The sequence below is a fragment of the Streptomyces sp. SYSU D01066-1 genome (assembly GCF_054956795.1).
In genome coordinates this window covers 145,381-201,296 of record NZ_JBUDHV010000003.1, presented here as the reverse complement: position 1 = coordinate 201,296, position 55,916 = coordinate 145,381, and the positions used below count along the sequence as shown (strand labels likewise).

At 73.5% G+C, this 55,916-nt stretch carries 52 protein-coding genes (2 of these 52 only partly in view); 14 read left to right on the top strand and 38 right to left on the bottom strand.

What is annotated here, in order from left to right; genetic code table 11:
- Nucleotides 1-2,368 carry the 5' portion of an alpha-L-arabinofuranosidase C-terminal domain-containing protein gene (locus ACY1JF_RS04610; protein ID WP_462703657.1) on the bottom strand. The gene continues 116 nt to the left of window position 1, outside the view, so the window shows 2,368 of its 2,484 coding nt (coding positions 1-2,368); the start codon lies at nt 2,366-2,368; its stop codon lies off the left edge, out of view.
- A gap of 144 nt (nt 2,369-2,512) precedes the next feature.
- On the opposite strand from ACY1JF_RS04610, the gene ACY1JF_RS04605 reads away from it, so the two are divergent.
- Entirely contained in the window at nt 2,513-2,986 is a 474-nt protein-coding gene (locus tag ACY1JF_RS04605; protein ID WP_462703656.1) for a DUF6314 family protein, read from the top strand.
- On the opposite strand, the gene ACY1JF_RS04600 is transcribed toward ACY1JF_RS04605, so the two are convergent.
- The 3 genes from ACY1JF_RS04600 to ACY1JF_RS04590 all read right to left on the bottom strand — a co-directional run bounded on the left by ACY1JF_RS04600 (nt 2,983) and on the right by ACY1JF_RS04590 (nt 5,559).
- Complete coding sequence (locus ACY1JF_RS04600) at nt 2,983-3,558, bottom strand: histidine phosphatase family protein (RefSeq protein ID WP_462703655.1); 576 nt, start codon at nt 3,556-3,558, stop codon at nt 2,983-2,985. The genes ACY1JF_RS04605 and ACY1JF_RS04600 overlap by 4 nt on opposite strands.
- A gap of 71 nt (nt 3,559-3,629) precedes the next feature.
- The gene (locus tag ACY1JF_RS04595) at nt 3,630-4,070 is read right to left on the bottom strand and encodes a GNAT family N-acetyltransferase (RefSeq protein WP_462703654.1); all 441 of its coding nucleotides are present in this window, start codon (nt 4,068-4,070) and stop codon (nt 3,630-3,632) included.
- Between the two features lie 40 nt (nt 4,071-4,110).
- Complete coding sequence (locus tag ACY1JF_RS04590; protein WP_462703653.1) at nt 4,111-5,559, bottom strand: aminotransferase-like domain-containing protein; 1,449 nt, start codon at nt 5,557-5,559, stop codon at nt 4,111-4,113.
- On the opposite strand from ACY1JF_RS04590, the gene ACY1JF_RS04585 reads away from it, so the two are divergent.
- Together ACY1JF_RS04585 and ACY1JF_RS04580 are read left to right on the top strand one after the other, a co-directional pair.
- Nucleotides 5,558-6,478, top strand: coding sequence for a DMT family transporter (locus tag ACY1JF_RS04585; protein WP_462703652.1), 921 nt, complete (start codon nt 5,558-5,560; stop codon nt 6,476-6,478). The two genes, ACY1JF_RS04590 and ACY1JF_RS04585, sit on opposite strands and share 2 nt — an antisense overlap.
- 79 nt (nt 6,479-6,557) lie before the next feature.
- On the top strand, nt 6,558-6,752 hold the full coding sequence (locus tag ACY1JF_RS04580) for a DUF1918 domain-containing protein (protein WP_462703651.1): 195 nt from the start codon (nt 6,558-6,560) through the stop codon (nt 6,750-6,752).
- A gap of 6 nt (nt 6,753-6,758) precedes the next feature.
- Here the strand turns inward: ACY1JF_RS04580 and ACY1JF_RS04575 are convergent, their stop codons facing one another.
- Nucleotides 6,759-8,024: a glycoside hydrolase family 10 protein gene (locus tag ACY1JF_RS04575; RefSeq protein WP_462703808.1), complete on the bottom strand. Its 1,266-nt coding sequence runs from the start codon at nt 8,022-8,024 to the stop codon at nt 6,759-6,761.
- A 182-nt stretch (nt 8,025-8,206) separates the two neighbouring features.
- Here ACY1JF_RS04575 and ACY1JF_RS04570 point away from each other — a divergent pair, with 182 nt between their 5' ends.
- Nucleotides 8,207-9,079 carry a 3-hydroxybutyryl-CoA dehydrogenase gene (locus tag ACY1JF_RS04570; RefSeq protein ID WP_462703650.1) on the top strand — a complete coding sequence of 291 codons (873 nt, stop codon included), beginning with the start codon at nt 8,207-8,209 and terminating at the stop codon, nt 9,077-9,079.
- A 192-nt stretch (nt 9,080-9,271) separates the two neighbouring features.
- Nucleotides 9,272-9,529 carry a hypothetical protein gene (locus tag ACY1JF_RS04565; RefSeq protein WP_462703649.1) on the top strand — a complete coding sequence of 86 codons (258 nt, stop codon included), beginning with the start codon at nt 9,272-9,274 and terminating at the stop codon, nt 9,527-9,529.
- Between the two features lie 25 nt (nt 9,530-9,554).
- Here ACY1JF_RS04565 and ACY1JF_RS04560 read toward each other — a convergent pair whose 3' ends face one another.
- The 10 genes from ACY1JF_RS04560 to infC all read right to left on the bottom strand — a co-directional run bounded on the left by ACY1JF_RS04560 (nt 9,555) and on the right by infC (nt 20,584).
- Nucleotides 9,555-10,100 carry an NUDIX hydrolase gene (locus tag ACY1JF_RS04560; protein WP_462703648.1) on the bottom strand — a complete coding sequence of 182 codons (546 nt, stop codon included), beginning with the start codon at nt 10,098-10,100 and terminating at the stop codon, nt 9,555-9,557.
- Nucleotides 10,101-10,232: 132 nt separating this feature from the next.
- Nucleotides 10,233-11,573 (bottom strand): transcriptional regulator, encoded by a 1,341-nt coding sequence (locus ACY1JF_RS04555; RefSeq protein ID WP_462703647.1) that lies wholly within the window; start codon nt 11,571-11,573, stop codon nt 10,233-10,235.
- 280 nt (nt 11,574-11,853) lie between these two features.
- Nucleotides 11,854-12,900, bottom strand: a complete 1,047-nt coding sequence (locus tag ACY1JF_RS04550; RefSeq protein ID WP_462703646.1) for a PP2C family protein-serine/threonine phosphatase — start codon at nt 12,898-12,900, stop codon at nt 11,854-11,856.
- 161 nt (nt 12,901-13,061) lie between these two features.
- A complete protein-coding gene (gene pheT, locus ACY1JF_RS04545; RefSeq protein ID WP_462703645.1) occupies nt 13,062-15,656 on the bottom strand; it encodes a phenylalanine--tRNA ligase subunit beta in 2,595 nt (864 codons plus the stop codon).
- Nucleotides 15,656-16,777 carry a phenylalanine--tRNA ligase subunit alpha gene (gene pheS, locus ACY1JF_RS04540; RefSeq protein ID WP_462703644.1) on the bottom strand — a complete coding sequence of 374 codons (1,122 nt, stop codon included), beginning with the start codon at nt 16,775-16,777 and terminating at the stop codon, nt 15,656-15,658. The genes pheT and pheS overlap by 1 nt, the downstream gene beginning before the upstream one ends.
- A gap of 164 nt (nt 16,778-16,941) precedes the next feature.
- Nucleotides 16,942-18,087 carry a sensor histidine kinase gene (locus ACY1JF_RS04535; RefSeq protein WP_462703643.1) on the bottom strand — a complete coding sequence of 382 codons (1,146 nt, stop codon included), beginning with the start codon at nt 18,085-18,087 and terminating at the stop codon, nt 16,942-16,944.
- Between the two features lie 50 nt (nt 18,088-18,137).
- Complete coding sequence (locus ACY1JF_RS04530) at nt 18,138-18,983, bottom strand: TrmH family RNA methyltransferase (RefSeq protein WP_462703642.1); 846 nt, start codon at nt 18,981-18,983, stop codon at nt 18,138-18,140.
- Nucleotides 18,984-19,143: 160 nt separating this feature from the next.
- Nucleotides 19,144-19,527, bottom strand: coding sequence for a 50S ribosomal protein L20 (gene rplT, locus ACY1JF_RS04525; RefSeq protein WP_004002577.1), 384 nt, complete (start codon nt 19,525-19,527; stop codon nt 19,144-19,146).
- Between the two features lie 98 nt (nt 19,528-19,625).
- Entirely contained in the window at nt 19,626-19,820 is a 195-nt protein-coding gene (gene rpmI / locus ACY1JF_RS04520) for a 50S ribosomal protein L35 (RefSeq protein ID WP_004933563.1), read from the bottom strand.
- Nucleotides 19,821-19,930: 110 nt separating this feature from the next.
- On the bottom strand, nt 19,931-20,584 hold the full coding sequence (gene infC, locus ACY1JF_RS04515; RefSeq protein ID WP_215169806.1) for a translation initiation factor IF-3: 654 nt from the start codon (nt 20,582-20,584) through the stop codon (nt 19,931-19,933).
- A gap of 384 nt (nt 20,585-20,968) precedes the next feature.
- Between infC and ACY1JF_RS04510 the strand changes: the two genes are divergently transcribed.
- Nucleotides 20,969-21,334, top strand: coding sequence for a DUF1844 domain-containing protein (locus tag ACY1JF_RS04510; protein WP_462703641.1), 366 nt, complete (start codon nt 20,969-20,971; stop codon nt 21,332-21,334).
- Here ACY1JF_RS04510 and ACY1JF_RS04505 read toward each other — a convergent pair.
- Nucleotides 21,325-22,116 (bottom strand): SseB family protein, encoded by a 792-nt coding sequence (locus ACY1JF_RS04505; RefSeq protein WP_462703640.1) that lies wholly within the window; start codon nt 22,114-22,116, stop codon nt 21,325-21,327. The genes ACY1JF_RS04510 and ACY1JF_RS04505 overlap by 10 nt on opposite strands.
- Nucleotides 22,117-22,244: 128 nt before the next feature.
- Here ACY1JF_RS04505 and ACY1JF_RS04500 point away from each other — a divergent pair, with 128 nt between their 5' ends.
- Nucleotides 22,245-23,210 carry a serine hydrolase gene (locus ACY1JF_RS04500; RefSeq protein WP_462703639.1) on the top strand — a complete coding sequence of 322 codons (966 nt, stop codon included), beginning with the start codon at nt 22,245-22,247 and terminating at the stop codon, nt 23,208-23,210.
- On the opposite strand, the gene mycP is transcribed toward ACY1JF_RS04500, so the two are convergent.
- Together mycP and ACY1JF_RS04490 are read right to left on the bottom strand one after the other, a co-directional pair.
- Entirely contained in the window at nt 23,195-24,382 is a 1,188-nt protein-coding gene (gene mycP / locus ACY1JF_RS04495) for a type VII secretion-associated serine protease mycosin (RefSeq protein ID WP_462703638.1), read from the bottom strand. The genes ACY1JF_RS04500 and mycP overlap by 16 nt on opposite strands.
- A complete protein-coding gene (locus tag ACY1JF_RS04490) occupies nt 24,379-25,521 on the bottom strand; it encodes a hypothetical protein (protein ID WP_462703637.1) in 1,143 nt (380 codons plus the stop codon). Before ACY1JF_RS04490 ends, mycP begins: the two co-directional genes overlap by 4 nt.
- Nucleotides 25,522-26,326: 805 nt before the next feature.
- Between ACY1JF_RS04490 and ACY1JF_RS04485 the strand changes: the two genes are divergently transcribed.
- The gene (locus tag ACY1JF_RS04485; RefSeq protein ID WP_462703636.1) at nt 26,327-27,529 is read left to right on the top strand and encodes an amino acid deaminase/aldolase; all 1,203 of its coding nucleotides are present in this window, start codon (nt 26,327-26,329) and stop codon (nt 27,527-27,529) included.
- Between the two features lie 4 nt (nt 27,530-27,533).
- Here the strand turns inward: ACY1JF_RS04485 and ACY1JF_RS04480 are convergent, their stop codons facing one another.
- Genes ACY1JF_RS04480 through ACY1JF_RS04470 form a run of 3 tightly spaced genes read right to left on the bottom strand, consistent with a single transcriptional unit; the run spans nt 27,534 to nt 31,065 of the window.
- Nucleotides 27,534-28,316, bottom strand: a complete 783-nt coding sequence (locus tag ACY1JF_RS04480) for a 3-oxoacyl-ACP reductase (protein ID WP_462703635.1) — start codon at nt 28,314-28,316, stop codon at nt 27,534-27,536.
- Nucleotides 28,313-29,686 (bottom strand): aldehyde dehydrogenase family protein, encoded by a 1,374-nt coding sequence (locus ACY1JF_RS04475; RefSeq protein WP_462703807.1) that lies wholly within the window; start codon nt 29,684-29,686, stop codon nt 28,313-28,315. Before ACY1JF_RS04475 ends, ACY1JF_RS04480 begins: the two co-directional genes overlap by 4 nt.
- A 17-nt stretch (nt 29,687-29,703) precedes the next feature.
- Complete coding sequence (locus ACY1JF_RS04470; RefSeq protein ID WP_462703634.1) at nt 29,704-31,065, bottom strand: glutamine synthetase family protein; 1,362 nt, start codon at nt 31,063-31,065, stop codon at nt 29,704-29,706.
- A gap of 83 nt (nt 31,066-31,148) precedes the next feature.
- Between ACY1JF_RS04470 and ACY1JF_RS04465 the strand changes: the two genes are divergently transcribed.
- Both ACY1JF_RS04465 and ACY1JF_RS04460 read left to right on the top strand, forming a co-directional pair.
- On the top strand, nt 31,149-31,895 hold the full coding sequence (locus ACY1JF_RS04465) for a FadR/GntR family transcriptional regulator (RefSeq protein WP_462703633.1): 747 nt from the start codon (nt 31,149-31,151) through the stop codon (nt 31,893-31,895).
- Nucleotides 31,896-31,939: 44 nt separating this feature from the next.
- Nucleotides 31,940-32,653: a gamma-glutamyl-gamma-aminobutyrate hydrolase family protein gene (locus ACY1JF_RS04460; protein WP_462703632.1), complete on the top strand. Its 714-nt coding sequence runs from the start codon at nt 31,940-31,942 to the stop codon at nt 32,651-32,653.
- 486 nt (nt 32,654-33,139) lie between these two features.
- Here ACY1JF_RS04460 and ACY1JF_RS04455 read toward each other — a convergent pair whose 3' ends face one another.
- Nucleotides 33,140-34,084 (bottom strand): LysR family transcriptional regulator, encoded by a 945-nt coding sequence (locus tag ACY1JF_RS04455; RefSeq protein WP_462703631.1) that lies wholly within the window; start codon nt 34,082-34,084, stop codon nt 33,140-33,142.
- A 220-nt stretch (nt 34,085-34,304) separates the two neighbouring features.
- On the opposite strand from ACY1JF_RS04455, the gene ACY1JF_RS04450 reads away from it, so the two are divergent.
- Nucleotides 34,305-35,324, top strand: a complete 1,020-nt coding sequence (locus ACY1JF_RS04450) for a TDT family transporter (protein ID WP_462703630.1) — start codon at nt 34,305-34,307, stop codon at nt 35,322-35,324.
- A 118-nt stretch (nt 35,325-35,442) separates the two neighbouring features.
- On the opposite strand, the gene ACY1JF_RS04445 is transcribed toward ACY1JF_RS04450, so the two are convergent.
- The 3 genes from ACY1JF_RS04445 to ACY1JF_RS04435 form a co-directional block, all read right to left on the bottom strand.
- Nucleotides 35,443-36,012, bottom strand: coding sequence for a helix-turn-helix domain-containing protein (locus tag ACY1JF_RS04445; RefSeq protein ID WP_462703629.1), 570 nt, complete (start codon nt 36,010-36,012; stop codon nt 35,443-35,445).
- Nucleotides 36,013-36,417: 405 nt separating this feature from the next.
- Entirely contained in the window at nt 36,418-39,033 is a 2,616-nt protein-coding gene (locus ACY1JF_RS04440; RefSeq protein WP_462703628.1) for an ABC transporter permease/substrate binding protein, read from the bottom strand.
- Nucleotides 39,026-40,114, bottom strand: a complete 1,089-nt coding sequence (locus ACY1JF_RS04435) for a quaternary amine ABC transporter ATP-binding protein (RefSeq protein ID WP_462703627.1) — start codon at nt 40,112-40,114, stop codon at nt 39,026-39,028. Before ACY1JF_RS04435 ends, ACY1JF_RS04440 begins: the two co-directional genes overlap by 8 nt.
- A gap of 243 nt (nt 40,115-40,357) precedes the next feature.
- Between ACY1JF_RS04435 and ACY1JF_RS04430 the strand changes: the two genes are divergently transcribed.
- Nucleotides 40,358-41,263: a 5'-3' exonuclease gene (locus ACY1JF_RS04430; protein WP_462703806.1), complete on the top strand. Its 906-nt coding sequence runs from the start codon at nt 40,358-40,360 to the stop codon at nt 41,261-41,263.
- A 124-nt stretch (nt 41,264-41,387) separates the two neighbouring features.
- Nucleotides 41,388-42,239 (top strand): siderophore-interacting protein, encoded by an 852-nt coding sequence (locus ACY1JF_RS04425; protein ID WP_462703626.1) that lies wholly within the window; start codon nt 41,388-41,390, stop codon nt 42,237-42,239.
- 637 nt (nt 42,240-42,876) lie between these two features.
- Here ACY1JF_RS04425 and ACY1JF_RS04420 read toward each other — a convergent pair.
- On the bottom strand, nt 42,877-43,458 hold the full coding sequence (locus tag ACY1JF_RS04420; protein WP_462703625.1) for a GNAT family N-acetyltransferase: 582 nt from the start codon (nt 43,456-43,458) through the stop codon (nt 42,877-42,879).
- 94 nt (nt 43,459-43,552) lie between these two features.
- Between ACY1JF_RS04420 and ACY1JF_RS04415 the strand changes: the two genes are divergently transcribed.
- A complete protein-coding gene (locus ACY1JF_RS04415; protein WP_462703624.1) occupies nt 43,553-44,605 on the top strand; it encodes an RluA family pseudouridine synthase in 1,053 nt (350 codons plus the stop codon).
- Here the strand turns inward: ACY1JF_RS04415 and ACY1JF_RS04410 are convergent.
- From ACY1JF_RS04410 to ACY1JF_RS04355, 12 genes are all read right to left on the bottom strand, one after another.
- Nucleotides 44,599-46,098 carry a cytochrome P450 gene (locus ACY1JF_RS04410; RefSeq protein WP_462703623.1) on the bottom strand — a complete coding sequence of 500 codons (1,500 nt, stop codon included), beginning with the start codon at nt 46,096-46,098 and terminating at the stop codon, nt 44,599-44,601. The two genes, ACY1JF_RS04415 and ACY1JF_RS04410, sit on opposite strands and share 7 nt — an antisense overlap.
- Nucleotides 46,099-46,156: 58 nt before the next feature.
- Nucleotides 46,157-46,777, bottom strand: coding sequence for a GTP-binding protein (locus tag ACY1JF_RS04405; RefSeq protein ID WP_462703622.1), 621 nt, complete (start codon nt 46,775-46,777; stop codon nt 46,157-46,159).
- On the bottom strand, nt 46,758-47,174 hold the full coding sequence (locus ACY1JF_RS04400) for a DUF742 domain-containing protein (protein ID WP_462703621.1): 417 nt from the start codon (nt 47,172-47,174) through the stop codon (nt 46,758-46,760). The genes ACY1JF_RS04405 and ACY1JF_RS04400 overlap by 20 nt, the downstream gene beginning before the upstream one ends.
- Nucleotides 47,171-47,548 (bottom strand): roadblock/LC7 domain-containing protein, encoded by a 378-nt coding sequence (locus ACY1JF_RS04395; RefSeq protein WP_462703805.1) that lies wholly within the window; start codon nt 47,546-47,548, stop codon nt 47,171-47,173. The genes ACY1JF_RS04400 and ACY1JF_RS04395 overlap by 4 nt, the downstream gene beginning before the upstream one ends.
- Nucleotides 47,549-47,574: 26 nt before the next feature.
- A complete protein-coding gene (locus ACY1JF_RS04390) occupies nt 47,575-49,185 on the bottom strand; it encodes a sensor histidine kinase (RefSeq protein WP_462703620.1) in 1,611 nt (536 codons plus the stop codon).
- 364 nt (nt 49,186-49,549) lie between these two features.
- Nucleotides 49,550-52,402: a DEAD/DEAH box helicase gene (locus tag ACY1JF_RS04385; RefSeq protein WP_462703619.1), complete on the bottom strand. Its 2,853-nt coding sequence runs from the start codon at nt 52,400-52,402 to the stop codon at nt 49,550-49,552.
- Nucleotides 52,403-52,499: 97 nt separating this feature from the next.
- Nucleotides 52,500-53,447: a twin-arginine translocase subunit TatC gene (tatC, locus tag ACY1JF_RS04380; protein WP_462703618.1), complete on the bottom strand. Its 948-nt coding sequence runs from the start codon at nt 53,445-53,447 to the stop codon at nt 52,500-52,502.
- A 48-nt stretch (nt 53,448-53,495) separates the two neighbouring features.
- Entirely contained in the window at nt 53,496-53,780 is a 285-nt protein-coding gene (gene tatA / locus ACY1JF_RS04375) for a Sec-independent protein translocase subunit TatA (RefSeq protein WP_403541029.1), read from the bottom strand.
- A gap of 291 nt (nt 53,781-54,071) precedes the next feature.
- Nucleotides 54,072-54,266 carry a hypothetical protein gene (locus tag ACY1JF_RS04370; protein ID WP_462703617.1) on the bottom strand — a complete coding sequence of 65 codons (195 nt, stop codon included), beginning with the start codon at nt 54,264-54,266 and terminating at the stop codon, nt 54,072-54,074.
- 53 nt (nt 54,267-54,319) lie between these two features.
- Nucleotides 54,320-54,613, bottom strand: a complete 294-nt coding sequence (locus ACY1JF_RS04365) for a hypothetical protein (RefSeq protein WP_462703616.1) — start codon at nt 54,611-54,613, stop codon at nt 54,320-54,322.
- A complete protein-coding gene (locus ACY1JF_RS04360; RefSeq protein ID WP_462703615.1) occupies nt 54,610-55,671 on the bottom strand; it encodes a helix-turn-helix transcriptional regulator in 1,062 nt (353 codons plus the stop codon). The genes ACY1JF_RS04365 and ACY1JF_RS04360 overlap by 4 nt, the downstream gene beginning before the upstream one ends.
- 18 nt (nt 55,672-55,689) lie before the next feature.
- Nucleotides 55,690-55,916: the end of a helix-turn-helix transcriptional regulator gene (locus ACY1JF_RS04355; protein WP_462703614.1), read on the bottom strand. 751 nt of this gene lie beyond the right edge of the window; 227 of the gene's 978 nt are visible here — the last part of the coding sequence; the start codon falls outside the window, past its right edge — the gene reads right to left on this strand; its stop codon occupies nt 55,690-55,692.

The following is a 55,916-nucleotide window of genomic DNA, read 5'->3' as shown; positions in this document are numbered from 1 at the left end:
TGTTCACCGCGTCCTGGCCGGCGGCCAGGGTGGTGACCCGGGCCCGGGAGGCGACCTTCGCGCCGCCGAGGTCGACCGCCGTGCGGGCCGCCGCGTCCTGGGCGTTGACGACCTTGACGATCAGGTCGCCGGTCCGCTCGTCCTCGGTGACGATCTGCCGGAACGGCTCGGCGGGCTTGTCGTCGGTGAAGGAGCCCCACTCCTGGCCGTCGAGGTGGAGGGTGACCTGGCGGCCCCGGACCTCGATGTCGATGTCGTAGGCGCGGCCCGTCTCGACCGACCCCGCCTTGGACAGCAGCGTGGACTTGCCGCCGTCGACGGCCTGCTCGACGGCGGACCGGGTGTTGTTCCAGCCGCCCAGGTTCCACCAGTAGTAGTTGCCGGTGTCCTTGACGCCGAAGGCGACGAGGAAGCCCTCCTTGCCGGACTTCTTGGTGGCCTTCACGTGCAGGTCGTAGTTCTGCCAGGCCGGGTCGCCCGCCGTGACCAGGGTGTTCTCGGCGGTCTCGTCGCTCTGCACGTACTGCCCGTCCTGGACGCTCCAGTTGCCGGCGCCGCCCTGGGTCCACCGCGACGCGTCACCCGAGAAGTCGTCGCTCAGCAGCTCCGTCCCGTCGGCCGACGTCACCCGCACGTCGTCGTAGGCGGCGCTGGTCGCCCACGTCGACAGGCCGACGGCGCCGGTGATCGGGCCGCTGACGTCCGGGGTCGTGGTGGCCGTCGAGGGGACGACCCGGTCGCCGGTGTTGTTCATGAACAGCTTCTGGACCTCGTAGTTCGCCGAGTTCCAGGAGGCCCGGTTGTTGAACCAGATCATGTCCGGGCTCCACTGCACGTAGTCCTCGTTGGCGAGCAGCGGGGCGTAGGAGGCGAGTTTCACGATGTCCGCGTTGCGCTCCAGGCCGGTCATGTAGGCCGCCTCGGCCAGGGCGTTCTTCCAGGCGTTGCCCTGGGAGGCGTACTCGCCGAGGAAGACGGCGGGGCCGTTCCTGTCGTAGCCGTCGTAGCGGTCGTTGTTCTGGAGGAACCAGCGCGGGCTGTTGTAGTAGTGCTCGTCGACCATGTCGACGCCGGCCTCGCGGTTGAGCTTCCAGGCAGTGTCGAAGGTGGTGCCGGAGTCGTCCGGACCGGAGTTGGAGATGACGGTGACGTCCGGGTACTCCGCCTCGACGGCGGCGCGGAACCGCTGGAAGTTGGCGAAGAACCGCTCGGGCAGGTTCTCCTCGTTGCCGACCGCGAGGTGGGTGAGGCCGAAGGGCCTGGGGTGGCCCATCTCGGCGCGCACCTTGCCCCATCGCGAGGTCGCCGGGCCGTTGGCGAACTCGATGAGGTCCAGGGTGTCCTGGACGTGCCGCCTCAGCAGCGCCTCGTCGTCGGTGGCCTGGTTCTGGCCGCAGCCGGTCACCAGCGCGGGGACGACGGGCAGCGGCATGGCGCCGATGTCCTCGGCGAAGCGGAAGTACTCGTAGTAGCCGAGGCCGTAACTCTGGTTGTAGCCCCAGAAGTTGGCGTTGGTGGCGCGCTCCTCGACCGGGCCGACGGTGTCCTTCCACTGGTAGGCGCGCTTGCGCTGGTAGCCGCTCGCCTCGCTGTAGTCCTCCATCGAGCCGGTGTTGACCAGGCAGCCGCCGGGGAAGCGCAGGAAGCCGGGGTGCAGGGCCTCGATCTTCTCGGCGAGGTCCTCGCGCAGGCCGTTGGGCTGGTGCCGGTAGGTGTCGCGGGGGAAGAGGGACACCATGTCGAGGGCGGCGGCGGAGGTGGTCGCGACGGTCAGCCGGCCCCGGTCGCTGGTGCGGGTGGCGGTGAAGGTGGCGGTGTACTTGCGCCAGCCGCCCTCCGCGGCGACCTGGCGGGCGCGGGCGAGGGTGCCCGCCGCGTCCTCGAGGCCGACGGTGAGGGTGGTGCCGGACTCGGCGCGGGCCCACACCGAGAAGTCGTACTTCTCGCCCCGCTCGACGCGGATGCCGGTGTTGTAACCGGCGTTGCTGACGGACGAACCGGCGCCCAGCCTCAGGTAGTTCCGGTTGCGCTCGTTGAGCCGCCCGGCGTCGTCCACGACCTCGGCGGTGCCGTCGGCCGTCCAGGAGGTGAGCGGGGTGTACGCGGTGTTGTCGGCGGTGGAGTACTCGAAGGACCGGTTCTGCACCAGTTCGGCGTAGAGGCCGCCGTCGGCCGCGCGGTTGATGTCCTCGAAGAAGACGCCGTACATCGTGGAGTCGATGGCCGCGCCCGCGGCGGCCGGGTCGACGGTGATGGCGTAGTCGGTGACCGCCTCGGCGTGCGCGGGGACGGGGATCAGGACGGTGGCGGTCAGGAGGGCCGTCGTGGTCAGACCGAGTCTGAGACGGCCGCGGTGCCTGCGTGACATGGATACTCCGCGGCTCCGACTGGACCGGGTCCAGTCTTTTTCGAAATATCGGACATTGGTCAGCACTTCGAACGGCAAGATAGGGAGGTGACCGGGCAGCGTCAATGGGCCGCGCAACGACGGGCGGGGTGGAGGAGGATTTCGGTGGACGAGTTCTGGCCGGTGCCCGATGTACTGGCCCATCTGGCCGGGAGCTGGCGGGTGGAGCGGTCGGTGCGGGATCTCGCGGGCGGCGAGGAGGGGCACTTCGAGGGCGTGACGGTGTTCCGCCCGCCGGCAGACGGCGCTGGCCTGCTGCACCTGGAGTCGGGGGCGTTCACCTGGCGGGGGGTGACCCGGCCGGCCGAGCGGACGCTGCGGTTCCTGCCGGGCTCCGCGCCCGGCACCGCAAACGTGCGCTTCGCCGACGGCCGCCCCTTCCACGACCTGGACCTGACCACGGGCCGGTACGTGGCCGACCACCCCTGCGCGGCCGACCTGTACCGCGGCGAGTTCACCGTCCAAGACCGGGACCGCTGGCGGACGGTGTGGCGGGTGGCCGGCCCGGCGAAGGACCTGCTGCTGACGACGGAGTACGTACGCGAAGCCCGCCAGGGTCCGTCCGACGGGGAACTCTAGGGACCGGCCCCGAACCGCACCACCCACCGCCCCGCGCCCCCGGTGAGCGTGGCCGTCGCCAGGGGGTGGACGGCGATGTTCCAGTACGTCGCGGGCGGTGCGCCCAGGGCGTACACCAGGGCGGCGCGGATCACGGAGGGCTCGGCCACGGCGACGACGCGGTCGCCGTCCCGGGCGGGCCGGGTGTCGAGCCAGCCGCCGACGCGGCCGATGAAGCCGAGCAGCGACTCCCCGCCGTGCGGGGTGGCCCGGGCGTCGCTGAGCCAGGCGTCCACCGCCTGCGGTTCCCGGGCCATCGCCTCGCCCGGGGTCAGCCCGCGCCAGCGACCCATGTCGCAGTCGCGCAGGGCGGGTTGGACGAGCGGGGTGTAGCCGAGCCCGTCGCCGGTGGCCCGGCTGCGGGGCGTCGGGGAGCAGTAGCGCAGGTCGGCCGCCGCGAGCGGCAGCAGACCGGGGGCGGCGCGCTGGACCTGCTCCCAGCCCTCCCGGTCCAGCGGCCGGTCGTCCTCGAACCGTTCCGCGCGCGGGGGTGAGCCGCGGGCGGCCGCGACGAACGTGACGCGAAGCGACATGCGCCGATCGTCGGCCCGCGCCGTACCCGGGTCAAGGGGTGTCACCCGGGGTCGACGAAGGTGACCGGGGCTCACTGACCGAAGGCGAGCAGCATCCACTCCTCGGGCTTGTCCAGCGGCGTGAAGCCGAGCCGCGCGTACACACCGTGCGCGTCCCGGGTGGCGAGGACGATCCGCCGCAGCCCGTACGGCCGCAGGTGCTCGCGCACGGCCGCCGCCATCGCGGTGCCGATCCCCTTGCCGCGCACCGACGGGTCGACGTACACGTCGCACAGGTACGCGAAGGTCGCCCGGTCGGTGACCACCCGGGCGTACGCCACCTGCTTCCCGGACATCGCGTCGTAGACACCGAAGTTGAGCGATCCGGCGATCGCCCGGTCGTGCTTGTCGCGGGGGCGTCCGGGCGCCCAGTACGAGTCGGTGGACAGCCAGTGGTGCACGCGGTCGGCGTCGAGGCGGGCGGGGTCGGTGGAGATCTCGTAGCCCTCGGGCAGGGGCGGGGTACTGGTCATGCCGGGAGGTTCGCAGGACGGGGCGCCGGACGTCGAGCGGTTATCCGCCGGGCACCTCGTCCAGGGCGGCCCGCAGCCGCCGCACCCCCTCGGTGATCTCCGCCGCGCCCGCCACCGCGGCGAAGCTCAGCCGCAGGTGGCCGGCGGGCGGTTCGGCGCTGAAGTAGGGGCGGCCGGGGGCGAGCGCGACGCCCGCGCGCAGGGCGGCGGCGGTCAGCGCGGCCTCCCCCGTGCCGTCGGGCAGCCGCAGCCAGAGGTGGTAGCCGCCGGACGGGACGTGCGGGAGGGCGAGTTCGGGCAGGCGCAGCCGCAGCGCGGCGGTCATCGTGTCCCGGCGGGTGCGCAACTGGGCCGAGACCGCCCGCAGATGGCGTGGCCAGGCGGGTGAGCCGACGAGTTCGAGGGCGGCCTCCTGGAGCGGGCGCGGCACGAAGAAGCTGTCGACGACCTGGATGGCCAGCAGCCGCTGGAGCACCGGGCCGCGGGCGGCCAGCGCGCTCACCCGGAAGCTGGGCGAGGCGGCCTTGGTCAGCGAGCAGACGTGGACCACCACGCCGTCCGGGTCGTCGGCGGCCAGCGGCGGCGGCAGCGGCCCGGCGTCCTCGTGCACCAGCCGCCGTACGAAGTCGTCCTCGATCACGAACGCGCCCGCCTCGCGGGCGATGCGCAGCACCTCGCCGCGCCGGGCGGCGGAGAGCACCGCGCCGGTCGGGTTCTGGAACAGGGGCTGGCAGACGAGGACGCGGGCGCCGCTGGCCCGGAAGGCGTCGGCGAGATGGGCCGGGCGGACCCCGTCGGCGTCCACCGGGACCGGGACCGGGCGCAGTCCGGAGGAGCGCGCGACGGCCAGCAGGCCGGGGTAGGTCGGCGACTCGACGAGGACCGGCGCGCCCGGCGGAGCGAGCGCGCGCAGCGCCGTGGTCAGCGCGGCCTGGCCGCCGGCGGTGACCAGCACCTCGGCGGCCGTGACGGGCCCGCCGGGTCCGCCGATGGCGCGCGCGAACCACTCGCGCAGCTCCCACAGCCCCTCCACCGGTGGCCGGCCCCACGCGCCGGGCCGCCGGCCGGCCCGGGACAGGGCGGCGGCCAGCGCCCGTTCCGGCTGGAGCGAGGGGTGCAGGTAACCGCCGTTGAACTCGATGACGCCCGGTGGCGGCGCGGCCAGCGACGCGAGGACCCCCGAGGCGTCCACCGAGCGCGGTACGAGGTCGGTGGCGCCGTCCGCGCTGAGCGCGACCTCCTGCCAGGAGGTGTCCCCGGCGGACGGGGCCGGGGCGTGCCGCTCGGCGCGGAAGGCGCCGGCGCCGGGCCGGGTGACCACCAGCCCCTCGGCGGCCAGCCGCGCCAGGGCCCGCGAGACGGTCACCGGGCTCACCCGGAACCGTTCGACGAGGGCCCGGCTCGACGGCAGCTTTCCACCAGGCGAGTAGCGGTTCAGCTCCTGCCGCAGCAGATTCGCCAGCTCGTCCACACTGCTACGCTCTTGCATGAGAGCACAGAGTAGCGCTACCGGTACGGCGGCGATAGCGGTCGGGGGCCCGGCCAAGGCATCCACGGCGGCGGGCACCCTCCAGGCCGCGCTCGGCGTCGTCGCCTTCTCCCTCACCTTCCCCGCCACCGCCTGGGGCCTGGAGGGGTTCGGCACCTGGACCCTGGTCGCCGTGCGCAGCGTCCTCGCGGCCGCGATCGCGGCCAGCTGTCTGCTGGGGCTGCGCGTACCGCTGCCGGACCGCCGGCACTGGGCGGGGCTCGCGGTCGTCGGCGCGGGCGTGGTCCTCGGCTTCCCCCTCCTGACCACGCTCGCGCTGCGGACCTCGACCACCGCGCACGCCGCCGTCGTGGTCGGCCTGCTGCCGCTGACCACCGCCCTGCTGTCCGCCCTGCGCACGGGGACCCGCCCCTCGCGCACGTTCTGGGGCGCGGCGCTGGTGGGCGCGGCGGCCGTGGTCGCCTTCACCGTGCAGCAGAGCGGCGGGGCGCTGACGGCGGCCGACGCGTATCTGTTCGCGGCCCTGCTGGTGTGCGCGGCCGGGTACACCGAGGGCGGCCGGCTGGCCCGGGTCATGCCGGGCTGGCAGGTGATCGGCTGGGCGCTGGTGCTGTGCCTGCCGCTGACGGTGCCCGCGACGGCGGTGGCGCTGTCCCTGGAGCCCGTCGAGCTGACCGCGCGCGCTGTGACCGGGCTGCTGTGGGTCGCGGTGGGCTCGCAGTTCCTCGGTCTGGTCGTCTGGTACCGGGGCATGGCCGCCATCGGCATCCCCAAGGCCAGCCAGTTGCAGCTGGCGCAGCCGCTGCTGACCCTGGTGTGGTCGGTGCTGCTGCTGGGCGAGCACCTGCCGGTGGCCGCGCCGGTCACGGCCGTGGCGGTGCTGGTGTGCATCGCCGTCACCCAGCGGGCGCGGGGCTGACCGGGTCTCCACCTGGGGCGCATCGCCGTAGACTCGACAGCACGGACCGCTGCCCCGCGACGGTGAGGAGGCCGCGCCCATGCGTGCGAACATCGGTGACCAGCTTGTCCAGCACGGCAGGGTGGTCGGACAGCAGGACAAGAAGGCCGAGATCGTCGAGGTGCTGGGCCGGGCGGGCACTCCCCCGTACCGCGTCCGTTTCGAGGACGGGCACGAGGCCGTGTGCTCACCCGGCCCGGACACCGAGATCCGGCACCGGCAGACCCAGCTGTAGGAGCGGTCAGCGGGTGGTGCGCGCCGGCTGCCCGTAGTGGTCGGCGGCCACCCGCGACATCGCCCCGACGGGATCGGCGGCCACGTCCCGCGCGCCGAAGAAGACGTGCCCGCGCACCTGCGGGTGGTCCCCGGCCAGCGTCAGGTGACGGGAGAGTTCGTCCGTCTCCTGCCAGGCCGCGGGCTGCGCCTTGTCGCCGGCCTTGTAGAGCGCCTCGCCGATGTACAGCTCGGTGCGGCTGCCCGCGGCGGTCGCGGACCACCAGGACAGCAGCTCGGCGTAGTCGGCGACGGCCATGCCGATGTGCCAGTACAGCTGCGGGACGATGTAGTCGATCCAGCCCTCCCGCACCCATGTGCGGGTGTCCGCGTACAGGTCGTCGTAGGTCTGGACACCGCCCTGGGTGCGCGAGCCGCGGGGATCGGTGGTGGCGTTGCGCCACACGCCGAAGGGGCTGATGCCGAACCGCGCGGCGGGGCGGACCTTCTTCACCCGGGCCGCCGTCTCCCGCACCAGCCGGTCGATGTTGTCCCGCCGCCACGCGGCCTTCGACTCGAACCCCCCGCCGAAGGCGGCGTAGGTCTTCTCGTCGCCGAAGCTCTCCCCGGCCACCGGGTACGGGTAGAAGTAGTCGTCGAAGTGGACGCCGTCCACGTCGTACGCGCCCACCGCGTCGAACATCGCGTCCTGCACGAAGGCGCGGACCTCGGGCAGCCCCGGGTCGTAGTACAGCTTCCCGCCGTACGGCACCACCCAGCCGGGGTGTCTGCGGGCGGGGTGGGAGGCGGCCAGCCTGGACCGGTCGGTGTGGTTGGCGACCCGGTAGGGGTTGAACCAGGCGTGCAGTTCCAGGCCGCGCGCGTGCGCCTCGGCCACGGCCGTGCCCAGCGGGTCCCAGCCGGGGTCGCGGCCCTGGACGCCGGTCAGGCACTCCGACCACGGCTCGTACGCGGAGGGCCACAGGGCGTCGGCGGCGGGCCGCACCTGGAAGAAGACCGTGTTCAGGCCGTACCTCACCGCCGTGTCGAGGTACTCGACCAGGTCCTCGCGCTGCTCGGCGCCGGACAGTCCCGGCCGGGACGGCCAGTCCCGATTGGCCACGGTGGCCAGCCACATGCCCCGCATCCCGGTCGTGCCGGCGGCCCCGCCGCCCCCGGCGGCCCCCTCCGCCGCGCCCGCGCCCCGGCTGCCCGGTGCCGACGAGGCACGCGGCGCCATCGTGAGGGCGGACACCGCCGCCATCGCGAACGCCCGGCGTGACAGCCGGCGCACGGGAAGACTCATGAAAGACCCCAAAGCGCTCCGGATCCGCTCGGTCACGGATCGTTCCAGGGGCACAGCATGCCCGACCCGGAGGACCGATCGACGTCACGGCGAGGGTAACGTGCACGATCGGAGCAGACGCCGGGACCCCCGGCACGCTGCCGGTGCCGTAGGACAGCGAAAGGGACGATGTGACCGTCTTCTCGGGAGATATCGCGCGCGTCGGCGTGGTCGGCTGCGGTCAGATGGGTGCGGGCATCGCCGAGGTGTGCGCCCGCGCCGGTCTGGAGGTGATGGTCGCCGAGACCACCGGGGAGGCCCTGGAGATAGGCCGTACCCGGCTGTTCAACTCGCTGGCCAAGGCCGCCGAGCGCGGGAAGATCACCGAGGAGGAGCGGGAGGCCGCGCAGGCCCGGCTCGGCTTCACCACCGACCTCGGCGAGTTCGCCGACCGTGATCTGGTGATCGAGGCCGTCGTCGAGAACGAGCAGGTCAAGACGGAGATCTTCCAGGTCCTCGACCAGGTCGTCACCCGCCCGGACGCGATCCTCGCCTCCAACACCTCCTCGATCCCGCTGGTCCGCCTCGCGGTCGCCACCTCGCGGCCCGACCACGTGATCGGCATCCACTTCTTCAACCCGGCCCCGGTGCAGCGGCTGGTCGAGCTGATCCCGGCGCTGACCACCTCCGAGGGCACGCTCGGCCGGGCCCAGCTGTTCACCGAGAAGGTGCTCGGCAAGCACTCCATCCGGGCCCAGGACCGCTCCGGCTTCGTGGTCAACGCGCTGCTGATCCCGTACCTGCTCTCCGCGATCCGGATGTTCGAGTCGGGCATCGCCAGCCGCGAGGACATCGACAACGGCATGGAGCTGGGCTGCGCCCATCCGATGGGCCCGCTGAGGCTGTCCGACCTGATCGGCCTGGACACCGTCGCCTCGGTGGCCTCGTCGATGTACGAGGAGTACAAGGAGCCGCTGTACGCCGCTCCCCCGCTGCTGCAGCGGATGGTCGACGCGGGGCGGCTGGGCCGCAAGAGCGGCTCCGGCTTCTACTCGTACGGCTGAGCGGGCACTGGCTCCGAGTGGGCCCGGCGCTCGGCCGGGGCGCCGGGCCCACCGCTTTCACACACCGTGTGCGCGCCGGGCTCGCATATGCCCCGCGCACACTCTCCCCGCGCGCCCCCGCGGACGGTTGACTCGGTACGCGCACGCGAGGAACGCGTGCGCGCTCGACCGATCACGGAAAGGAGCGGTTTCGTGACCGCCGATCCCGAGCAGCCCGTCGTGAACGGAGAACTGGCCGACCTGCGGCGCCGGCTCGACGTCGCCTACGCCCGCGTCGAGGGCGGACTGACGCTGCTCAGCCACCGTACCGAGGAGACCGCCAAGACGGTGGACGAACTGAGCACCCGCCTCACCGTCCTGGAACACGCCCGCTGGCCGCTGCCCTCGATCGCGGCGATCACGGCCGTGGGCGCGCTCGTCGTGGCCGTCTGGCAGGCCTTCGGCCGCTGACGGCCCGAGGAGCGGCGCCGCGGGGTCAGGGCGTGCCGTCCTGCCCGAGCCTGAGGTGGTGCAGGAGCAGCAGGGCGGCCGCCATGCCGGCGGCCGGCACCTCCCCGCGCGCGACCATGTCGGGCACGAGCTTGAGGGGCACCCACTCCCGGCGGTCGGACTCGAAGTCGTCCACCGGGTGCCCGACGTACTCGCCCTCCTCGGCCCAGTAGATGTGGTGCCGGGCGTCGGTGAGGCCGTTGGACGGCTCCACGCTCATCAGGTGCCGCAGGGGGCCCGGCCGCCACCCCGTCTCCTCCTCCAGTTCCCGGGCCGCCGCCTGCGCGACGTCCTCGCCGTCCTCGACGACACCGGCCGCCAGCTCCCAGCCCCAGCTGTCGGTGATGAAGCGGTGCCGCCACAGCAGCAGCACCTCGTTGGCCTCGTTGACCACCGTGGCCACGGCGACCGGGCGCATCCGTATGAGGAAGTGGTCCAGATGCCTGCCGTCCGGCAGTTCGACGTCCGCGAGATTGACGCTGAACCAGCGGTTTGAGTACACAGTCCGCTCATACCGTTTCGTCCACTGCACGGTTATGCCACCTTTCGTTGAGTGGGTGGCAATATGGCAGCCGACTCAAGGGGGCAGGAGGCGCACGGCCGCCGTGCGCGGGGCGATGACGGGCACTGCGTGCCGTTTGGGGGTGCACTCGGGGCACCGGGGTCACAGCGGTACGCGCAGTGCCCCGTCGATGAGTTCGGCGGCCTCGGCGGTGCCCGCGCAGCCGCTGCGCACCAGGTGCTCGCGCACCGCGCGGAGTCTGTCGCGCAGCCGCTGGGACTCCATGCCCCGGGCCTGTTCGGTCATCCGCACGGCCGTCGCCACGGCCTTGTCGGCGTTTCCCTGCCGCAGCTCGATCGTGCTGAGCATCGCCAGCCGGTGCACCCGTCCCCGGTCGTGCGCCGGGGTGTCGACGGCCGCCGCGGCGTGCTCGGCGGCCGCGGCGACCTCACCGAGGCTGAGGAGCGCCTCGGCCACCTGCACGTTGACCAGCCCCGGCTGCACATAGCCGGTCTCGTCGGGCTCGCGCCCGCGCCGGATGCGGTCGGCGGCCTGCTCGGCCCGCCGGATGCAGGACAGGGCGCTGGTGCCGTCACCGAGGTGGGCGTACGCCTTGGCCTGCATCGCGTACAGGTCGGAGGCGAGCGCCGGGGTGATGTGCCGCCCCGCGGTGCGCAGCGCGGCCTCGGCGAAGGCGACCGCCTGGCGGTACTCGCGCAGATGGAGCGCCTGGTTGACGAGGAGGGCGATGATGTACGCGCCCAGGCCCCGGTCGCCGCTGGCCTTGGCGAGCCTGAGGGCCTGGTGGAAGTAGCGCTGGGCCAGGCCGTGCGCGTCGGAGTCGTAGGCGCAGATGCCGGCCACCGCGACCAGGCCGCCGGTGGCCCGGTGCAACTGGCGGCCGGTGGCGTCGGTGTAGCTGCCGCGCAGCAGCGGGGCCGCCTCGGCGTTGAGGAAGCCGACGATCCGCGCGCGCGTCGCCACGCCGCCGGCCTTGCGGTACATCTGCTCGTAGTGGGCCCGGGCCGAGCGCAGCATGTCCAGGTCGGCCGGGGTGACCGGGTGCCGGCCGCCACGGGAGACGTCCACGTCCTCGGGCGGGTTCTCCCACTCCCACACCGGCATCACGGCGGGGGTTCCGGTGAGCGCCGGCGCGCCGAGGACGTGCGGACGCTGCTGCTGGTCGGAGCGCCACAGCGCGGTGGCGCGCTCGACGAACCCGGACAGCGAGCCGGTGTGCGGGGCGGCCGGCTCGCCGGGCACGCCGAGGCCGATGTCGTCGAGGGTGACCGGGCGCCGCAGCCGGGCCGCGAGCACCTCGCAGATCAGGTCGGGCACCTGGCCGCGCGGGCGCTGCCCCTTCAGCCACCGCGCCACGGCGGTGTGTTCGTACCGCAGGGCGAGCCCGCGGCCCCGTCCCGCCTGGTTGACGTGTGCGGCCAGACCGGCGTGCGAGATGCCCGCCTCGTCCAGGATCGCGTCGAGCAGAGTGTTGGGCTGCATGTCGGGCCCCCGGTGGCTCGGTGTTGTAGAGAGTAGTGGGTCTGTCTTCACACGGGGTGTGAACCGAGTACGCGAATCCGTACCGTGTGCGCGCTGTCGCGGAGCGTTCCCGCCCGCTTGACTGGAACACCTCTTCACAGAGGCCGGTCGGGCCGCCGGCTCCCCCTCGTACAGTGCGGTGGCCCGTTGCCGCGCCGCCCGCCCGGCCGTCTGCCCGACATTCCGTGGCGGGGCGGGCGGCGGGCGCCGGCTCAGGAGAGCGAGTCGGCGCCATGCCGGGTCAGGAGAGCGAGTCGGCGCCATGCCGGGTCAGGGACACGTCGTCGAGGGGGCGGGTGCCGTCGCGGTGCAGCATCAGCAGGGCGACGTCGTCGGGCGGGCTGCCGTGGGTGTGGCGCACGAGCGCGGCCAGGACCCGGCGCAGTACGGCCCGGGGGCACAGCGGCCGGTCGCGCACCGCGTCGGCCAGGGTCTCCCGCAGGGGGAAGAACCGGCCACGGCCGTCCCGGGCGTCCTCCGCGCCGTCCGTGTGGAGCAGCAGGGCCTGGCCCGGCAGCAGCCGCCCGTGCCGCTGGGCCGTCAGGTCGTCGGGGAGCGGGAAGAGACCGAGCGGCGGCAGGGGGTCGGTCCGGGCCAGCGGCGCGGTCCCGGCGTCGGTGATCAGGCAGGGCCAGGGATGCCCGCAGTTCAGCGTCCGCACCTCGCCGTCGGGCCCGATCTCCAGCAGCAGCACGGTGACGAACTCCTCGCCCACCGTGCCGTCGCGGGCCCGCTCGCCCACGTGCCGGGCGAGGGCGCGGTCCAGGCGGCGCAGGATGTCGCCGAGCTCCTCCCCCTCGTGCACCGCCTCGCGGAAGCAGCCGAGGACGGCGGCGGCCGTGCCGACGGCGGCGAGGCCGTGCCCCCGGGCGTCGCCCATCACCACCCGCACCCCGTGCTCGGTGCCGACCACGTCGTACAGGTCGCCGCCGATCGCGGCGCCGCGGTCGGCGGAGAGCTGGGCGGCGGCGACGTTCAGCCCGCCGATCCTCGGAGGCAGCGGGCGCAGCAGCGCGCTCTGCGCGACGCCCGCGATCCGGCGGGCCTGCCGCAGCTCCCGCAGCAGGGTCTGCCGGATGTGCAGGACGAGCCCGGTGCCGACGGCGAAGAAGACGGCGCTGGAGACGAGCCGGGCACCGAGCCCGCCCTGTTGGGCGAGCGGACAGGCCAGCTTGTACGTGAGGGCGGTGGCGCCCCACGCGGCGGGCAGCCCGAGCGCGAGCACCCGGTGTAACGGGCTTCGGCGCGGGCGGGTGGACGGACCGGTGAAGGTCCGGATGCAGATCATGCCGTGGGTCCCCCAGTCAGGCCCAGACAGCTCGGACCGGCCCCGAAGGACCGGTCCGATTCTGTCGACGACATGGCCGAGAAGGGCCATACCATCCGGGTTCATCACCCATATGAGTGATCGGGCTGAAATTGCCCGATCAGGGCGGGGAAGGCGGGTGCCTAACCCCGCAGCACCGCCCCGGTCCGCTCCCCGGCGAGGGCGACCGCCGCGTCCCTGGCCGCCGACGCCTCGTCGACCGTCAGCGTCCGGTCCGCCGCCCGGAACCGCAGCGCGTACGCCAGCGACCGGCGTCCCTCGCCGAGCTGCTCCGCGTTGTCGTACACGTCGAACAGCCGGATGGACTCCAGCAGTTCGCCCGCGCCCTCGCGCAGCGCCGCCTCGACCTCGGCCGCCGGGACCGCCGCGTCGACGACGAGGGCGACGTCCTGCGTGGCCACCGGGAACGTGGAGATGCCGGGCGCCTGCGGCGTGTCGTTTCCGGCCCGCAGCAGGAGGTCGAGGTCCAGCTCCGTCGCGCAGGTGCGCGCGGGCAGCCCGAGCGTCTTCAGCACGCGCGGGTGCAGCTCGCCGGCGTGGCCGATGACCTGCTCGGTGCCGTCGACGGCGACCGCCAGCTCGGCGCACCGCCCCGGGTGCCACGGCCCGTACTGCCCCTTGCGGACGACCAGCTCGGCGCCCGCCTCCCGGGCGACGGTCCGGGCGGCCTCCACCGCGTCGGCCCACCCGGCCGGGCGGCCCGCGCCCCACCAGCCGGCCTGCTCGCGGGCGCCGGCGAGCACCACGGCGACGTGCCGCGGCTGGTCGGGCAGCGCGGCGTCCAGCGCGGCGAGGTCCTCGTCGCCGGGCCGCCGGTCGACGGGCAGGGCCGCGGCGGTCCGCTGCTCCTGGCGCGGCCGGAAGACCAGGCCGGTCTCGTACAGCGCGAGGTCGTGGGTGCCCCGGCCGTCGTTGCGGCGCAGCGCGCCGAGCAGGCCCGGCAGCAGCGTGGTCCGCAGCGCGGGCTCCTCGTCGCTGAGCGGGTTGACCAGCTTCACCACCCGGCGGGCCGGGTCGTCGGCGGCCAGGCCGAGCTGGTCGAAGACCTTCTCGCTGACGAACGGGTAGCTGAGCGCCTCGACGTAGCCGGCGCCGGCCAGCGCCCGGCCGACGCGGCGGTGCAGCCGCTGCCGGGGGGTCAGACCGCGCCCGGCGGGCGGCTTGGGCAGCGTGGCGGGCAGGTTCTCGTAGCCCTCCAGGCGGATGACCTCTTCGGCCAGGTCGTTGGGGTCGGTGAGGTCGGGCCGCCAGGACGGCACGGTGACGAGCAGTTCGTCCTGCCCGCCCGCCGCCCGGCCACCACTCCCCGACGACGCGTCCCACGCGGCGGAATTGCCGTACACGTCGCAGCCGACCTCCTGGAGGCGGCGTACGACGGTCTCGCGGCCGTAGGTGACGCCCGCGACCTTGTCGGGGTGGTCGGCCGGGAGGGTGATGGTGCGCGGCGCGTGCGGGGCGCTGATCTCGGTGACGCCGGCCTCGGCGGTGCCGCCCGCGAGCAGCACCAGCAGGTCGACGGTGCGCTGCGCGGCGGCGGCGGCGGCCTGCGGGTCGACGCCGCGCTCGAAGCGGCGGGACGCCTCGGAGGAGAGCTTGTGGCGGCGGGCGGTGCGCGCGATGGAGACGGCGTCGAAGTGAGCCGCCTCGATGACCACGTCGCTGGTGGCGTTCCGGGGGTCGTCGTGGTCGGCCACCTCGGTGTCGGCGCCGCCCATGACACCGGCCAGCCCGATCGGGCCGCGGTCGTCGGTGATGACCAGGTCCTCGGCGTGCAGGACGCGCTCGGTGCCGTCGAGGGTGACGATCCTCTCGCCCTCCGCGGCCCGGCGCACGCCGATGGTGCCCTGGACCAGGGAGCGGTCGTAGGCGTGCAGCGGCTGGCCCAGCTCCATCATCACGTAGTTGGTGACGTCGACGGCGAGCGAGATCGGGCGCATGCCGACCTTCTGGAGCCGGCGCTGGAGCCAGATCGGGGAGCGCGCCTCGGGGCTGAGTCCGGTCACCGTGCGGGCGGTGAAGCGGTCGCAGCCGGTGGGGTCGGCGATCTTCACCGGGTAGCCGTAGGCGTTCGGCCCGGGTACGTCGAGCAGGGCCGGGTCGCGCAGCGGCAGGCCGTAGGCGATGGCGGCCTCGCGGGCGACGCCGCGGATGGACAGGCAGTCGCCGCGGTTGGCGGTGACGGCGATGTCGAGGACCTCGTCGACCAGTTCCAGCAGCTCGATCGCGTCCCGGCCGACCTCGGTCTCGGGCGGCAGCACGATGATGCCGTGGCTGCCTCCCCCGGACTCCGTCCGGGGGGACCCCCAGTCGCCCATGCCCAGCTCGTCGCTGGAGCAGATCATGCCGTGCGAGACCTTGCCGTAGGTCTTGCGGGCGGCGATCGAGAAGCCGCCGGGCAGGGTGGCGCCGGGGAGGACCACGACGACCTTGTCGCCGACGGTGAAGTTCCGGGCGCCGCAGACGATCTCCTGGGGCTCACCGGTGCCGTTGGCCCGGCCGACGTCGACGGTGCAGAAGCGGATCGGCTTCTTGAAGCCCTCCAGCTCCTCGATGGTCAGCACCTGGCCGACCACCAGCGGGCCCTTGAGGTCGGCGCCGAGGTGCTCGACGGTCTCGACCTCCAGGCCGACCGAAATCAGCTTGGCCTGCACGTCGCGGCCGGTCTCGGTGGCCGGCAGGTCGACGTACTCCCGCAGCCAGGAAAGCGGGACCCGCATCAGATCTCCATCCCGAACGGCCGGGTGAACCGGACGTCACCCTCGACCATGTCTCGCATGTCTTCGACGTTGTGGCGGAACATCGCCAGGCGCTCGATACCGAACCCGAAGGCGAAGCCGCTGTACTTCTCCGGGTCCACGCCGCAGGCGGTCAGCACCCGGGGGTTGACCATGCCGCAGCCGCCCAGCTCGATCCAGCCCTCGCTGGAGCAGGTGCGGCAGGGGCGGTCGGGGTTGCCGACGGAGGCGCCCTTGCAGACGTAGCAGACCATGTCCATCTCGGCGGACGGCTCGGTGAAGGGGAAGAAGTTGGGCCGCAGCCGGGTCTTCATCTCCGCGCCGAACAGCGACTGCACCATGTGGTCGAGGGTGCCCTTGAGGTCCGCCATGGTCAGCCCCTCGTCCACGGCGAGCAGCTCGACCTGGTGGAAGACCGGGGTGTGGGTGGCGTCCAGCTCGTCGGTGCGGTACACGCGGCCGGGGCAGATCACGTAGACCGGGGTGCCGCGGCCGAGCAGGGAGCGGACCTGCACGGGCGAGGTGTGGGTGCGCAGCACGACGCCGGACCCGGCGCCGCCCTGGGGGCCGGCCACGAAGAAGGTGTCGGCCTCGCCGCGGGCCGGGTGGTCCGGGCCGATGTTGAGGGCGTCGAAGTTGAACCACTCGGCCTCCGCCTCGGGGCCCTCGGCGACCTCGTAGCCCATGGCCACGAAGATGTCCTCGATGCGCTCGCAGAGCGTGGTGAGCGGGTGGCGGGCGCCGGCCGGTACCCGGTCGTAGGGCAGCGTGACGTCGACCGCCTCCTCGACCAGCACCCGGGCGTCGCGCTCGGCCTCCAGTTCCGCCTGACGGGCGGCGAGGCCCTTGCTGACGGCACCGCGGGCCTGGCCGACGCGCTTGCCGGCCTCGGCCTTGGCGTGCGGGGGCAGGGCGCCGATCTCACGGTTGGCCAGCGCCAGCGGCGAGGCGCCGCCGGTGTGGGCGACCTTGGCCTCCTGGAGCGCGTCGAGGGAGTCCGCGGCTGCGAAGGCGGCGAGCGCCTCGTCCCGCATGCGCTCGATCTCTTCCGGTTTCAACGCCTCGACCTCGACAGGGTCGTACGACTTATTCGGTGCCGACATCTCTTCCCGTGCTTCCGATTGTCCCCCAGCTGACGCTGGGAGGTGCCCCCTGGCGGATGGTCCCCGTCCCGACTCGGGGACGTGTCGTCCCTGGTACGGGGACGCGAAGGTGCCAAAGGCCGAGTCTAACGGGGTGGCGGAACGCGAAGGCGCCCGCGGGCCGCTCAGCCGAGATAGGCCGGAGCGCCCACGGGCAGCGTAAATCGGAACTCGGCGCCGCCCCGCGGGCCCCGGCCGACGGTGACGGTGCCGCCGTGGGCCTCCACGATGCCCTTGACGATGTAGAGCCCGAGGCCGGTGCCGCCGCGCTTGCTGCCCCGCCAGAAGCGGGTGAAGACACGGTTCATGGACTCCTCCGGGATGCCGGGCCCCTCGTCGCTCACCGTGACCGACGTGCCGGTCTCCTCCCCTTCGCGGGGGGACGGCGCGGGCGTGATGTCAATGGTGACGGTTCCCTCGCCGTGGCGCACGGCGTTTTCGATGAGGTTGCTGAGCACCTGGTCGACCTTGTCGGGGTCGGCCCACAGGTCGGGCAGCGGCTGGGCGAGGCGGAGCAGGAACCGGTCGGCGCTCTGGCCCGCGGCGACGTACGCCTGGATGTGCCGGCCGACGGCGGCGCCGATGTCGACGGGCTGGCGGCGCAGTTCCAGCCGGCCGGAGTCGATGCGGGAGATGTCGAGCAGTTCGGCGATGAGGCGGGTGACGCGGTCGGCGTCGGCGTCGACGGTCTCCAGCATCAGCCGTTTCTGGTCGTCGGTGAAGCGCTCCCACTTGGCGAGCAGCGTGGCCGTGAAGCCCTTCACCGAGGTGAGGGGGGAGCGCAGTTCGTGGGCGACGGTGGCGATCAGTTCGGCGTGGCTGCGCTCGGTGCGGCGGCGGGCCTCGGTGTCGCGCAGGGTGACGACGACGCGGCGGACGGGGCCGGTGGGGCGGGCGCGCACGTACCGGGCGGAGACCAGGACCTCCCGGCCGCCGGGCAGCAGCAGGTTGCGCTCGGGCTGGCGGTTGCGGATGGCGAGGCCGCCGTAGGGGTCGGTCAGCTGCCACCAGCGGCGGCCTTCGAGGTCCTCCAGCGGGAGGGCCTTCTCCAGGCTCTCGCCGAGCGCCTCGGCGGCGCGGCGGGCGGTGACGCGCTCGGCGGCGGCGTTGAAGCGGATCACCCGTCCGTGCTCGTCGGCGACGACGAGGCCGTCGGGCAGTTCGTCGGGGTCGATGCCGGTGTCCTGTCCGCCGCCCTCGGGTTCACCGGGCCGGGGCGCGGGCGGGCGCCCGGTCCGGCGTGCTCCCGGTGCGCTGCTCGTGCCGACCATCCCCGTACCCCACCTCTCCGCCACACCGGGGTCCCGAGTGGGTCACCCTACTAGCCCCCGGTGACGGAACGGCACCCTCCGGCGGCGCGCTGTGCTCGCGCCGACGCGTAGAGACATACGGCGGCGGCGGTGGCGAGGTTCAGGCTCTCGGCCTTTCCGTGGATGGGGACGCGCACGACGGCGTCCGTGAGGGCGCGGGTCTGTGCCGGGAGCCCCCACGCCTCGTTGCCGAACACCCAGGCGGTGGGCCCGCCCATGGTGCCGGCGTCCAGCTCGGCGTCGAGGTCCGCCTGGCCCGCCCCGTCGGCGGCGAGCACCCGCACGCCGGTCTCGCGCAGCCCGGCGACGGCGCGCTCGACGGGGACGCCGACGGCGACCGGCAGGTGGAACAGGGAGCCGACGGAGGCCCGTACGGCCTTGGGGTTGTACAGGTCGACGGAGGCGTCGGTGAGGACGACGGCCTCGGCGCCGGCGGCGTCGGCGCACCGCAGCACGGTGCCGGCGTTGCCGGGGTCGCGGACGTGGGCGAGGACGGCGACCAGTCTGGGGCGGGCGGCGAGCACGTCGTCGAAGGGGGTGTCCACGAACCGGCAGATCCCGACCAGTCCCTGCGGGGTGACGGTGGTGGAGATGTCGGCGATCACCCGCTCGTCGGCGAGGTGGACGCGGGCCCCGGCGGCGCGGGCCTCCCCGACGATGTCGGCGTACCGCTCGGCGGCCTCCACGGTCGCGAACAGCTCGGTGAGCGTCTCCCCGTACCCCGCCGCCTCCCGCACGGCCTGCGGCCCCTCGGCGAGGAACAGCCGCTCCTTGCTCCGGACGTTCCGCTTGGCCAGCCGCCGGGCGGCCGAGACGCGGGGAGAGCGAGGAGAGATCAGCTCGGGAGCAGCAACCATGTCGACTTACCTTCGGCGAGATGCCCTGGGGCGCGGGGAACGGTGCGGTCAACCGCGACCGGTCCGCACACGCGATTCGGCGGAAAGGGGCGGACGCAAGCGGACCCGCAGGTAACCCCGCGGGTCCGTACAGTCACGTCGGCCTAGAGCCGGCGCGGCGTCACGCGGCCTTCGGCGCGTTGACGTCGCTCGGCAGCGCCTTCTGCGCGACCTCGACGAGCGCGGCGAACGCCCCCGCGTCGTTGACGGCCAGCTCGGCGAGGATCTTGCGGTCCACCTCGACGTTGGCGGCCTTCAGACCCTGGATGAAGCGGTTGTACGTGATGCCGTTGGCGCGGGCAGCGGCGTTGATGCGCTGGATCCACAGCTGACGGAAGTCGCCCTTGCGCTTCTTGCGGTCGTTGTAGTTGTAGACCAGCGAGTGGGTGACCTGCTCCTTGGCCTTGCGGTACAGGCGCGAGCGCTGACCGCGGTAGCCGGAGGCCTGCTCGAGGATCGCCCGGCGCTTCTTGTGGGCGTTGACTGCCCGCTTGACGCGTGCCACTTTTCTAACTCCTTGTAGCGGGGCCGCGGTGATCCGCACACGGCCCGGTGTCGATGGGGTCCCGGTCCTGCCGTAGGGCGCTCAGTGGCGCCCGTACGTCACTTGCCGAGAAGCTTCTTGATCTTCGCGGCGTCGCCCGGGGCCATCTCGGCGTTGCCGGTGAGGCGACGCGTCACGCGGGACGACTTGTGCTCGAGCAGGTGGCGCTTGCCGGCGCGCTCACGGAGCACCTTGCCGGAGCCGGTGACCTTGAAGCGCTTGCTGGCACCGCTGTGCGACTTGTTCTTCGGCATAGCGCCGTTCTCTCCTCGTGGGTGGCGCTCCGATGCCCGGTCGTGGAAACCGGGCACGGTGGAGCGTCGCTCTTGTATCGGTTACGTCCTGGGACTCGCGTCCCGGGAGGTCACGCCTCGGCGGATGCCTCGGCCTGGGCCTCGGCGTTGGCGGCGTCGGGGTCCGCGGCGTTCATCGAACGGCCGGGGTTGGCCTTCGCTTCGGCCTTGCGGGCTTCCTGCGCCTGGCGGGCCTCGGCCATCGCCTCGGTCTTCTTCTTGTGCGGACCGAGGACCATGATCATGTTGCGGCCGTCCTGCTTCGGGTTCGACTCCACGAACCCGAGGTCGGCCACGTCCTCCGCGAGGCGCTGCAGCAGCCGGTAGCCCAGCTCGGGCCGGGACTGCTCGCGACCGCGGAACATGATCGTGATCTTGACCTTGTCGCCCTGCTTGAGGAACCGGACGACGTGACCCTTCTTGGTGTCATAGTCGTGCGGGTCGATCTTCGGCCGGAGCTTCATCTCCTTGATGACCGTGTGCGCCTGGTTCTTGCGCGCCTCACGGGCCTTCATGGCCGACTCGTACTTGAACTTCCCGTAGTCCATGAGCTTGCACACGGGCGGACGGGCGTTCGCCGCGACCTCGACGAGGTCGAGGTCGTACTCCTGCGCAAGCTCCAGGGCCTTGGCAAGCGGGACAATCCCGACCTGCTCGCCGCTGGGACCGACAAGTCGCACCTCGGGAACGCGAATCCGGTCGTTGATGCGGGGCTCGGCGCTGATGGATCCTCCTCGGTAGCACCACGCGACCGTCTGGCGGACAGCCGCGTTACGTCTGTTTCGATGGACCTGACCGCGCCGACGCATGAAAAATGCCCCGGACGATCACAGGCGGGGCTCCTCGAACTGCTACCGGAGCACCGTCGCGATGATCGCGGGGCGCGCTTTCGGGCTGGTCGCCGCCGTGGACGGGACCGCCTGACCGGTGACCCGCCGCCCCGAAGGACGGTCAGGTGGGAGTTCGATGGCCTCCACTTGAGGCCGGGCGCGTCGCCGTGAGGCATACGTGTCCGACCGGTCGTTACACAAGGTTAGCAGCTCCCGCGCGGAACGTGCCAACCGAGACCGGGTGGGGGCCCCTCCCGGTCTGCGCCTATCGTGTGCGGCATGAGTGACACGCCTGCCGGTTCTTCCGCGAATCCCGACTTCGACGCCATGGCCCGCGACATCGCCGAGGTGCCGGCGGTCGAGGTGATCGTCACGGTCGCCGTCAACCTGATGAGCGCCGCGGCCGTGAAGCTCGGGCTGACGGAGGACGGGGAGGCGCACAAGGACCTGGACGAGGCCCGCAAGCTGGTGCACGCGCTGGCCGGTCTGCTGGACGCGAGCGCGACGGAGATCAGCTCCTTCCACGCCGCGCCGCTGCGGGACGGCCTGAAGTCGCTCCAGCTGGCGTTCCGCGAGGCGTCCCTGGTCCCGGACGACCCGGGGCAGGGGCCGGGCGAGAAGTACACGGGGGCGGTCTACGGCTGACCCGCCGCCGTACGGACGTACAAGGGCTCGCCCGGCGGCGTCGCCCCGGCCGGCAGCAGTGCCAGGTCGAGGCCGCGCACCAGGCGGGCCCGCAGCGTCTCGTCGGCGGCCAGCCGCTCGGCGACGGTCCGGGCGGCGGCGGCCGGCGCGGCGGCCGGGTCCAGGACCAGGGCGAGGGTGCCGTCCGCCGGTCCCGGCCCGAGGTGGGCGCTGAGGACGGCGGGCTCGGCGGCCACGGCACCGCGTACGGCGTCCAGGACGGCCGGGTCGGTGAGCGGGTCGGTGCTGGTGCGGCCCTCGGCGAGGGCCAGCAGAGCGGGGCCGGTCAGCTCGAACGGCACCGGTCCGGCCAGGTCCAGCACCACGGTGTCCGCCTTCTCGTGCGCGGCGGCCCGCAGCGCCTGGTGCAGGGGGACGGCGACGGGGCGGGCCGCCGGGTCCCAGCGGGCGAGCGAGTCGGTGGAGGTGAACGCGGGCAGCGCGGTCCGGCCGCCGGCCTTCAGCGTCGGTACGGCCATGTCGCTGGTCTTCTCGCGGCGCAGCCCGCCCTTCCGTCGCCCACCGCCCTGCCAAGGGGCTTCGCCCCCTGCGTGGCCGTCCTCTTCGGCCTCCCCGAGGACGGCCACGACGGGAACGAGCAGCCGGGCGCCCCTGAGCGCCGCCAGGACCGGCGCGAGGGCGGTGCGGTCCTCGGCCCAGGCGGCGAGCGCCGCGCTCAGCCGGGGGTCGGCGGAGCCGTCGTCGTCGGAGTAGCCGGAGTCGGGAATGTTCTTGTTCGCCACGGTCCCCGACCCTATCGGGGGCCGTGAAACGCGCTCGTCACCCCCCTCACGGACTTCTCAGGAATCCCTGACCGGTATTTAACGCGCGTCATACGGGCCGCTCAGGCGCCGCCGCGACCATCGCGGGCATGGCCTCCTTCAGATCCCGGCTGCTGTACGCGGCCCTCGCCTGTGCCGTCGTCGGCGGCGGTACGACGGCGGGGACGGTGTACCTGCGGGCGCACACGAGCACGGCCGCCGTATCGTCGCCCGCGTCGGGGGCGGCGTCGTCCCCGGCACCGGCGGACGGGGACGGGGACGGGGAGGCATCGGTGGAACCCTCGGCACAACCCGCCGTGGACCGGGACGCGCTGCTGGCGCGGGCCATGACTGCGGTCTCCGTGGCGGACGGCACGCGGTTGTCGGTGGCGGTGCTGGACCCGGAGAACGGCGAGAGCGCCGTGTACGGCGACGGCGCCTTCGACACCGCGAGCATCGTCAAGGTCGACATCCTGGCGGCGCTGCTGCTCCGGGCGCAGGACGCGGGGCGTTCGCTGACCACGGCGGAGCGCACGTACGCCACCGCCATGATCGAGAACAGCGACAACGCCTCCGCGACGGCGCTGTGGCGGACGATCGGCGGGGCCGGCGGGCTGGACGCCGCCAACGAGCGGTTCGGGCTCACGGGGACCGAGGGCGGGGACGGCGACCTGTGGGGGCTGACCACGACCACGGCGGCGGACCAGCTGGTCCTGCTCCAGCAGGTGTTCGGGGACGACTCGGCGCTGACGCCGGCGTCCCGGACGTACCTGCGGGGGCTGATGGAGCGGATAGCGGACGGCCAGGACTGGGGGGTGTCGGCGGCGGGCTCGTCGTGGGCGCTGAAGAACGGCTGGCTGCCGCGCAGCGCGACGGGACTGTGGGTGATCAACAGCATCGGGCGGGTCACGGTCGACGGCCGTGACCTGCTGGTGGCCGCGCTGTCGCAGGGCAATACCACCAAGGCGGCGGGGATCTCGCTGGTCGAGGCGGCGGCGAGGGCGGCGGTGTCGGTGTGCGGTACGGACGGCGCGACCGCCCCGGCCGCTCCGGTGCTCGCTCAGAAGTCGTCGTAGCGGGCGGGGCGGCCCCGCCACAGCACCACCGCCGCGACCAGCAGCACGCCGCCGGCGCCGCCCGCGAGCGGGGCCACCCAGGCGGAGGCGGAACCGGCCGGGGTCTCCTCGTCGGGGCCGTCACCGAAGTACTCCTCGCCGTACGCCGCCGGTTCCAGGCTCTGCGGCTTCATCGACCCGGCCGCCTCGATCGCGGCGGCCGGGTCGATGAAGCCGTAGCCCCGGGAGTCGTCGCGGCCGTCGGCGGGGGCGTTGTCGGCGGTGTCCTCCAGGAGGCTCTTGACCTGTGCCGGGGTCAGGCCGGGGTGGGCCGCCCGGATCAGGGCGACGGAGCCGGAGACGAAGGCGGCGGCGGCGCTGGTGCCCCAGCCCTCGTAGTACTGGTGGTCGGGGTCGGCGATGATCACGTCGACGCCGGGGGCGGCGACCGTGGCGTACCAGCGGCGGGTGGAGAAGGAGGCGCGGGTGCCGTAGCGGTCGACGGCGGTCGCGGCGATCACGCCGGGGTAGGCGGCCGGGTAGGAGATGTGGTCGCCCTTCTCACCGCCGTTGCCGGCCGAGGCGACGACGACGACGTTCTTGTCCAGGGCGTACTGGATGGCCTCGTCCTCGGCGGGCTCCGGGTGGGCGGAGGAGGAGTCGTCGCCGAGGGAGAGGTTGATGACGTCGGCGCCGTGGTCGGCGGCCCAGCGGATGCCCTCGGCGAGGGCGCCGCCGCGGGAGGTGCGGGCCTTGGCGCGGGCCGGGTCGCCGTCCTCCAGGATGACGCGGACGGGCAGCACCTCGGCCTCGGGGGCGACGCCCATGACGCCGTCCCCGCCGCCGGTGCCGTGTCCGTGGCCGGCGATGATCCCGGCCATGGCGGTGCCGTGCCGGGCCCAGGCCCGGTCGCCGTCCTCGGCCCCGAAGCCGACGAGGTCCTTGCCGGTCAGGACGTTGCCGACGAGGTCGGGGTGGTCGGCCTCGACTCCGGTGTCCAGGACGGCGACGGTGACGCCGGCGCCCTTGGTGGTGCGCCACGCCTCGTCGAGGTGGAGGGCGTCCAGGGCCCACTGCTTGGCCCGTATGCCGTCGGCGTGGGCGGCGGTGGAGGGCACCAGCGCCAGGGAGGCGGCGAGGAGGAGGCCGAGGGCGGCGGTGCGGCGGCGGGAGTTCGTCACGGCGTGTGTCACGAGGGCTGCTCCGTGGCCGGTCCGGCGTTCTTGCGCAGGCGGCGTTCGACGCGGTCGGCCAGGCCCCGCGCCTCGTGGCCGAGCCCCGCCTGCGCCGGGGCGCTGGTGGCGCCGGCCTCCATGGCCGCCTCGGCGGGCTGCGGGTCGTCGACCTCGCGGCCGTCGGCCCAGCCGGAGACGGCGTAGACGACGACCGGGGCGTCGGTGAGGACGGAGACCGTCCAGGAGGCCCGCTGGGCCGCGCCGAAGCCGGCGGCGACGGTGTTCCGCGCGGCGTACGGCAGCGGCATCAGGTCGGTGCGGCGGTCCAGGCCCTCCTGCTCGAACCGGGCGGCCAGCGAGGTCATCGCCACGGCGTCGCCCCTGGTGAAGAGGAGCCCGACGGTGGTGACGTGGCTGCGGGTGGCGTCGGTGTAGGTGGCACGCAGCAGACGGGCGCAGCCGACCGGGGCGAGGGCCTTGCGCAGGAGGGGGTCGAAGGCGTGCCCGCAGCCGCTGTCGGGGGCGACGGCGACGCGGGTCCAGGTGCGGTCGGCACCGCCGGGACCGGCCCCCTGGCCCCGCACGGTGGGCGGGAAGAGCTGGTCGACCGGCGCGTTGTGCCACAGGTCGCCGGCGGCGTCGTAGGCGTCCTGGCGGCTGCCGTCCCCGGAGTCGTCCGTGAGCCAGCTGCCGGTGACGGCGCCGGTGAGCAGGCCCGCGCCGAGCACCAGGCAGGCGGCCGCGGCGACGGCCTGGGAGCGCGGTCGCCGTCCGAGCGGTCGGGGCCGGGCGCGCTCGTCGTCGTAGCCCTCGGGTTCCCCGAGGGTCACGAAGGGCCGCGGGTCGCCGCCGGGGGCGGCGCTCCAGGCCGGGGCGGGGGTGAAGGGGCCGGGGGGCGGGGAGGCGGGGGCGGCCGGCGGTACGGGGCGCAGGCGGCGCGTCGTCTCCGCGGGGCCCTCGGCGGGGGCACCGGGGCGGGGAGCCGGGGCGGCGGGGGGCGGGGGTGCCTCGGCGGGGAGGGGCCGGGCCGTACGCGGGGGTGTCCCGGCCGGAGGCGGCGCGGCCCCCTGCGCGCGGGACCCCTCGGACGGCGGCTGGGCGGGACGGCCGTCCGGGGACCGGGTCGTGCCGTCGGCGTCACGCGGGCCGCGGGCCACCGTCGGCGGCGTGTCCGGGAAGCGGGCCGAGGGCCGCGGCGGGGGCGGTGCGCAGGGGCCGGGCCGGGAGGGGGCGGGCTGTGCGCCCGGGTCGCCGGACGGACGGGGCGTCCCGTCGGCACGCCGGTCCCCGGGGCCCGCCGCGCGGCCGTCCCGCGGTACGCCCCCGGCGCGGCCGAGAGCGCCCGGGGCCCCGGTGTCCGCGGGGGTACCCGGCTGTCCCGCCGGCCGGGACCGCGGCACGGCTCCGGGACCGGCGGGGTGCGCCGGGGAGCCGGAGTGCGGTGGGGTGGGGGGATGGGGCGGCACGGTTCCGGTACTGGTCGGGGTGTCGGTGGGCGGGAGGGGACCGGGCTGTCGCGTCGTGCGCGGGTCCGGCTGTCGCGTCGTGCGCGGGTCCGGCTGTCGCGTCGTGCGGGGGTCCGGCGGCACGGGGGGCCGCGGCGGGACGGGCGGATGGGGCGGGAGCGGGGGGACGGGCGGGCGCGGCGGGGTCGGGGGGACGGAGGCACGTCGCGCTTCCGTGCTCATGCGCCCCCCGTTTCCTCGTGCCCGTGCCGTCCTCGTCGGCGGGCCGTGTCCTGCTGTCCGGCCCGGCGCGGCCGTCTCCGCCCCGGGCGCCTACCCGCACGGCCGGAACACCATCCCGGCATCGGCGCCGGACCCGTGCCCGGACGCCTCCGGCGTGCGTGCGCGTCACTCTACGGCGTGCCCCCCTACCGCGGGGAACCAGTCCACGCGCCCGCGGCATTGGCCCGGAACGTCCCCCTACCCTGCGGTAATCCGGTCTGGCAGGCTGCCCCCCATGACCGCTCGCCCCACCGACCGGGCCCGTTACGACCGGGCCACCGCCCAGCTCGACGCCCCGCTGGCGATCGTGGACCTGGCGGCGTTCGACGCCAACGCGGACGACCTGCTGCGCCGGGCCGGCGGCAAACCGGTCCGGGTCGCCAGCAAGTCCGTGCGCTGCCGCGCGCTGCTCGGACGCGTCCTGGCCCGGGACGGTTTCGCGGGCCTGATGTCCTTCACGCTGGCCGAGTCGCTGTGGCTGGCGCGCTCCGGTTTCCAGGACGTGCTGCTCGCCTATCCGTCGGCGGACCGCGCCGGATACGCCGAGCTGACCGCCGATCCGAAGCTCGCCGCCGCGGTGACCGTGATGGCCGACGACCCCGCGCAGCTGGACCTCATCGACGCGGCTCGCGACGGCGGCCGTGAGGTCGTGCGGGTCTGCCTGGAGCTGGACACGTCGCTGCGGCTGTTCGGCGGACGGGTGCGGGTGGGGGCCCGGCGCTCCCCGCTGCACTCCCCCGCCCGGCTCGCCGGCCTGGCGCGGGCGGTGGCCCGGCGTCCCGGGTTCCGGGTCGTGGGGATCATGGCGTACGAGGGTCATGTGGCCGGCGTCGGGGACGCCGTCGCCGGGCGTCCGCTGCGCTCGCGGGCGGTGCGGCTGATGCAGGCCGCCGCCCGCCGCGAACTCGCCGAGCGGCGGGCCGAGGCGGTGCGCGCGGTGCGGGCCGTCGTCGGGGACCTGGAGTTCGTCAACGGCGGCGGTACGGGCAGTGTGCAGCACACGGCGGCGGAGGAGGCGGTCACCGAGGTGGCCGCCGGGTCGGGGCTGTACGCACCGCGCCTGTTCGACAACTACACGTCGTTCCGGGGCCGTCCGGCGGCGCTGTTCGCCCTGCCCGTGGTGCGGCGCCCGGGAGTGGGTGTGGTGACGGTGCTCGGCGGCGGTTATCCGGCCTCGGGCGCGGCCGGCGCCGACCGGCTGCCGGTGCCGTACCTGCCCGAGGGGCTGCGCTACGACGGTCAGGAGGGCGCCGGTGAGGTGCAGACGCCGCTGCTCGGCTCCCCCGCCGACGACCTCCTCGTCGGTGACAAGGTGTGGTTCCGGCACGCCAAGGCCGGGGAGCTGTGCGAGCGGTTCGACGCGCTGCACCTCGTCGAGGGGGACGTGGTGACGGCGACCGTGCCGACGTACCGGGGCGAGGGGCGGACGTTCCTGTGATGTCCTACAGGGGCGTGACGTACGCCCCCGAGATCCCGCCGTCCACCAGGAAGTCGGTGGCGTTGACGAAGGAGGAGTCGTCGCTGGCCAGGAAGGCCACGGCGGCGGCGATCTCCTCGGCCTCGGCGAACCGGCCGGCGGGGATGTGCACCAGGCGGCGGGCGGCGCGCTCCGGGTCCTTGGCGAACAGCTCCTGGAGGAGCGGCGTGTTGACCGGGCCGGGGCACAGCGCGTTGACCCTGATGCCCTCCCGCGCGAACTGCACGCCCAGTTCCCGGGACATGGCCAGCACCCCGCCCTTGGAGGCGGTGTAGGAGATCTGCGAGGTGGCCGCGCCCATCCGGGCCACGAAGGACGCCGTGTTGATGACGGAGCCCCTGCCCTGGCGCCGCATGTAGGGGATGACGGCCTTGCAGCACAGGTAGACCGAGGTGAGGTTGACCTCCTGGACGCGCTTCCACGCCTCCAGCCCGGTCTCCAGGATGGAGTCGTCGTCGGGCGGTGAGATCCCGGCGTTGTTGAAGGCGACGTCGACGCTGCCGTAGGTGTCGTACGCCGTCCGGAACAGCGCCTCGACCTGCTCGGGGTCGGTGACGTCGGCCTGGACGAAGAGGCCGCCGGTCGCCTCGGCCGCCGCCCTGCCGCGGGTCTCGTCGACGTCGGCGCAGACGACGTGGGCGCCCTCGGAGGCGAGCCGGCGGGCGGCGGCCAGGCCTATGCCGCTGCCGGCTCCGGTGACGACGGCGGTGCGGCCGGCCAGGCGGCGGCAGACAGGGGTGTCGGTCACTGCGGGGAACCCTCCGTGCTGAGGAAGACGTTCTTGGTCTCGGTGAAGGCGGCCAGCGCGTCCGGGCCCAGTTCGCGGCCGATGCCGGACTGCTTGAAGCCGCCGAACGGGGTCCAGTAGCGGACGCTGGAGTGCGAGTTGACGGACAGGTTCCCGGCCCGGACGGCGGACGCCACGCGCAGGGCGCGGCCGACGTCGCGGGTCCAGACGGAGCCGGACAGGCCGTGGTCGGTGTCGTTGGCGAGCGCCACGGCCTCGGCCTCGTCCTCGAAGGGCAGGACCACGGCGACGGGGCCGAAGACCTCCTCGACGGCCACCCGCGCGTGCGGGTCGACGCCGGTGAGGACGGTGGGCGGGTACCAGTAGCCGGGGCCGTCGGGGGCCTTGCCGCGGATGCCGTCGGCGTCCTCGGGGACGTAGGAGCGGACGCGGTCCCGGTGGGCGGCGGAGATCAGCGGGCCCATGTCGGTGCGCTCGTCGGCCGGGTCGCCGACGACGACCGACTCGACGGCGGGGGCCAGGAGGTCCAGGAAGCGGTCGTACGCGCGGCGCTGGACGAGGATGCGGGTGCGGGCGCAGCAGTCCTGGCCGGCGTTGTCGAGGAAGGACATCGGGGCGGCGGCCGCGGCCGCTTCGATGTCGGCGTCGGCGAAGACGATGTTGGGGCTCTTGCCGCCGAGTTCGAGGGTGACGCGCTTGAGGCGGACGGCGCCGCGGGCCAGTACCGCCTTGCCCACGGCCGTCGACCCGGTGAAGACGATCTTGGCCACGTCCGGGTGTTCGACCAGGGCGTGTCCGGCGACCGGGCCGCGGCCGGGCAGGACCTGGAAGAGGTGCTCGGGCAGACCGGCCTCCAGGGCCAGTTCGGCCAGCCGCAGGGCGGTCAGCGGGGTGGTCTCGGCGGGCTTGAGGAGGACCGCGTTGCCGGCGGCGAGCGCGGGGGCGGTGCCCCAGGCGGCGATCGGCATCGGGAAGTTCCAGGGGGCGATGACGCCGACCACGCCGAGCGGTTCGAGGATCGTGACGTCGAGGCCGCCCGCCACCGGGATCTGCCGTCCCGTCAGCCGCTCCACTCCCCCGGCCGCGTAGTCGAGCAGGTCACGGACGTTGCCCGCCTCCCAACGGGCGCCCGCGAGGGTGTGCCCGGCCTCGCGGACCTCCAGGCGGGCCAGTTCCTCCAGGTGCCCGTCGACCGTGACGGCGAACCGGCGCAGCAGCCGGGCGCGGTCGCCGGGGGCGAGGGCGGCCCAGCGTTCCTGGGCCCGCAGGGCGCGTACGACGGCGGCGTCGACGTCGGTGGCGCAGGCGGCGGGGACGGTGGCGACGGTCTCCTCGGTCGCCGGGTTGAGCACGCGCAGTTCGTCGGACAGCTCGGACAACGGGGGCCTCACATGCGTTCGAAGGAGCGGCGCAGCTCCCAGTCGGTGACCGCGGCGTCGAAGGCGTCCAGTTCGACGCGCGCCATGGTGCGGTAGTGGTCGACGACCTCGTCGCCGAAGGCGGCGCGGGCGAGGGGGCTGTCCGCCCAGAGGGCGGCGGCCTCGCGCAGGGTGGTCGGGACGTGGGCGAGGTCCGCGGTGTAGGCGTTGCCGGGGCAGGGGTCGGGCAGCTCCAGTTCCCGTTCCACGCCGTGCAGGCCGGCGGCGACCATGCCGGCGACGGCGAGGTAGGGGTTGACGTCGCCGCCGGGGAGGCGGTTCTCGAAGCGCAGGGAGCGGCCGTGGCCGACCACGCGCAGCGCGCAGGTGCGGTTGTCGCGGCCCCAGGCGACGGCGGTCGGGGCGAAGGAGCCGGGCCGGAACCGCTTGTAGCTGTTGATGTGGGGGGCGTAGAGGAGGGAGAAGTCGCGCAGGGCGGCCAGTTGTCCGGCGAGGAAGCGCCGCATGAGCGGGGACATGCCGCCGTCGGGTCCCGGCATGGCGCTGGCGCCGTCCTCGCCGGTGAGCGAGAGGTGGATGTGGCAGGAGTTGCCCTCGCGCTCGTCGTACTTGGCCATGAAGGTGAGGGAGACGCCCTCCTGGGCGGCGATCTCCTTGGCGCCGGTCTTGTAGAGGGCGTGCTGGTCGCAGGTGACCAGGGCCTCGTCGTAGCGGAAGGCGATCTCGTGCTGGCCGGGGCTGCACTCGCCCTTGGCGGACTCGACGGTGAGGCCGGCGCCGGCCATCTCGTTGCGGATGCGGCGCAGCAGGGGCTCGACGCGGCCGGTGCCGAGGACGGAGTAGTCGACGTTGTACTGGTTGACCGGGGTCAGGCCGCGGTAGTTGGCGTCCCAGGCCGCCTCGTAGGTGTCCTTGAAGACGATGAACTCCAGCTCGGTGCCGACCTGGGCGGTCAGGCCGTGCTCGGCGAGGCGGGCCAGCTGGCGGCGCAGGATCTGGCGCGGGGCGGCCACCACCGGGGAGCCGTCCTCCCAGGTGAGGTCGGCGGTGACGAACGCGGTGCCGGGGTGCCAGGGGAGGCGGCGCAGGGTGGCCGGGTCCGGGCGCAGGGCGAAGTCGCCGTAGCCGCGGTCCCAGGAGGACATGGCGTAGCCGTCGACGGTGTTCATCTCGGCGTCGACGGCGAGGAGGTAGTCGCAGCCCTCGGTGCCGTGGCGCAGTACCTCGTCGAGGAAGAAGCGGGCGGCGAACCGCTTGCCCTGGAGCCGCCCCTGCATGTCCGGGAAGGCCAGGACGACGGTGTCGATCTCGCCGCCCGCGACGAGGGCGTGCAGTTCCTCGACGCCGAGCGGGGGTGTGCGGTCTGCCACGGAGGGCTCCTCGGGCTTCCTCGTCGGACCGGGAGCCATAAGGTATGGCGCGGGACCATTGGCTGGGAAGGGGGCGCGGCCGTATGCCGCAGGGGAGCGGAGCCGGCGCCCGGGGTCCGGTGGCGGACCGGCTGGCCGCGGTGCTCCGGCCGGTGCGCGCGGGCAACGGCTTCGAGGAGGCGCTGGAGCAGATCCTCCAGGTCGTCCGGCTGGGGCTGGTGCCGGCGGGCGGACGGCTGCCGGCCGAGCGGGAGCTGGCGGAGCGGCTCGGGATCAGCCGGGTGACGCTGCGCGAGGTGCTGAAGGTGCTTCAGGACGAGGGGCTGGTGACGGCCCGGCGCGGGCGGTACGGGGGGACGTTCGTGCTGCCCCGCGCGGACACCGGCGGCGAGGGCGAGCTGCGGCGCCGGGTCGCCGAGGTCGACCTGGAGGACGTGCTGCGCTTCCGGGAGGTGCTGGAGGTGGGCGCGGCGGAGCTGTGCGCGGCGCACGGGCCGGCCGGGGAGCGGGCGGGGCGGCTGCGGGAGGCGCTGGCCCGCACGCGCGACGCGCCGCTGGCGGAGTACCGGCGCCTGGACACGCTGCTGCACCTGACGCTCGCGGAGCTGTCGGGGTCACCGTCGCTGGCCGGGCAGTACGCGGCGGTGCGGGCGAGCGTGAACGGGCTGCTGGACTGCATCCCGCTGCTGGTGCGCAACCTGGAGCACTCCCAGCGGCAGCACACCGCGCTGGTGGCGGCGGTGCTGGACGGGGACGCGGAGGGGGCGCGGGCGGCGATGCGGGAGCACTGCGCGGGGACGGCGGCGCTGCTGCGGGGCTTCCTGACCTGAGGGGCGTTCAAAGGTTCGATGCGGATCCATTGACGGGAGGCCGGATGCCGGACAGGCGACCGCTGATCGGCGTCAGCACGTACCTGGAGCAGCGGGTGCGCTGGGGGGTGTGGGAGACGGCGGCGGCGCTGCTGCCGACCGGGTACCCCCGCCTGGTGCAGCGGGCGGGCGGACTGGTGGCGCTGCTGGCGCCGGACGCGCCGGAGCACGCCGCGGCGGCCGTGGCCCGGCTGGACGGCCTGGTGATCGCGGGCGGCCCGGACGTCGAGCCCGTCCGCTACGGCGCCCGGCGCCATCCCCGCACCGGTCCGCCCGCCCGGGCCCGGGACGCCTGGGAGCTGGCGCTGATCGAGGCGGCCCTCGCCGTCGGCCTGCCGCTGCTGGGCATCTGCCGCGGCATGCAGCTGCTGAACGTGGCCCTCGGCGGCACGCTGGTCCAGCACCTCGACGGGCACGCCGAGGTGGTGGGCGTGTTCGGCGCCCACCCGGTGGAGCCGGTGCCGGGCACGCGGTACGCGGGGATCGTCCCGGAGACGATGCCCGTGCCGACGTACCACCACCAGGCGGTGGACCGGCTCGGCACGGGCCTGGTCCCGTCGGCGCACGCGGCGGACGGCACGGTGGAGGCGGTGGAGCTGCCGGCCGCCGATGGCTGGGTGCTGGGGGTGCAGTGGCACCCGGAGATGGGTGAGGACGAGCGGGTGATGCGGAGCCTGGTGGACGCCGCCCGGCAGCGGGGGGCAGCCGGGCGGCCGTGACACGGCGGCACCCGGCGTCCCCGGCGCGCGCCGCCCAGCAGCGGAAAACCGCCAGGAAACCCTGCCACGGCCACATCCGGCATCCCCGGCACACACCACCCCGCAGCGGAAAACCGCCAGAAAGCCCTGCCACGGCCACATCCGGCATCCCCGGCACACACCACCCCGCAGCAGAGGCCAGCCAGGAAACCCTGACACGGCGGCACCCGGCACCCCCGGCGCACGGCCCCGCGCCGGTCGCGGAGTCCCGGTCGGCGCCTAGGCGTTGGCCGGCACCCTCCCCGGCTGCGCGGTCGTGGTCGCAGCGCGGGCACAGCGGCCGGCGCCCGCCGCGCGGCCGGCGCCGGCCTCCGGGACCGGAGAGGCGCCTACGGGGCGCCCTCGGCCGGGCGGCCGGCGACGGCGTGGCGGACGGTCACGCCGGCGCACCCGCCGGCCCGCGGGGACATCGCGATCACTCCCGCGTACGCGGCCGAGCCCCCGCGCTCACCCCCGCGTCAACGCCAGCAACTGCCGCGCCGGCCCCGTCGGCCGGTGCCCCGTCGGCCACACCGCCCTCAGGTCCCGGGCGAGGGAGACGTCCTCGACGGGCACCCGGACCAGGCGCCGCATCGCCAGTTCCTCGCCCAGGGCCAGTTCGCTGAGGACCGCCGGGCCGGCGCCGCCGACCGCGGCGGCCTTCACCGCGGTGGTCGACGACAGCTCGATCAGCGGAGGGGCCAGCCCGCCCAGCGCGGCGTCCAGCACCTGCCGGGTACCGGACCCCTTCTCCCGCAGGATCAGCGGCGTCGCGGCCAGCTCGCGGGCGGCCAGTGGACGGCGGCGGCGTGCCCAGGGGTGCCCGGGTGCGGTGACCACGATCAGCCGGTCGCGGGCGATGACCGCCGAGTCCAGCCCGGCCGGGACGCTGACCCCCTCCACGAACCCCAGATCGACCTCGCCGGCCAGCAGCCGCCGCGCCACCACCGAGGAGTTCCCGGCGAGCAGCGACACCGCCGTGTCCGGGCGCTGCGCGCGCAGCGCGACCAGCCAGCCGGGCAGCAGGTACTCCGCGATGGTCATGCTCGCCGCCACCCGCAGCCGGGAGTCCCGCCGGTCCCGCAGCGCCTGCGCCCCCGCGTCGAACGCCTCCGCCGCCTCCACGATCCGCCGCGCCCAGTCGGTGACCAGCGCGCCGGCGTCGGTGAGCCGGGAACCGCGCGGTGACCGGTCCACCAGGGCGACGCCCAGCTGGCGCTCCATCGACCGGACGCGGCTGCTGGCCGCCGGCTGGCTGATGCCCAGTTCCCGCGCCGCCCCGCCGAGGCTGCCCAGCCGGGCCACCGCCAGCAGCAGCTCCAGGGCGCCCAGGTCCGGCACCCGGTGCGCCAGCGGCGCCGCGCGCGTCGGCCCGGACGTGTCGCCGGCCCCCTGCCTCTCCGTACCGCTCATAACTCCAGCTTATGCCCTCATAGGAACATGCTCCCTGGTCAGCGCGGTTCCCCGGCGCGACCGTGGGGGCATGCTCACCGCAGTCCGCCCGCGCCCCCGGTCCGCTTCGCCCGCTTCTCCCACTTCACCGACTTCTCCCACTTCTCCCACTTCTCCCGCTTCCCCCACCCCCCGCCACCCGGCCCTGCGCCATCTCGGCCCCAACTGGTACGCCTGCGTCATGGGCACCGCCGTCGTCGCCTCCGCCGGGGCCGGCCTCCCCTGGCGCCCGCCGGGGCTGCGCGTCGCCTGCGCCGGCGTCTGGGCGGTCTCCCTCCTCCTGCTGGTGACCCTGCTCACCGCCCGGGCGCTGCACTGGCGCCACCACCGCGACCAGGCCCGCGCCCACCTCCTCGACCCGGCAACGGCCCCGTTCCACGGCTGTTCGGCGATGGCGCTGCTGTCGGTCGGCGGCGGCGCGCTCACCGTCGGCCGGGACTGGATCGGCGTACCGGCGGCGGTGGCCCTGGACGCCGTGCTGTTCACCGCCGGGACGGCTGTGGGGCTGGCGGCGGCCGTCGTCGTCCCGTACCTCATGGCCGTACACCACCGGATCACCCCGGGGCAGGCCGCCCCCGCGTGGCTGCTGCCGCTCGTCGCGCCGATGGTGTCGGCCGCGCTGGGGCCGGCGCTGGTGCCGTACCTGCCGGCCGGGCAGGTGCGCGAGACCTTCCTGCTGGGCTGTCTGGCGCTGTTCGGGGCGAGCCTGCTCGCCACCTTGCTGATGCTGCCGCTGGTCTTCGCCCGGCTGCTCACCGGCGACCCGCTGCCGCCCGCCCTGACCCCGACCCTGTTCCTGGTCCTCGGCCCGCTGGGGCAGTCCACCACGGCCGTCGGGAACTTCGCGGACGTCGCGCCCGGCGTCGTCACCGCCTCCTACGCCGGGGGCTTCACCGCGTCGGCCGTCCTCTACGGCGTCCCGGTCATGGGCTTCGCCCTGCTGTGGCTGGTGTGGGCCGCGGCGCACGTGGTCCGGGCCCGGCGGCACGGCCTGCGGTTCTCGATGGCGTGGTGGTCGTTCACCTTCCCGGTGGGCACCTGTGTCACCGGCGCCACGGCGCTCGCCCGGCACACCGGACTCGCCGTCCACGAAGGTCTCGCCCTGCTCCTGTACGGGCTCCTGGTCACCGCATGGTGCGTGGCGGCCGTGGGGACGGCGCGCGGGGTGGCCGACGGCCGGCTGCTCGCGGCGCCACGGTGAGCACGCCGCGATGAGCACGCCACGGCGCCGGACCACGACGAGCACGCCACGGCGAGCACGCCACGGCGAGCGCGCCGCGATGAGCACGCCCCGGCGCCGGACCGCGGCGTCGGACCGCTCACCGGCGCGACCGGCCCCGTACCGCCTCGATGTGCTCCGCGACCGCCACGACGAGCAGCCGGGTGTCGGGGACCGTGGCCCGCCAGCGGTGCCGGACCCCGCCGGTGAGGTACAGCGTGTCGCCGCGGCCCAGCCGGTAGGCGCGGCCCTCCGCCTCGATCTCGACGGCGCCCTCGGCGACGTACATCAACTGGTCGTTGCGGTACCGCAGTTCCCGGCCGGCGTCGTGGTCGCCGGTGAACTCCGAGGCGTGCATCTGGTGGTGTCCGCGCACCAGCGAGCGCACCCGGGGCCCGGACTCCGGCCCCCCGTCCCCGGCCCGGACCACGTCCACGCTGCACGCCGGGTCGGCGGCGGCGAGCAGTTCCACGGCGGTGGTGCGCAGCGCGTCGGCGACCTTCTCCAGGGAGGCGGTGCTGGGCCGGGCCCGGTCGTTCTCGATCTGGCTGAGGAAGGGCACCGACAGGCCGCTGCGCTCGGCCACGACGGCGAGGGTGAGGTCCAGCGCGCGGCGCCGCCGCCGGACGGCCGCGCCCACCCGAAGGGGCTGCTCTTTGTGGTCGCCCATCGCTCCGGCTCCCTCCTTCACCCGTCGCTTCCATCGTGCCGCCCCGGTGCCGTTTCCCGGGCACGGTCCCTTTGATGAGTTCTCTGCACCCTACGCATGTTCGGCAAACCGTTTCACGCGGCCGTCACATCGGTGTCACGCCCGGGCGGCGGGGACCCATCGGTTCGCGCCAGGAATCACGCCCCCGGTACGCGCCCGCCCCGGTCCCCCCGGCGGGTTCCCGCCCCGTCCTCCTCGCCCCGGGCCCGGCCGGGGGCGCCGCCCGGACCCGGCCATGGCGCTCCGTGGTTGTCCGAATCCTTACCGTGTCACCGCTCCCGGAGGCCGGGACGGCCCGAGGGGCGGGCCGCCCGCGCCGGTCAGCGCGTGGGCGGCCCGCCCCTCCGGTGGCGGTCGCCGCGGCGGTCACGCGGCGGTCATCCGCTCCGCGACCTCCGGGTTCTCCTCCAGCCAGGCGGCCACCGCCTCCTCCTCGTGGCCCTTGCCCCGGTCCTTGATCTCGCTCTCCAGGCTGCCCAGCTCGTCCTCGCTCATCGTGAAGTTCCTGATCCACTCAGTGAGCCGGGGGTACTGCTCGGGGAACTCCTCGCCGGCGATCGTGTGGATCGTGTTGTTGTCGCCCCAGAGCTTCTTCGGGTCCTTGAGCTTGGTCAGCTCGTAGTCGCTGTACGCCCAGTGCGGCGACCACAGGACGACCGCGACGGGCTCCTCCTTGGCGATGGCCCGCTTCAGCTCGGCCAGCATCGCCGGGGTGGAGCCGTCGACGACCTCGTACTCGTCGTCCAGGCCGTAGCCGGGCAGGACGTCCTTCTTGAGCAGGTTCATCTCGCCGGTGCCCGGCTCGATGCCGATGATCTTCCCGTCGAAGAGGTCGGCCTTGCCCTTGAGGTCCGCCATGGACTCGACGCCCTTGACGTAACCGGGCACCGCGACCTCCAGCGAGGTCGGTTCGTACCAGGTGCCCAGGTCCGTGAGGTTGTCCTTGCTCTTCTCCCAGAAGCCGGCCTGGGCGTGCGGCAGCCACGCGTCGAAGTTGAGGTCGAGGTCGCCGGAGGCCAGGCCGGTGTAGACCGGGCCGACGTCCATCTGCTTGGTGTTGACCTGGTAGCCGCGCTTCTCCAGGACGTTCTTCCAGAGGTACGTGATGGCCACGTCCTCCTCCCACGGGAACCAGGCCACGTCCAGCGCCCGCTCGGCCTCCGCCGGGGTGGAGCCGGTGCCGGAGCCGACCGGGGCCAGCTCGTCGACCAGGCCGGGGTTGTCCTTCAGCCAGGTCTTGACGGCGTCCTGCTGGTTGCCCTTGCCGGACTTGTTGATCTCGGCTTCGAGGCTGGTGAGCTGGTCCTCGGTCATCTCGAAGTCCTTCAGCCACTCGGCGACCGTCGGGTCGTCGCCGGCGAAGCCCTCGCGGGAGAGCGTGTGCACCCCGTCGCCCGAGCCCCAGGCGCCCTTGGGGTCCTTCAGCTTCTTGAGGTCGTAGTCGTTGTACGCCCAGTGCGGCGACCACAGCGGAACGACGATCGGCTCCTTCTTGCTGATGGCCCGCTTCAGCTCGGCCAGCATCGCCGGGGTGGAGCTGTCGACGACCTCGTACTCCTTGTCCAGGCCGTACGCCTTGAGGACCGTGCTCTTCAGCATGGCCGTCTCACCGGCGCCGGCCTCGATGCCGGTGATCTCGCCGCCGAAGAGGCCGCCCCTGCCCTTGAGGTCGGCCAGGGTGTCGATGTCCTCCAGGTACGTCGGGACGGTCAGCTCCAGCGACGTCTTGTCGTACCAGGCGCCGAGGTCGTCGAGCTTGCTGCCGTACTTCTTCCAGTACTGCGCGTGGGTGGTCGGCAGCCAGGCGTTGGTGACGATGTCGATGTCGCCCTGGGCGAGGGAGGTGTAGAGCGGCCCGGCGTCGAACTGCTGGGCCTGCACCTGGTAGCCGCGCTCCTCCAGGATCTCCTTCCAGAGGAAGGTGGAGGCGACGCCCTCGTCCCAGGGGACGTAGCCGAGGGTGATCTTCTTGCCCTGGCCGACGTTCTCGCCGTCCGTGCCGGCCTCGGAGTCGCCGGAGCCGCCGAACACGCCCATGCCGCCGGCCACCAGGGCCAGGATCACGACGCCGACGACGGCGACCTGCGGGCGGGGCCGGTAGGACCAGATCCTCAGGCCGTGCGCCGCGCGGGCGCGGGCTGCGGCACGCCGGCCGAGCGGGGAGACCTGGGCGCCCAGGGCGCTGGTCATCCGGTCGAGGTAGATCGCCAGGATCACGATGGCGACACCGGCCTCGGAGCCGAGGCCCACGTCGAGCTGACCGATGGCCTCGTTGACGTCGCCGCCGAGGCCGCCGGTGCCGACCATGCCGGCGATCGCGGCCATCGACAGGCCGAGCATGATGACCTGGTTGACGCCGGCCATCACGGTGGGCAGCGCGAGCGGGAGCTGGACGCGCAGCAGGGTGTTGCGGGGGGTGGTGCCGAACGCCTCGGCCGCCTCGACCAGTTCCTTGTCGACCTGCCGGATGCCCAGCTCGGTCATGCGCACGCCGGGGGCGAGCGCGAAGATCAGGGTGGCGACGATGCCCGCGGAGGCGCCGGTGCCGAAGAACAGGATCGCCGGGATGAGGTAGATCATCGCGGGCAGCGTCTGCATGAAGTCCAGTACCGGCCGCACCAGCGCGCTGACCCGGTCGGAGCGGGCCGCCCAGATGCCCACGGGCACGGCGACGACCAGCGCGATGATGGTGGCGACGAGCACCAGCGACAGGGTGGTCATCGCGTTCTCCCACAGTTCGAGGGAGTCGATGAACGCGAACCCGACGAACGTGAGGACACCGGCCAGCGTGCCGCGCAGCCAGAAGGCAATCACCGCGAAGATGCCGGCGAGCAGCAGCGGTTCGGGCGCCTGGAGGACGGCGTCGATGCCGTCGTAGGTGCCGGTGAAGACGGTCTTGAAGAAGTCGAAGAGCCAGGCCACGTGGTCGAGCAGCCAGTCGACCGCGTCGTTGACCCAGGTGCCGAGCGGGATCCTAGGCACGGGCCATCACCTTCTCGCCGCCCTTGTCCCGGGGGGAGTCGCAGACGCCCGGGGCGGCCTCCTCGTCACCGAGGAAACCGATGAGACGCTGCCGCGGCACGACGCCGACGAGCTCCCCGTCGCCGTTCAGCACGGCCACGGGGTGCGGCACGCGCGCGCTGATCGCGCACAGGTCGGTGAAGGGCGTGTCGGGCGTGGCGGTCTCGCAGCCGCAGTCGGCCTCGTCGCCGTGCACCTCGGTCTCCATGACCGCGCCGGCGGTGAGCACCCGCGAGCGGTCGACGTCCTGGGTGAAGGAGGCGACGTAGTCGTCGGCGGGGCGGATGAGGATGTCCTGCGCGGTGCCGATCTGCACGATGCGGCCGTCGCGCATCACGGCGACGCGGTCGCCCAGGCGCATGGCCTCGTTGAGGTCGTGGGTGATGAAGACGATGGTCTTCTTCAGCGTCTTCTGCAGTTCCAGGAGCTGGTCCTGCATGTCACGCCGGATCAGCGGGTCGAGGGCGCTGAAGGACTCGTCCATCAGCAGCAGGTCGGCGTCGGTGGCGAGCGCGCGGGCCAGGCCCACGCGCTGCTGCATGCCGCCGGACAGCTCGTCGGGCCAGGACTTCTCCCAGCCGGCCAGACCGCACAGGGCGAGCGCCTCGTCGGCGCGGCGTTCGCGCTCGGCGCGGGGCACGCCCTGCACTTCCAGACCGTAGGCGGCGTTGTCGCGGACACTGCGGTGCGGGAAGAGCGCGAAGTGCTGGAAGACCATGCTGATCTTCTTGGAGCGGACCTCGCGCAGCCTCTTGTCGCCGAGCTCCGTCAGGTCGTCGCCGCCGAAGCGGACGTGTCCGTCGGTCGGCTCCAACAGGCCGTTGAGCATGCGCAGCAGCGTGGACTTGCCGGACCCGGACAGGCCCATGACGACGAAGATCTCGCCGGGTTCCACGGTGAAGGACGCGTCGATGACGGCGGCCGTGGCGCCGTCGGCCCGCAGTTCCTCCCGTTCCGCTCCCTGGCGCAGTCGTTCGACTGCCTGGTCGGGTTTCCCGCCGAACACTTTGTACAGGTGCTCGGCCTCAAGCCTGGCTGACACGCTTACCTCTTGCCTCGGGAACAGGGACCGGAACCCGAAGACTGGCTAACAGTTGAATTTGTCAACAAGCTCGGTTCCGGGGGCGCACCTGCCCTGCTCCTTATCGGCCAAACACTTATGTGATCTGCTTCACTTCCCAGGTGCGCGTCCCTAACGGTGCGTACGCGTCCCGCCCGTCCGGGGCGACCCGCGCCCGCCCCCGCCCGGCCTTGCGGCATGATGCGGTGCGTGACCGGACGACTCATGCTTCTTGACACCGCCTCCCTCTACTTCCGGGCCTACTTCGGCGTCCCGGACTCCGTCAAGGCCCCCGACGGCTCGCCGGTGAACGCCGTGCGCGGACTGCTCGACTTCATCGACCGGCTGGTGAGGGACCACCGGCCGGACCACCTGGTGGCCTGCATGGACGCCGACTGGCGCCCGGCGTGGCGGGTGGAGCTGATCCCCTCCTACAAGGCCCACCGGGTCGCCACCGAGCGCCCGGCGGGACCGGACGTGGAGGAGGTGCCCGACACGCTCTCCCCGCAGGTCCCGGTGATCGAGGCGGTCCTCGACGCCCTCGGCGTCGCCCGCGTCGGCGTCCCGGAGTACGAGGCGGACGACGTGATCGGCACCTACACCGCGCGGGCGGACGGCCCGGTCGACATCGTCACCGGCGACCGCGACCTCTACCAGCTCGTCGACGACGCCCGCGGCGTGCGCGTGCTGTATCCGCTCAAGGGCGTCGGCACCCTCCAGCACACCGACGAGGCGCTGCTGCGCGAGAAGTACGGCGTCGACGGCCGCGGTTACGCCGATCTGGCCCTGCTGCGCGGCGACCCGAGCGACGGCCTGCCCGGGGTGCCCGGCGTGGGCGAGAAGACGGCGGCCAAGCTGCTCGCCCAGTTCGGCGACCTGGCCGGCATCCTCGCCGCGGTCGACGACCCCGGCGCCAGGCTCACCCCCGCCCAGCGCAGGCGGCTGGAGGAGGCCCGGCCGTATCTGGCGGTGGCCCCGAAGGTGGTCCGGGTCGCGGACGACGTCCCGCTGCCCGACGTCCCCACCGCGCTGCCGCGCGGCCCCCGCGATCCGCGGGCCCTGGACGAACTGGCGGCCCGCTGGGGACTGGGCGGATCGCTGCAACGTCTCCTGACCACTCTCGGCGCCTGAAACCACGGGGTTCCGGAGGGGCCGCGAGGGACACCCGGTGACTCACGGACCTCTCCTCCCCGAGGTACCGAACGAGGGAGGGATGATAACTTAGGCTAACCTAACCACGCTTTGGGAGGCCGTCATGGCAGACCGACCGGCACGCAAGCCGCGGAAGCCGCACTCGGCACGGGTCGTCCGCACGGAACGGCTGACCCCGCGCATGCAGCGGGTCGTCCTCGGTGGCGAGGGGCTCGCCGACTTCTCCGCGGACGCCTGCACCGACCACTACGTCAAACTGCTCTTCCCGTCCGGCGGCGCGACCTACCCCGAGCCGTTCGACATGGACCGGATCCGCGCGGAGTTCCCCCGCGAGCAGTGGCCGGTCATCCGGACCTACACGGTGCGGCACTGGGACGCCGCCCTGCGGGAGCTGACCGTGGACTTCGTCATCCACGGCGACGAGGGACTGGCCGGGCCCTGGGCGCGCGACGCCCAGCCCGGCGAGACCCTCCTCCTCATGGGTCCCGGCGGCGCCTACGCCCCCGACCCGACCGCCGACTGGCACCTGCTGGCCGGTGACGAGAGCGCGCTGCCCGCGATCGCCCGCTCGCTGGAGGCGCTGCCGGACGGTGCCCGCGCCTTCGCCTTCGTGGAGGTCGCCGGTCCGGAGGAGGAGCAGAAGATCGACTCCGACGTGGAGGTGGTCTGGCTGCACCGCGGGGACCGGCCCGTCGGTGAGGCGCTCGTCGAGGCCGTCCGTGGCCTGCGGTTCCCCGAGGGCCGGGTGCACGCGTTCGTGCACGGCGAGGCGGGCTGCGTGAAGGAGCTGCGCAAACTGCTGCGGGTCGAGCACCGGGTCCCCCGCGAGGACCTGTCCATCTCCGGTTACTGGCGGCTCGGCCACAACGAGGACGGCTGGCAGTCCTCCAAGCGGGAGTGGAACGCGCGGATCGAGGCGGAGCAGGAGAGCGGCTCCCCGGCGTCGGCCGCGTAACGCCCACGGCGGCTCGGGGCGCCTGCCGGCGCCGGCCGGGTCCCCGGGTACGGGTCGATGCCCGTGGACACCTGCCCGTCACCGTCACCGTCACGGGTCCCGTCCAGGGCCCTTGTCGACACCCGTCGACATCCCCGGGCACGGGTCGATGCCCTGGGCTCCTGCCCGCGTCCGTCACCGTCACCGGGCACGGGCCCCCGTCCAGGACCCTTGTCGACACCCGTCGACATCCCTGGGCACGGGTCGATGCCCCTGGGCTCCTGCCCGCGTCCGTCACCGTCACCGGGCACGGGTCGATGCCCTGGGCCCCTGCCCGCGTCCGTCACCGGGCACGGGCTCCCGTCCAGGACCCTTGTCGACACCCGTCGGCATCCCTGGGTGCCGCCCCATGTCCGCGGGCGCCTGCCGGTGCCCGTCGGCGTCACCGGGTACGGACCTGCGCTCATGAGCGCTCGCCCGCGCCACCGGGTACGGGTCCGTGTCCGTGAGCGCTTGCCCGCGGTTGCCGGCGCCGTCGGCAGTCGTCGGCCTTCGCCGGCGTCCGCCCGCGCCCACCCCGCGCCCCGCTCCCGTCGGCTCAGTCACCACCCAGCCGCCGCCCAGCCGTCCGGTCACCGCCGAGCCGCCCGGTCACCGCTCAGTCACCGCTGAGCCGGGCGTGCAGGTGCATGTCGTGCCAGCCGTCCGCGTGCCGCAGCGCACCGCGCTTGACCCCCTCCAGCACGAACCCGGCCCGTTCCGCGACCCGGCAGGACGCCGTGTTGGCGACGGCGTGGCTCAGCTCAAGGCGGTGCAGACCGACCTCGTCGAAAGCCCAGCGGGCGAGCGCCGTCGTGGCCCGCGCGGCGACTTTGCGCCCACGGGCCGCCGCCACCGTCCAGTACGCCACCTCGGCCACACCGTCGCCGAGCAGCACATCGCGCAGGGCCACCCGGCCGAGCAGCCCGTCGTCGGCCGCGTCGGCGACCGCCCACTGCGCGTTCCGCTCGCCGGCCCAGGCCGCCCGCCACGCGGCTATCCAGCCGCGCACCTCGGCCACGGAGTCGGCGGCCCGGATGTGCCACTGGTGCATCAACGGGTCCTGGAACGCCTCGAAGACCGCCGGCGCGTCCTCCTCCCGCCACGGGCGCAACACCAGTCCGTCGCCGGTGGCGATCGTGGGCTGGGCGGTACGGGACAGGGTGCCGGCCGGGAGGACCGGGGGTGTCAGGTAAGGCATGCCGCACATCCTCCCAAGCAGCACCCGCCGCGGAACAGTGCTTTTCCCCTGCCGCTGTCCGCCCTCCGCCCGCCGCCTCCTACCCTTGCTGACGATGAGACGCCGCACCCCTCCCCCGCCCTCCCCGCTCCCCCAGCGTGACGGGGTCGACCCCGTGCGGCTGCGGCTGCCCGCCGAGGGGCCGTGGGCCACGGTCCGCGACCACCTCGTCGCACGCCTCTCCGGCGCGGCTCCCGGCCTCGTCGCCGAAATGTTCGACGCGGGTCTGGTGGTCGGCGCCGACGGAGGGCCGGTGGCGGCCGACACCCCGTACCGGCCGGGCATGTACGTGTGGTTCCACCGCCGGTTCTCCCCCGAGGCACCGGTCCCCTTCCCTGTCTTCGTCCACTACCGCGACGAGCACATCGTGGTCGCCGACAAGCCGCACTTCCTGGCCACCACACCACGCGGCAGCCACGTCACCGAGACCGCTCTGGCCCGCCTGCGCCGGGAACTGGGCCTCCCGACGCTCACCGCCGCCCACCGCCTCGACCGCCTCACCGCCGGGCTGGTGCTGTTCACCGTGCGCCCCGAGGAACGCGGCGCCTACCAGACCCTCTTCCGGGACCGGCGGGTCCGTAAGACGTACGAGGCCGTCGCCCCGTACGCCCCGGCACTCGCCCTCCCCCGGACCGTACGGAGCCGGATCGTGAAGGAGCGCGGGGTGCTGACCGCCCGGGAGACCGGGGGCGAGCCGAACGCGGTCAGCCACATCGAGCTGATCGCCCGGCGCCCCGGGACCGGAACGGAGCCGGAAAGGGAGACAGAGACGGCAACGGAGACGGGAACAGGGACGGCAGCGGGGGCGGAGACAGGGACGGGGACGGCGGCCGTCACAGGCCTGGCCCGCTACCGCCTCACCCCCACCACCGGCCAGACCCACCAGCTACGCGTCCACATGGCCGCGCTCGGCGTCCCGATCCTCGGTGATCCGCTCTATCCCGAGGTGACCGCTCCCGTTCCCGCGAACGACTTCCGGCGTCCGCTGCAACTGCTCGCCCGCGAGCTGGCCTTCACCGATCCGCTCACCGGGCGGGAGCACCGCTTCCGCAGCTCCCGCACCCTCACCGCCTGGGCCTGCTACGAGGACTGGGCCGCGGGTCAGTAACCACGCCACCAGCTCGTGAAGCGCTGCCACGCACCGAGCGGACGCGCCCGTTCCGCCGCCGACGCGTCCGGCTCGGGCTGGCCGGCGGACGGCGGTGCCGGCCGGGTCACCACGGGCGAGGCGGGAGCCTCGCCCACCTGCCGGGGCAGCGGCGCGCCCACGTGCCAGGGGGCCCGCTGCGCCGGGACCGGGGCGTGGCTGGGCGCCTGTGTCACGTCCTGCGGCGGCTTCGGCTCGAACCGCACCGGCAGCTCCATCAGGTGCCGTGACGCGATCGAGGACCGCCAGCGCAGTTCGCTCTCGTCGCAGTCGAGCTGGACGTCCGGCAGCCGCATCAGGAGGGCGTCGACGCCGGAGTCGGCGATGGCACGGCCGATGTCCTGGCCGGGGCACTCGTGCGGGCCGCCGCCGAAGGCGAGGTGGGAGCGGTTGCCCTGCATGTGGGCGGCCAGGTCGGGCCGGACGCGCGGGTCCACGTTGCCCGGCGCGATGCCCAGCAGCAGGCCGTCGCCGGCCCGGATCCGCTGGCCGCCCAGCTCCGTCTCCTGCTTGGCGAAGTAGGCGAAGATCGTGCTGAACGGCGGCTCGTCCCACAGGGACTGCTCGACCGCCTCGGGCACCGTCATCTGGCCGCCGCTGAGCTGGGCGCGAAAGCCCGGGTCGGTGAGGACCACGCGCAGCACGTTGGAGATCAGGTTCGCCGTGTTCTCGTAGGCGGCGAACAGGACCAGTCGCAGGTGTTCCCTGACCTCTTCGTCGGTGAGGTTCGCCGGATGGCTGATGAGGTGGGTGGCGAAGTCCTCGGCGGGCTCGGCGCGGCGGCGCTCGGCGAGGCGCCTGAGGACCTCCACGACGTGGTCGTGGTTCGCGATCGCCGTCTCGGTGCCCTTGAGGGCGTCCCGGGCGGCCTCCACCAGCCGGTCGTCGTACTCGTCCGCCATGCCGAGGATCTCGCACATCACCGCCATCGGCAGGTGTTCGGCGAACTGGCTGACCAGGTCGGCCCGGCCCTCCTCGCAGAAGCGGTTGACCAGCCGCTGGGTGTGCCGCTTGATGTGGCGGCGCAGGCTGCGGTGGTCGATCGTGGACATGGCCCCGGAGACGGCGCCGCGCAACCGCTTGTGCTCGTCGCCCTCGACGTGCGAGGCGATGGGCTGCCAGGCGATGTGCGGCATGAGGGGGTGGTCGGGCTTGATCATCCCCTCCTTCAGCGGTGTCCAGATGCGGCTGTCCCGGCAGAACTGCGCGGGCGTGCTCACCATGTGCAGGTTCTCGGAGTGCCCGAGGACCACCCACACGGGCACGTCGTCGTGGATCAGCGCGGGTGCCACCGGCCCGTGCTGCTCCCGCAGCTGTTCGTACAGCTCGTTCAGGTCCTCGGCCTCGTGCAGCCGGTGCAGCCCGCCGGGTCCCACGCCGTGCGCGGGGCAGCCGGGGGGCGGTCCGGGCGTGGGGCCGCCCGTTCCGGTCAGGGAGTGGGTTTCGAACGTCACAGTGGTCGCTCCGGAGCTGATGGTCAGTCGGGTGTCTGGGGTGGCCGGCGGACGGCGGTCAGGTGAGCGTCCCCGTCATGGCGAGGGAGTGCAGGAAGCGCATCAGGGTCATCAGGACGTCCCGGCTGGAGGCCCTGCGGCGCACGTCGCACTCCATGATCGGGATCTCCTCGGACAGGTCGAGGGCCGTGCGCAGCTCGGTCAGCGGGTAACGGGGCGCGTCCGGGAAGGAGTTGACGGCGACCACGAACGGCACACCGCGCTCCTCCAGCCGTCCCATGACGTCGAAGCTGACCTCCAGCCGACGGGTGTCCACCAGCACGACCGCGCCGAGCGCGCCCTCGAACAGCCCGTTCCACAGGAACCAGAACCGCTCCTGGCCGGGTGTGCCGAAGAGGTAGAGCACCAGCTGGTCGGTGATGCTGATGCGGCCGAAGTCCATCGCGACGGTGGTCGCCGTCTTCGAGGGGGACCCGTAGTTGTCGTCGACCCCGATGCCGGCCTGGGTCATGGTCTCTTCGGTGGTCAGCGGTTTGATCTCGCTGACCGATCCGACCATGGTGGTCTTGCCGACACCGAAGCCTCCCGCGATGACGATCTTCACGGCGGCCTCGGCCGTGTGCGGCAGCCGGTCCTCCGTCCGCGGGCCGGGGATGGTGTCAGAGTTTTTGAAGTCCATGCATCACCGCTTCGAGGAGGGACCGGTCGGCGACCTTCTGCCGGACGATCGGGGCGCGGGCCTGTACCAGTTCCGCTGCCAGCATCTCGGTGAGCAGTACGGTCACCACGCTGAACGGCAGGCTCAGGTAGGCCGAGAGTTCCGCCACGGACAGGGGCGCGACGCACAACCGGAGCAGGGCGGCCTGCTCGGGCGTCGCCGACGCCGGCGGGTCGGTGCGCGCCACGATCAGTGTCACCAGGTCTATGTCCGCGCGCTCCCCGCCCGCGTCACCGCCGATGACGAACAGGCGCTCGGGGTTGCCCGTGGTGTTCCCCGTGGCGGAGGCGCCCTCGGCGGGGGGCCGGGCGGACGGCACGTGCGCGGGGAATCGCCTCTGGCGCTGGGGAGGAGTCATACGGTCTGCCCAGTGCGCCGGGCGGGACTGGTCAGATGGGGGCCGATGCGGGCGACCAGGTCCTGCATGCGGTTGCTCATCCGGCCGGGCTCGCAGGTGACGTCGGAGAGCACCGCCAGGTAGGCATTGGGTCCGGCGGCCATCAGGTAGAAGTAGCCGCCGTTGATCTCGATGACGACCAGCTTCATCCGCCCGTCGCTGTCCGGGATCTCGTGGGCCACCGCGCCGGCCAGGCTCTGCAGTCCGGCGCAGGCGGCGGCCACCCGGTCGGCGGCGTCCGGGTCACCGGAGTAGCGGGCGATGCGCAGTCCGTCGGCGGAGAGCACCACGATCATCTCGATGCCCGGGACACCGTCGTAGAGATCCCTGAGCATCCAGTCGAACTTGCCTTGCTGCTCGATCACTTGAGGTCTCCCTCGTCGTCGGCCGGGGTGTGGGCCGGCTCATGGGGCGGCTGGGTGAAGGCGTCGGGGTCCGGGGCGCTTTTGAGGCCCTCCCAGAAGGCCTCGACCCACTGCCCCGGCAGTGGCTCCTCGTCCGGCTTCTGCTCCGGCTCGGGGGTGGTCCAGCGGGCGTTGCGGGCGCGCTCGGCGGCCTTGCGGGCCTCGCACTCGGCCTCGGCCCGCTCGAACGCGGCCTGCTCGGCGAGGCGCTGGCTGAGCGGCATCTTCACCCGGCTGCGGCGCTGCGGCAGGCCGCCCGCCGTCCACTCGGTGACCTCGGGAACGTCGTCCTCCAGGGAGACCGTGGCCGGGATCCGCGGACTGGTGGGCCGGCGCTTCTTGGGCTTGCGGTCGGGGCCTGGGAGCGCGTCCGGGCCGGGCAGCGGGATCGAGGTCGCGCCGATGCCGTGGGCGAGTCCGACGCCCGGCTCGGTGGTCATCATGTTGCTCGGCACGACCAGGATGGCGCGGACGCCGCCGTAGGCGGAGGCGCGCAGCGACACCTGCATGTCGTACGTCGTGCACAGACGGCCGACGACGGACAGGCCGAGGCGGGGGTTGCCTCCGAGGTCCTGGAGGTCGGTGCCGCGCTTGGCGGCCTCCAGCATGCCCTCGATGCGCAGCCGGGACTCCTCGCTGAGGTTGACGCCGGCGTCCTCGATCTCGATGCAGACGCCGGTCTGCACCTCGGTCGCGGTGACGTTGACCTTGGTGTTCGGGGGCGAGTAGCGGGTGGCGTTGTCGAGCAGTTCCGCCGCGGCGTGGATGACCGGCTCGACCGCGGTGCCCTTGATATTGACCTTGGCGATGGAGGCCAGGTGGATCCGGCGGTATTCCAGGATCCGGGACATGGCACCGCGCAGCACGCTGTACAGCGCCACCGGCTGGGGCCACTGGCGTCCGGGCCGGCCGCCGCCGAGAACGGAGATGGAGTCGGCGAGACGCCCGATCATCGCCGTGCCGTGGTCGATGCGCAGGAGGTCGTCGAAGACCTCGGGGTTGCGGCCGTGGTCCTCCTCCATCTCCCGCAGTTCCTTGTTCTGCTGGTGGACGATGGCCTGGACGCGCCGGGCGACGTCGACGAAGGAGCGCGCGGCGGAGTCCCGCAGGGCCTCCTCGTGGTCGATGATCTCGACCACCGTGCGGATCAGCTTCCGCTGCGGCTCGTGCAGATCGGCGTAGGACGGATCGAGGTCGCCGAGGTGGAGCATCACCTCGCGCGGGGTGTTCCCGCGCCGCATGTAATGGATCGCGGCCGGGAGGATCTCGTCGACGAGGCGGGCCATCTCCTCGTCGTGGCCGGCGATCCGCCGTTCCAGATACGCGGCGTGACGGGTGTGCTCGGCGCGCAGGGCCCGCAGGGCGCGGCCTCGGCGGACCGCTTCGGTGCCCGCCACGATCACCAGGAGGGTGGCCAGGCCACCGCACAGGCCGACCGCGGTCCGGGCCGGCTCCGCCACCATGGCGACGGCGGCCCCGGTCACCGCCGCCATCAGTATGGCGGGCAGCAGCAGGACGCGTGCGTAGGGAAGTTCGCGGTGAACGGGAGGGGATTCAACACTCACCATGTAGGCCCTTTGAGAAGGAGTCGGCGGGGATGGGGGAGCGTGCGGGTGGGTATGTCATGGAATTGTCGGCTGATTCTGCACTTCGGGAACAAACGCGCCAATACGCCTCAACTCGGCGCGCTGCGGGCGAGCCTAGTCCGAGCGGATCAACGCCGTGTCACATTCGGCAAGCACCTGAAACGGGCACCGGGGCGGGAGTAGCCTCGATTCCATTTGCACGCTGCGGAGCCATTCGAATACGTAAAGTATCGACGGACAGGCGTGCGAATGTCACTCACCGTAACGAGTGAAACGGCGTGCCCGGATATGACGAGGGCGCCCGAGCGGCAACGCTCGGGCGCCCAATGGCCGGTACCGCCGGGGTCTATCCCACCGACGAGTAGGCGACCACTCCGCGCAGCAGCCCCTCGACCGCTCGGCGTGCGGTCTTCGGCACGGTGGAACCCGCGGCGGGAGCGGCGGCCGCGATCTGGCCGAGGACGTCGATGACCTGCTTGCACCAGCGCACGAAGTCGCCGGCCGGCATCTCCGCCTCGCGCAGCACCTCGTCCAGGCCCTTGCCGGACGCCCACATGTACGCCGCCCAGGCGAAGCCGAGATCCGGCTCCCGCTGGCCGACCCCCTCGGTCTGGCTGATCCGGAACTCCTCTTCCAGCGCGTCGAGCCGGCCCCAGATGCGGACCGTCTCGCCGAGCGCGGCCTTCGCCTTGCCCGAGGGCACCTTGGGCGCCATCGCGTCGTCGGCGGCCCGGGACTCGAACACCAGGGCCGAGACGCAGGCGGCCAGCTCGGCCGGACCGAGCCCTTCCCAGACGCCCTCCCGCAGGCACTCACTGGCCAGCAGGTCCAGCTCCCCGTAGAGCCGGGCCAGCCGCTTGCCGTGTTCGGTGACCTCGTCGCCGCGCAGGTAGTCCAGCTCGGTCAGCAGCGCGACGATCCGGTCGAAGGTGCGGGCGATGGTGTTGGTGCGGCCCTCGATCCGGTGCTCCAGCTGCGCGGTGTCGCGCCGCAGCCGGTGGTAGCGCTCGGCCCAGCGGGCGTGGTCCTCGCGGTCGTCGCAGCCGTGGCAGGGGTGGGCGCGGATCGCCTTGCGCAGCCGGGCGATCTCCCGGTCGTCGGCCGCCTGGGACCGCTTCCTGCGGGTCCGCTCCGGCGGGATGTGCCCCGCCTTGGTGCGCAGGGCGGAGGCGAGGTCCCGGCGGGACTGGGGTGAGCGCGGGTTGAACGACTTGGGGATCCGCATCCGCTCCAGCGCCTCCACGGGCACCGGGAAGTCGATCGACGCCAGCCGCTTGACCTGCCGCTCGGCGGTCAGCACCAGCGGCCGGGGCCCGTCGTGGTGATCGAAGCCGCGGTGCCCGTTGGACCGCCCGGCGGGCAGACCGGGGTCCAGCACCAGGGCCAGGCCGGCGTACTTGCCGGTGGGCACGTGGATGACGTCGCCGGGCTTGAGCTTCTCCAGCGCGACGGCGGCCTCGGCACGCCGCTGTGCCACGCCCTGCCGGGCCAGCTCGGTTTCCCGGTCCTTCAGCTCGCGGCGCAGTCGCGCGTACTCCTCGAAGTCGCCGAGGTGGCAGGTCATGGAGGCCTTGTAGCCCTCCAGCCCCTCCTCGTTGCGCTGCACCTGCCGGGAGATCCCGACGACCGACTTGTCGGCCTGGAACTGGGCGAAGGACGTCTCCAGCAGCTCCCGCGAGCGGTGCCGGCCGAACTGCTCGACCAGGTTGACCGCCATGTTGTACGACGGCTTGAAGCTGGAGCGCAGCGGGTACGTGCGCGTGCCCGCCAGCCCCGCGAGGTGCTCGGGGTTCATGCCACGCTGCCACAGCACCACGGCGTGGCCCTCCACGTCGATGCCGCGGCGGCCTGCCCGGCCGGTGAGCTGGGTGAACTCGCCGGGGGTGATGTCGGCGTGCTGCTCGCCGTTCCACTTGACGAGCTTCTCCAGCACCACCGAGCGGGCGGGCATGTTGATGCCCAGGGCGAGGGTCTCGGTGGCGAAGACGGCCTTGACCAGACCCTGGACGAACAGCTCCTCCACGACCTCCTTGAAGGTCGGCAGCATGCCCGCGTGGTGGGCGGCGATACCGCGCTCCAGGCCCTCCAGCCACTCGTAGTAGCCCAGGACGTGCAGGTCCTCGGCGGGGATGGAGGACGTGCGCTCCTCGACCAGGGCGCGTACGCGTTCCCGCGCGTCCTCGTCGTTGAGCCGCAGTCCGGCGTACAGGCACTGCTGGACGGCGGACTCGCAGCCGGCGCGGCTGAAGATGAAGGTGATCGCGGGCAGCAGACCCTCGCTGTCCAGCCGCTCGATGACCTCCGGCCGGCCGGGCGTCCAGATCCGGGAACGCTGCCGGCGCTCCCGCTCCCGGTCGGCCTCACGCATGTGCCGGCCGCGCCTGCGGTCCTGGTAGGACGGCCGGCTGGCCTCCAGGCGGGCCATCCGCGTCAGGTCCGGGTTGACGGCCCGCTTGTGGCCCTCGGCCTCCTCGAACAGGTCGTACATCCGGCGCCCGGCCAGCACGTGCTGGAACAGCGGCACGGGCCGGTGCTCGGAGACGATCACCTCGGTCGAGCCGCGGACGGTGTCGAGCCAGTCGCCGAACTCCTCGGCGTTGGACACCGTCGCGGACAGTGAGACGAGCGTCACCGACTCGGGGAGGTGGATGATCACTTCCTCCCAGACGGCGCCGCGGAAGCGGTCGGAGAGGTAGTGCACCTCGTCCATGACCACGTAGCCGAGGCCGGTGAGGGTCTGGGAGCCGGCGTACAGCATGTTCCGCAGCACCTCGGTGGTCATCACGACCACCGGGGCGCCCGGGTTCACGCTGTTGTCGCCGGTGAGCAGGCCCACCCGGTCCGTGCCGTAGCGACGGCACAGATCGGCGTACTTCTGGTTCGACAGCGCCTTGATGGGTGTCGTGTAGAAGCACTTCCTGCCCTGCTCCAGGGCGAGGTGGACGGCGAACTCGCCGACGATCGTCTTGCCCGAGCCGGTGGGCGCGGCCACCAGCACGCCTTTGCCCGCCTCCAGCGCCTGGCACGCCTCGGTCTGGAAGGGGTCGAGGCCGAATTCGTACATCTGGCGGAAGGAGGCGAGCGCCGTGGCCTGCTCGACGGCGCGCCTGCGGGCCGCCGCGTACCGCTCGGCCGGTGAGAGGTCCTCTGTCATCGTGCTTTCGAGCGTACCGGGCCGCACCGACAACAGGACGATCATTATCCGGATCGGAGTCCGGCGGACCGGGCCCCACCGGGCCACACGCGCGCTGCGAAAGGCCGCGCCCGGCCGCTCCGGGCGCGGCGCGGACTTCGGCTCACGTCACGTCGTCGTACCCGTTGACCCGGTCCGTGCGGGACTGCTCGGGCAGGGCGGAACTGGTGGTCACGGGCTCGATCTCGCCGATGTCCTCGGGGGTGAGGTCGAGGTCGGATGCCTCGTCGTCGGCGGGGCCCAGTGCGTCGCTCCTGCGGCGACGGCGGTCGTTCAGCAGCGAGAAGGCGACCGCCGCGAAGTACAGCACCCAGATCGGACCGGCCAGCATGAGCATGGTCAGCGGATCGGTGCTGGGCGTGGCGAGGGCCGCGAAGAGGGTGATGCCCATGATCATCGCGCGCCACCAGCCGAGCATGCGCTTGCCGGTGAGCGCGCCCGTGAGGTTGAGGAAGACCAGGAGCAGCGGAAGCTCGAAGGAGAGGCCGAAGACGAGCACCATGCGCAGGACGAGGTCGAGCAGGTCGTCCAGCGGCAGCAGGTTGGTCGTGCTGCTCGGGGTGAAGTCGAGCAGCACCTCCGCCGTGGTGGGGAGGACGTTGTACGCGAAGTAGGCGCCGCCGATGAAGAGCGGGGCGCCGGTGCCGACGAAGGCGTAGGCGTACTTCTTCTCGTGCCGGTGCAGACCGGGCGCGACGAAGGCCCACAGCTGGTAGAGCCAGACCGGGGAGGCCAGCACGACACCGGCCATCAGCGACACCTTCAGGGCCAGGGTGAAGGGGGTGAGCAGACCGTTGATGGTGATCTGCGCGCACGGCTCGTCCGACGTCGACTCCGCCAGCTGCTCGAACGTCTGGTCGCAGCCGACCGAGTCGAGGATCGGCCGGGTGAGGAGGTTGATGATGTCGTTGTAGAAGAAGGCGGCGACGACGGTGACGGCGACGATCGCCAGCAGTGCCTTCGCGAGCCGGTTGCGGAGCTCACGCAGGTGCTCCGCGAGGGGCATCCGCCCCTCGGGATCCCTCTCCTTTTTGCGGGCAGGCTTCAGCAACCCACGTTCCCATCTCGTGCGGGCGGGCCGGGGATCACCGGCCCCGCGTCAGCGCTTGGTCGTGTCCGTCGGCTCGGCGACCGGGCGGGAACTGGTCACGTCACCCGGGGCGGCCTGGATGGTGCGCTGCGACGCGGACTGCTCACCGGTGGTGGGCGGGTCGGCCGGGGCGGCGGACTTGTTGTCGTCCTTCATCGCCTTGGCCTCGCTCTTGAGGATGCGCGCGGACTTGCCGAGCGAACGCGCCATGTCGGGAAGCTTCTTCGCGCCGAACAGCAGAATGATGACGACGAGGATGAGAATGATCTCGGGGGCGCCGAGCCTTCCGAACATAAGTCTTTACCTTCTCACCGAGGCGGCTGGGTGGGGGTGCTGTCCGACCGGTCGGACACGCGTCTGAACGGCCGTCTTGTGCAGCGATCGTAACGCTCAGGGGTAAACGTGAGGCAATCCCCGTGCGTACTCCCGTCCGCGGCCGGGCCTCGTTTTCCGGACCGCGACCAGCAGCGTACCTGTCCCGATGAGCCGGATGACAGGGCGAAGCGGCCCGGAACGCAAGTCACAGGAGACCGCTGCGCCACCCACAGGCGTTTCACAGCGCCCGGCGGACGGCGTCCGCGTCCTTCACAGCGCCCGGGCGGAACGGCCCGCACGGGCCGCGGCCTGCTCCAGGTCCTCCGCCGCCGCGCCGATCCGGCCGGCCGACTCGGCCACCTGCCGGCCCAGCCGCTGCGCCTCCACGAACACCCGCACGGCGAGCACCCCGAGGACGGCGAGACCCAGGAACCCCATGGCAACCGCGAACATCGGCCAGAACATGCCATCGAGCCTAGTCCGTCCCGCCGCCTGTCTCCTAAACGACGGAGCGCGGGCTAAGCGGTGGAGTGCAGGCGCAGGGTCCGCACCCCGCCGCCGGTGAGCAGCTCCACGATCCGCTCCCCCGCCGGCTTGCGGACGGTGACCCCGCACTCCGGGCAGGTGAAGGAGTAGAAGGTGGTGCGGCTGCTGGCGCCGATGGCCAGCAGCAGGGCGCCCGCGGTCAGCTCGAAGCGGCCCCGGCAGTCCGGACAGCCCGCCCGGAACACCACCGGCGCCACGCTCCTCATCCCGGCGAACGCGGACGCCACCGTCATGCCCACCGCACCAGACCCCGCCGACTCGCTCAACGTCCTCGCTCCTGCCCGTCGTGCACCGCGTCCGCCGCCCGCGCGGCCGACGGCCCGTACGCCTCGGCCGTCCCGGTCCCCTCGTCGTACGCCGCCAGCGCCTCGCGCGCCGCCTGCCGGGCGCTGTCGGCCAGCTCGCCCGGCGCGACGATCCGGCCGTCCCGTCCGAGGCGCAGCGCCAGGCGTCTGAGCGACGCCGGGTCGGGGGTGCGCAGCGTGATGCGCAGCCCGCCGTCCGGGAGCTCCTCGGCGCTGTCGTGCGGGTAGTACTCGGCGACCCAGCGTCCGCCCGGGCCGACCTCCACCACGACCTCGGGGTCCTCGGCGGCCGGCTGCACCAGCGCCTGGGACAGGTCCCGCGGTTCGATCTCGGGCGGCGCGGACGGCTCGTCCAGGATCTTGATCTCGGCGACCCGGTCGAGCCGGAAGGTGCGCCGCGCCTCGGAGCGGCGGCACCACGCCTCCACGTAGGTGTGTCCGACGCTGACCAGGCGGATGGGATCGATCTCGCGCTCGGTGACCTCGTCGCGGGCCGGTGAGTAGTAGCGGATCCACAGGCGGCGGCGCTCGGAGATGGCCCGGTCGACGTCGGCGAAGACGCCGCCCTCGGACTCGAAGGTGACCGACAGCCGGGAGCTGGCGCCGGCCGCCTCGCCGGCCGCGGCCTCCACCTTGGCGGTGGCCCGCAGCAGCGCCTGCCGGTCGCCCTCGCGCAGGCCGGGCAGGGTCGCCACCGCGCGGGCGGCGACCAGCAGCGCGGTGGCCTCGTCGGCGGCCAGCCGCAGCGGCTCGGCGGCGTCCGCGCCGAGCGCTGCCGGGTTGTGCCACCAGATGCGCTCGCCGTCGGTGTCGATGTCGAGCAGGTCCCCGCCGCGGAAGCTGGTGCCGCACATCGGGAGCACGTCGAGGTCGGATACCAGCTCGTCCTCGGTGATGCCGAAGGCGCGGGCCACGTCCTCGATCCGGGCGCCGGGGCGCTCGCGCAGATACGTCACCAACGACAGCATCCGCCGGGTCTGGTCGATGGCGTTGACGGGCCTGACCGGTTTGCCTGCCACTGTGTTGTCCGCTCCCCCTCAGCCCTTGGCGACGGCGCGCAGCCGGTCCACCACGTCGGCCCGCAGCTCGGCCGGCTCCAGCACCACCACGTCCGGTCCGAACTCCACCAGCCAGGCGTCCAGGCCGTGCCCGTACGGAATCTCCAACTCGTCCCAGCCGTCGCCGAGTTCCCGGACCGCCGTGGCCTTCGCCCGGAGGGGGTATCCGGCGCCCGAGCGCAGCCGGATGAGCGCGGAGCGGTCGG

Coding starts and splice junctions, on each gene's coding strand:
- ACY1JF_RS04600 (WP_462703655.1), bottom strand. CDS start 3,558: ATGTCGCTTCGCGTCACGTTCGTCGCGGCCGCCCGCGGCTCACCCCCG.
- ACY1JF_RS04595 (WP_462703654.1), bottom strand. CDS start 4,070: ATGACCAGTACCCCGCCCCTGCCCGAGGGCTACGAGATCTCCACCGAC.
- ACY1JF_RS04585 (WP_462703652.1), top strand. CDS start 5,558: ATGAGAGCACAGAGTAGCGCTACCGGTACGGCGGCGATAGCGGTCGGG.
- ACY1JF_RS04590 (WP_462703653.1), bottom strand. CDS start 5,559: ATGCAAGAGCGTAGCAGTGTGGACGAGCTGGCGAATCTGCTGCGGCAG.
- ACY1JF_RS04580 (WP_462703651.1), top strand. CDS start 6,558: ATGCGTGCGAACATCGGTGACCAGCTTGTCCAGCACGGCAGGGTGGTC.
- ACY1JF_RS04555 (WP_462703647.1), bottom strand. CDS start 11,573: ATGCAGCCCAACACTCTGCTCGACGCGATCCTGGACGAGGCGGGCATC.
- ACY1JF_RS04550 (WP_462703646.1), bottom strand. CDS start 12,900: ATGATCTGCATCCGGACCTTCACCGGTCCGTCCACCCGCCCGCGCCGA.
- pheT (WP_462703645.1), bottom strand. CDS start 15,656: ATGCGGGTCCCGCTTTCCTGGCTGCGGGAGTACGTCGACCTGCCGGCC.
- pheS (WP_462703644.1), bottom strand. CDS start 16,777: ATGTCGGCACCGAATAAGTCGTACGACCCTGTCGAGGTCGAGGCGTTG.
- ACY1JF_RS04535 (WP_462703643.1), bottom strand. CDS start 18,087: ATGGTCGGCACGAGCAGCGCACCGGGAGCACGCCGGACCGGGCGCCCG.
- ACY1JF_RS04530 (WP_462703642.1), bottom strand. CDS start 18,983: ATGGTTGCTGCTCCCGAGCTGATCTCTCCTCGCTCTCCCCGCGTCTCG.
- rpmI (WP_004933563.1), bottom strand. CDS start 19,820: ATGCCGAAGAACAAGTCGCACAGCGGTGCCAGCAAGCGCTTCAAGGTC.
- ACY1JF_RS04510 (WP_462703641.1), top strand. CDS start 20,969: ATGAGTGACACGCCTGCCGGTTCTTCCGCGAATCCCGACTTCGACGCC.
- ACY1JF_RS04500 (WP_462703639.1), top strand. CDS start 22,245: ATGGCCTCCTTCAGATCCCGGCTGCTGTACGCGGCCCTCGCCTGTGCC.
- ACY1JF_RS04485 (WP_462703636.1), top strand. CDS start 26,327: ATGACCGCTCGCCCCACCGACCGGGCCCGTTACGACCGGGCCACCGCC.
- ACY1JF_RS04465 (WP_462703633.1), top strand. CDS start 31,149: ATGCCGCAGGGGAGCGGAGCCGGCGCCCGGGGTCCGGTGGCGGACCGG.
- ACY1JF_RS04460 (WP_462703632.1), top strand. CDS start 31,940: ATGCCGGACAGGCGACCGCTGATCGGCGTCAGCACGTACCTGGAGCAG.
- ACY1JF_RS04455 (WP_462703631.1), bottom strand. CDS start 34,084: ATGAGCGGTACGGAGAGGCAGGGGGCCGGCGACACGTCCGGGCCGACG.
- ACY1JF_RS04450 (WP_462703630.1), top strand. CDS start 34,305: ATGGGCACCGCCGTCGTCGCCTCCGCCGGGGCCGGCCTCCCCTGGCGC.
- ACY1JF_RS04445 (WP_462703629.1), bottom strand. CDS start 36,012: ATGGGCGACCACAAAGAGCAGCCCCTTCGGGTGGGCGCGGCCGTCCGG.
- ACY1JF_RS04430 (WP_462703806.1), top strand. CDS start 40,358: ATGCTTCTTGACACCGCCTCCCTCTACTTCCGGGCCTACTTCGGCGTC.
- ACY1JF_RS04425 (WP_462703626.1), top strand. CDS start 41,388: ATGGCAGACCGACCGGCACGCAAGCCGCGGAAGCCGCACTCGGCACGG.
- ACY1JF_RS04420 (WP_462703625.1), bottom strand. CDS start 43,458: ATGCCTTACCTGACACCCCCGGTCCTCCCGGCCGGCACCCTGTCCCGT.
- ACY1JF_RS04415 (WP_462703624.1), top strand. CDS start 43,553: ATGAGACGCCGCACCCCTCCCCCGCCCTCCCCGCTCCCCCAGCGTGAC.
- ACY1JF_RS04405 (WP_462703622.1), bottom strand. CDS start 46,777: ATGGACTTCAAAAACTCTGACACCATCCCCGGCCCGCGGACGGAGGAC.
- ACY1JF_RS04400 (WP_462703621.1), bottom strand. CDS start 47,174: ATGACTCCTCCCCAGCGCCAGAGGCGATTCCCCGCGCACGTGCCGTCC.
- ACY1JF_RS04395 (WP_462703805.1), bottom strand. CDS start 47,548: ATGCTCAGGGATCTCTACGACGGTGTCCCGGGCATCGAGATGATCGTG.
- ACY1JF_RS04390 (WP_462703620.1), bottom strand. CDS start 49,185: ATGGTGAGTGTTGAATCCCCTCCCGTTCACCGCGAACTTCCCTACGCA.
- ACY1JF_RS04385 (WP_462703619.1), bottom strand. CDS start 52,402: ATGATCGTCCTGTTGTCGGTGCGGCCCGGTACGCTCGAAAGCACGATG.
- tatA (WP_403541029.1), bottom strand. CDS start 53,780: ATGTTCGGAAGGCTCGGCGCCCCCGAGATCATTCTCATCCTCGTCGTC.
- ACY1JF_RS04370 (WP_462703617.1), bottom strand. CDS start 54,266: ATGTTCTGGCCGATGTTCGCGGTTGCCATGGGGTTCCTGGGTCTCGCC.